We start from the raw sequence: 56,218 nt of genomic DNA on the forward strand, positions 1-56,218 counted from the left end.
TTTTTTGGGGGCCCCCCCCCCCCCCCCGCCGGCCCCCCCCCCCCCCCCCCCCCCACCCCGCCCCCCCCCCGCCCCGCCCCCCGCCCCCCCCCCCCGGGGGGGGGGCCCGCCCCCCCCCCCTCGACCCGGGCCATATCATCAATTTCAACGCTGAAGGGGGACGGAGTGACTGCCGCCGCCATTCTTGAAATCCGCGACATCTCGAAATCCTTCGGTGCCATCAAAGCGCTGACCGGGGTCGATTTCACGCTGCAGAGGGGCGAAATTCACGCGCTGTGCGGCGAGAACGGCGCCGGCAAGTCCACGCTGATGAATATCATCGCCGGCATTGTGCAACCCGACGAAGGCGCCATTCGTCTCGAAGGCAACAACGTCACCGTCACATCGCCATCCGCCGCGCAGCGGCTTGGCATAGGCCTCGTCCATCAGGAAATCGCGCTCTGCCAGGATGCCACGGTGGCCGAGAATATCCTCATGGCGGCCGTCAACAATCGACGCGCGCCGCTGATGAATTTTCGCCGGCTCTACGCCGATGCGCAGAAGATAATGGACCTGCTGGCACCGATCCCGGTCGAGACGCCAGTCGCCGATCTTTCTATTTCCAACCAGCAACTTGTGGAAATCGCCAAGGCGCTGACGCTCGAATGCCGGGTGCTGATGCTCGACGAGCCGACGGCCGCGCTGACCGAGACCGAGGCGCAGCGCCTTTTCGCAATCGTCCGCGATCTCAAGGCGCGCGGAATTTCAATCATCTACATCAGCCATCGCATGGCGGAGATCTTCAGCCTGTGCGACCGCGTCACGGTGTTTCGTGACGGCAGATACGTAGCGACCGATTCTATCGCTTCGGTCACTCCCAATGATGTCGTGCGCAAGATGGTCGGGCGCGAAATCACGCAGCTCTATCCGCAAAAGCTCTCGCCTGAACGGCGTACCGACCGCCCTGTGCTGTCGGTCGAAAATCTCTCCTATCGACAGGGTTCCGCTGGCGTCAGTTTCACGCTTCGAGCAGGCGAAATTCTTGGCGTTGGCGGGTTGATTGGCGCCGGTCGCAGCGAGATGGTCCAGACCGTTTGCGGCTTGCGCCCGAAAGTGTCGGGATCGGTCGAACTCAATGGCGAGCCGGTCAGCATCAGGACTTACAGCGATGCGGTGCGCGCAGGCCTGGTCTACCTCTCGGAGGACCGCAAGGCGTCGGGCCTGTTCCTCGACCTGTCGGTTGCATCCAATATCTCCGCGCTCGACCTTCGGAAGCTGACCACGCCACTTGGGCTGCTCGATCGCCGCGCCGAGGCAAAGCAAGCCACCGACCTGGTCGTGCGCCACGGTGTGCGCATGGGCGGCATCGAGACACAGGTGTCGACGCTCAGCGGTGGCAACCAGCAGAAAGTCGCCATCGCCAGGCTTCTGTCGGTCGGCCCCAAAGTGGTCATTCTGGACGAACCTACACGCGGGGTCGATGTCGGTGCCAAAGTGGAAATTCATCGCCTGCTGCGCGATCTCGCCGAGCGGGGCGTCGGCGTCATCGTGATTTCATCCGAGCTTCCGGAATTGATCGGACTGAGCGACCGGGTGCTTGTCATACACGAAGGTGCCATCGTCGGCGAACTGGGGGCTGACGAATTGACCGAAGAGGCAATCATGCTGCTGGCTTCGGGTCTCCGGCAGCAACGATCAAACGCAAGGCAGGTTCAGAATGTCGCTTAGACAGACCGGAGGAACCCTCATGGACGCTGAAATCAAGGCGAGCGCCCCCGGGCTTGGCGGGCGCAACCGGCTGCGTCTTGGGTCGATGCGCGAGGCGGGGCTGATCGCTATCATGCTGGCGCTGTGCATCGCCATGACATTCGCTTCGCCGCATTTCCTGACCTGGGGAAATTTCCGCGCCATGCTGATGAGCTTCTCCATTGAAGGCATCGTCGTGGTCGGCATGACGATACTCCTCATTGTCGGCGGCATCGACCTTTCCGTCGGGTCGGTGGTCTGCTTCTCCATGGTCGTGTCAGGCGCTCTGTTCCTGATGGGTCTGGACCCGTGGACCGCGAGCCTCATCGGCATAGGCGCCAGCGCGCTGATCGGCGCGGTGATGGGCTTCTTCGTGACCGTTATCGGGCTCAATCACTTCATCACATCGCTGGCGGCGATGGTGATCGTGCGCGGTCTCTGTCTTGTCATCACCAAGGGAACCCCGCTGTCGCTGTTCACCCTGCCGCCCGGGTTCAAGGCGATCGGCCAGGGCAGCTTCGGCAATGTGCCTTATGTCATCGTCATCTTTGTTGTGGTCGTGGCCATATTCGATTTTCTGCTTCGGCGTGCCACGGCCTTCCGCAAGGTCTTTTATACCGGCAGCAACGAGAAGGCGGCCCAATTTTCAGGCATCAAGACCAAGCAGGTCAAATTCTGGGTCACGGTTCTCTGCTCCACCCTCGCGGGCTTTGCCGGCATCATCTATATGTCACGCTTTGGCGCTGCGACCCCGACCTTCGGCGCTGGCATGGAGCTCAACATCATCGCCGCGGCGGTGATTGGCGGAGCATCGCTCAACGGCGGCTCGGGCACCATCTTCGGCGCCATACTGGGCATGGCGCTGCTCTCGGTCGTCACAAGCTCGCTGATCCTGCTCGACGTTTCCGTCTATTGGCAGGACATGATCAAGGGATGCATCCTGCTCGCGGCGGTATCGATCGACCACTTCCTGCACCGCAGGAAGTCCTGAGCAGCAGCGCAAGAGTTGAGCATCCATCATGTCACCACCCAATTCGCGGGACGACGTCACGATCGTCCGCCAGATGTATCAGGCGCTTGTGCTTCATTACATGGAAGCCAAGACGCAGGCGGAAATCGCCAAGGAACTCGGCATCTCGCATGCGACTGTCAACCGCCTCATCAAACGCGGTCATCAACTCGGGCTTGTCGAGATCAAGATCAAGTCGCCGGTCGAGCAACTGATCGACATCGAGGCGCGACTTGTCGCGATCGGTGGACTCCAAAGGGCCGTCGTCGTCCCCTCCGTTTCGGACAATCCCCAGACTGCGCTTCAGCGTGTCGGTGAGGCCGCAGCCAGGCTGGTGCTCGAGACGATCAAGGACGGCGACACGATTTCCATCACCGGGGGCAAGGGGGTGAGTGCCGTCGTCGCCGGCCTCAAGCCGAGCCGCAGCTACGACGTCGAGGTTGTTCCCGCGACCGGCCTAGTCCAGGGCAAGCATTACACCGACGTCAATCATGTCGCGTCTCTGATGGCCGACAAGCTCGGCGGGCGCGCCTATCAGATTCACGCGCCGCTGTTTGCCGAAAGCCCGGCCCAACGTGACATGCTGATGGGCGTCCGGGCGGTTTCGGACGTCTTCAACAAGGCGCGCGAAGCAACGCTTGCGGTCGTCGGCATCGGCTCCATCCTGGCCGATGATTCGAGCTACTACGATCTGCACCCATCCTCGAGCGCCGACCGGCTGGCCATCGAGCGCTCTGGCGCGGCGGGCGAACTGCTCGCCCATCTCATAGACGGCGACGGCAAGCTCGCGGACTACAGCCTCAACCGCTCACTGGTCTCGCTGACGCTCGAGGAATTCGCGACCATTCCGCAGTCGATCGGGGTCGCAAGCGGCGCCAGCAAGGTGGTCCCGATCCTCAGTGCCATGCGCGGCTCTCACCTCGACACTCTCGTCACCGACGAAACCACCGGCTTGAAGATCCTCGAGCTCGCCGAAGGAAATGCAGCATGAATACTCGACAAATCACCCGCTCAATCGGCAAGTCCGGCGTTGTCGCTTCGGCGGTGGGACTCGGCACCTGGGCCATCGGCGGCTGGATGTGGGGTGGCACGGATGAAGCAGAATCGATCGCCGCCATCCAGGCGTCCTTCGATGCCGGCGTTTCACTGATCGACACCGCGCCGGCTTACGGTCTTGGCCGCAGCGAAGAGATCGTCGGCAAGGCAATCAAGGGCCGGCGCGACCGCGCGGTCATCGCCAGCAAATGCGGCCTCAACTGGCATTCGAAAAAGGGCAACCACTTCTTCGATCAGGATGGAACGCCGGTGAACCGATATCTGGGCGCCGACGGCATCGCTTATGAAGTGGAACAGAGCCTGCGGCGGCTCGGCACCGACTATATCGATCTCTACATCACCCATTGGCAGGACCCGACGACACCCATTGCCGAAACAATGGAAGCGCTCGAACGCCTCAAATCCGCTGGCAAGATCCGCGCCATCGGCGCCAGCAATCTCAATGCTGCCGAGCTGCAGCAGTATGTCGCCGCTGGCCAGCTCGACGCGATCCAGGAAAGATATTCGATGCTGGATCGCGACATCGAGCAGACATTGCTGCCGATCGCGCGCCAGCATCAAGTTGCAGCACTCAGTTATTCGTCGCTTGCACTCGGCCTGCTCTCGGGCGCCATCGATCCGGCGCGTGAGTTCAGCGGCGACGACCAGCGCAAGGACAATCCTCGATTCTCTCAGGCCAGCCGGCGCAAGGTAGCCGCGCTGAAACATGCCCTGGTCCCGGTCGCTGAGGTCCACCAGGCAAGCATGGCGCAGATCGTCATCGCCTGGACGCTGGCGCAACCCGGCATCACCTTCGCGTTGTGTGGAGCGCGAAACGCGACGCAGGCGCTCGACAACGCCAGGGCAGGGGAGATCTTGCTGAGCGCGGCGGAACTGGGGACGATCGATGCGGCGGTGGCCGGGCATCTCGTAGCGATAGACGCGTGATCGAAAGCGCGTCCTGAGATGAATCGGATCCAGACGATCGCCGGCTTGCGCGAGAACCCCGATGTTGACGTCCTCGTGATAGGCGGCGGCATCAACGGCATCAGCGTGTTTCGCGAGCTCGCTTTGCAGGGCGTCGATGTCCTGCTCGCCGAAAAGGGCGATTATTGCTCCGGCGCCAGCGCAGCCCTCTCGCGCATGGTTCATGGCGGCTTGCGCTACCTTGAAAACGGCGAGTTCAAGCTGGTCCGCGAATCGCTGCTCGAACGCGATCGGCTATTGAAGAACGCGCCGCATTGCGTTGCGCCACTGCCAACCACAGTGCCAATCTTCGACCTGTTCTCAGGCATAGCAAATGGCGCATTCCGCTTCCTTGGGCTAAGCCGTCGTCCGGGTCGGCGCGGCGCATTGGTCATCAAGACCGGCCTGGCGATGTATGACTTCTTCACCGCCGCACGGCGTATCGTCCCGACGCACAAGTTCAGGAGCCGTGCTGAAACACTCAAGGTCTGGCCTGCAATCAATCCTGCTATCCGCAATTCGGCGACATACTATGACGCCTGGGTCAGCCACCCCGAGCGGCTGGGTACCGAGATGCTGCGCGACACCATGAACGAAAAGCCATCGGCTCGAGCGCTCAACTATGCACGCATATCGTTCGGTGACGCGGGCCTTGCGCTTAACGACGGACTGTCTGGCGAAACAGTTGCCGTGAAGCCGCGGCTCGTCGTCAACGCCACAGGCGGCTGGATCGACCTGACCAATTCGGCTATCGGAGCCGTTGCGCCGAAATTTATGGGTGGCACCAAAGGATCGCATCTGATCGTCGATAATCGCGAGCTTCACGACGCGCTCGACGGCCACATGATCTATTACGAGAACGAGGACGGCCGGATCTGCATCCTGTTCCCCTATCTCGGCAATGTGCTGGTCGGCTCGACGGATATCCGTGCCGACGATCCCGACCAGGCGCGCTGCGAGGACGACGAGCGGCAATACATCCGGCAGTCCGTGTCCTTCGTGTTTCCCGGGATCGAGATCACTGATACCGACATCGTCTTTCAGTTCACCGGGGTGAGGCCGCTACCGATAAGCCGGGACAGTTTTACCGGGCGCATTCCCCGCGATCATTTCTGCGAGCTCATCGAGGGCGCCGGTATGGTGCCGCCGACGCTGTGCATGATCGGCGGGAAATGGACAACCTTCCGGTCGTTCGGCGAACTGGCAGCGGATATCGTGCTCGAGCGATTGTGCCGACAGCGCATCGTCGGCACCGAAAACATGCCGATCGGCGGCGGCCGGCATTTTCCCATGGCCCCCGAAAAATGGTGCGCAGAACGCGCGGCGGCGCATGGCCTGTCGCTTGACCGCATGCGCAGCCTGTTCGAGCGCTACGGCACCGTGGCGGATGCCGTCGCCGCTTTTTTGGCAGCGGGACAGGACGAGCTCTTGCCTGGCAGCGACTACTCGGTCCGGGAGATTCAGTATCTCATCGCCAATGAATATGTCGAGCAGCTGGAGGACCTGCTGCTCCGCCGCACGACAATTGCCATCACCGGTGCACTCTCTTGCGACCTTCTCGATGCGGTTCTCGATATTCTCGCAGTCGAAAAGAGCTGGGACGCTGCGCGCAAGGCATTCGAGCGCACCGATTTCCTCGCCCTGCTGCAGCGCCAGCACGGCGTCGATCTCGACCAGCTATCGCAAAAAGACCAAGGAAGGAGCGCCGAATGCGCATCAACAAGAAAGTCCGCATGAACCGGCTGTTCGGCGGGGCGCGCTGTCTCGACGTCGCAATCGACCATGGCGTATGCAACGAGCCGTCTTTCCTGGAAGGGCTGGAGGATATGGCCGGCGTCGTCGCCCAGCTGGTCGCCGCGGGGCCGGACGCCATTCAGATGAATTATGGCCAGGCCGATTTGCTGCAGACCCTGCCCGGCAAGGACAAGCCGGCATTGGTCATGCGCATAGACATGGGCAATCCCTATAACAAAACCCGCCATCGCTCGATGTGGGCCATCCTGCAGAACGAAGCCGAGCCGCTGATCGGCGCGCTGGAGATGGACGCGGCCTGCGTGGTCGTCAATCTGTTCATGCTGCCCGACGAGCCGGACCTGTTTCGGCAATGCGTCCACAACATTGCCAGGGTTCGCGCCGACTGTGAAAGATATGGCTTGCCGCTGATGATCGAGCCGCTGGCAATGCTGCCCAATTCGGAGCGCGGAGGCTACATGGTCGACGGCGACCCCGAAAAGATCGTCACCCTGACCCGGCTCGCCGGCGAGATGGGCGCCGACATCATCAAGGCGGATCCGACGACCGATCCGAACGACTTCCACCGGGTGGTGGCTGCGGCACGCTGTCCTGTCCTTGTGCGCGGTGGGGGCAGGGAGGATTTGCGCGCCGTCTTCGACAAGTCGGCGGCGCTGATGGCACAAGGCGCGGCAGGCATGGTCTATGGCCGCAACATATATCAGCATTCCAACCCTCGTGCCGTCGTGAGAGGATTGATGGCGATCATCCATGAGAATGCCGACGGCGCGCTGGCCTGGGAGCTCTACCAGCAAGAATAATCTTTGCAGCTTGGGAGGAGCTTCAATGCCGCGATACATTCTTGGCCTTGATGCTGGCAATACCGTCATCAAGGCCATCATCTTCGACACCGCCGGTCGCGAACTCGCACTTGCCGCTCGCGACGGCCGCTCCTGCATGCCAGAGCCCGGCCATGTCGAGCGGGACCTCGGCGAATTGTGGCGCAACGCCGTCGAGGTCATCCGCCAGTGCCTCGACCAATCGGGCATCGACCCCCGCGACATCGCGGTGATCGGCTGCGCCGGCCACGGCAACGGGCTCTATGCGCTGGACCGCGGCGGCGACCCGCTGCTCGGCATCCAGTCGCTCGACACGCGCGGCGTCGGCATCGTCAGCGAATGGGCGGCCGCAGGCGTTGGCGACCGGACCTATATCCACTGCCTGCAACGGCCCTGGGCGGCGCAGACGCCGACTCTGCTGGCGTGGCTCAAGCGCCATGATCCGGCACTTTTTGCCAAAATAGGCACCGTCTTCCTGTGCAAGGATTTTATCGTCAACCGCCTCACCGGCACGCGCTCGACCGAGACCTCGGATATGTCGGGCTGCGGGCTTTTGCACATGCCCGGCCGACGCTACGAGCCTGAGTTGCTGGCCGCCTATGGTCTCGACGATTGCATGGAACTGCTGCCGAACGTGCTGGAAGCCTCCGCCATCGCCGGCCATGTCACGCGCGATGTCGCCGCTGCCACCGGCCTTCTTGCGGGCACGCCAGTGGTGGCGGGCCTGTTCGACGTCGTCGCCAGCGCCATCGGTTCGGGCGTCACCAGCACCGGCGCCGCCTCGATCATTGCCGGCACCTGGAGCATCAACCAGGTTATCACCCAAGAGCCGATCCGCGATCCGTCTATCTTCATGCTGTCGACCTTCGATCCGCTGCGCTATCTCGCCATCGAATCGAGCGCCACTTCGGCCGCAAATCTCGAGTGGATCGTGCGTGAGTTTTTCGAGCATGCGCCGCCGGCAGGCGCATCGCCATTCGAGATCTGCAGCGAGCTTGTTGCTTCCGTCGATCCCGCGGGAGACATGCCGATCTATCACCCATTCCTTTACGGCTCGCAGCAGAATGGCAAGGCGCGTGCCGGTTTCTACGGCATCGCCGGCTGGCACACGCGGGCTCATATGCTGCGCGCACTGTTCGAGGGCGTCGTCTTCGAGCACCGGCGCCATGTCGAGACGCTGCGTCGAGCGGGAGCCATTGTCAGCCAGGCGGTTCTTTCGGGCGGCGGCTCGCGCAGCGCCGTTTGGCCGCAGATATTCGCAGATGTGCTGGACGTGCCGGTGACCGTGGCGCGCAGCCGTGAGACAGGTGCGCTGGGAGCTGCGATTGCAGCCGGGACAGGCGTCGGCTTATTTGCCGACTTCTCTGCGGGCGCCGCCGCGATGACCGCGCCCGACCGATGCTACCAGCCCAATTGCGCGATCGCACCGGTCTACGAGCGGCGCTATCGTCTCTATGGTGAGATCAACAAGGCCATGGGTCCGCTATGGGACAGGATGGCAAGCGAATGGACGTCCAATTGACACAGACCGCTGCCGATTTTGGACAGTACGACTTCATCATCGTCGGCGCGGGTTCAGCCGGCTGCGTGCTGGCCAACAGACTGTCGGCCAATCCAGCCATGCGCGTGCTGCTTCTCGAAGCCGGCGGCAGCGATCGCTATCACTGGGTCAACATTCCCATCGGCTATCTCTACTGCATGGGCAACCCGCGCACCGATTGGCTGATGAAGACCGAGCCGGAGCCCGGGCTGAACGGTCGTGCGCTCAACTATCCGCGCGGCAAGCTTCTGGGCGGCTGCTCGTCGATCAACGGCATGATCTACATGCGTGGCCAGGCGGCCGACTATGATGGCTGGCGGCAAGCCGGGAATCTCGGTTGGGGCTGGGATGACGTGCTTCCGTATTTCCGCAAGTCCGAGGACCATTTTGGTGGCGCCAACGACCTTCACGGCGCCGGTGGCGAATGGCGCGTCGAGCGCCAGCGCCTGTCGTGGCCAATCCTGGATGCCTTCCGCGATGCTGCCGAGGAACTCGGCATCCCCCGGACCGAGGATTTCAACGGCGGGACCAACGAAGGGTCGGGCTATTTCGAGGTCAACCAGAGGAAAGGCGTGCGCTGGAATACCTCTAAGGCGTTCCTGCGCAGCGCGCTGCGACGGCCGAATTTGCGCGTCGTCACCGGCGCCGAGACCGAGATGCTGGATTTCGACGGAGCTTGCGTCACCGGCGTTGTCTTTCGCATGGGCGGCCAACTGCATCGTGCGCGGGCAGGCGAGACGATCCTTGCCGCCGGCGCGATCAATTCGCCGAAGCTGCTCGAGCTTTCCGGCGTCGGCCGACCTGCCGTGCTTGGCGCAGCAGGAATCCCGGTTCGCCACGCGCTGGAAGGCGTCGGCGAGAACTTGCAGGATCATCTGCAGATCCGCACAGTCTTCAAGGTCGCCAACGCCTCGACGCTAAACCAGCGCTACCACAATCTGTTCAGCCGTGCGGCTATGGGCGTCGAATACGCTATCCGTCGCAGCGGACCGCTGTCGATGGCGCCGAGCCAGCTTGGCATCTTCGCCAGGAGCGACCCACGCCTGGAGACGCCCGATCTCGAATACCATGTCCAGCCGTTGAGCACTGACCGGCTGGGCGAGCCGCTGCATCGCTTCCCCGCGGTCACGGTTTCGGTCTGCAATCTCAGACCGGAAAGCCGCGGCACCGTCCACATGGAGGCGTCCGATCCGCAGGCGGCTCCGAAGATCCGGCCGAACTATTTGTCTACCGAGGGAGACAGGACCGTGGCTGTGGCATCGCTCCGCCACGTCCGCCGCTTGATGAAGGCGCGTGCCATTGCCCGTTACGCGCCTGAGGAAATGCTGCCCGGTGCACATAATGAAAGCGAAGAAGATCTCGTCCGCAAAGCCGGCGATATCGGCACCACGATTTTCCACCCGGTCGGCACCTGCAAGATGGGCGCAGGCTCGACGGCAGTGGTCGACGGCCGGCTGCGGGTGCACGGCATTTCTGGCCTGCGCGTCGTCGACGCTTCGATTATGCCGACGATCGTTTCCGGCAACACCAACTCTCCAGTGGTCATGATCGCGGAGAAGGCATCGGAGATGATCCTCCAGGACGCCAATCAGAAGAAATAATCCTCGGTGGCGCATCTGAGCTGACGCCGACCGGCAGCTATTGCCTGTCGTGCCGTCGCCCCGCAATGCCGAGGTATTACTGCGGCTTTGTCGCGCAGATCGCGAAGCGATGTTGAGTGGCGCGTTCGAGCGCCTTGGGCCAACTCATCCGTCGAGCCTGGGCGCGATGGATCGCGCCCAGTTTCCAGTCGACGACCGGCTGCTCGAACCCGGCTTCGGCCAGCAAGCGAACTATCTCTTCCGCCCGTGCGCCGCCTGAGAAATAGACACGGGCAAGAATGTTCTGGTGACGTCTGGCCATGGCGGCGCCGTCATCGTCCGAGACCTGGGACTTGCCGGCCGTGAGCTTCTCCCAAAGTTCCCGCATACGCGTCGCCCAGTTGCGGCTGACAAAATCGCCGTCGATGACCAGCAGCCTGCCGCCGGGCTTCAGCAGCGAGAACCATTCGGCAAAGGCCGCCTTCGGATCCAGCAGCGTCCAGACCAGGTGACGGGTGACGATGACATCGTAGCTCGCTTTGTCCTCGAGCGTGCGTTCGGCATCCCTCTCGATGAAACGGATATCGGCGCCGCGTTTTTGTGCCTTGGCGCGCGCCTTGGCGAGCATGGCTTCCGACCAGTCCAGGCCTGTCACCACAAAGCCCAGATCGTGCATCAGATGCGAAATGACGCCAGTCCCGCAGGCGAGATCCAGAGACGCCCGCCCGGCGCCTGGCCCAATGTGCCTGGTTATGAGCGCGTGCCAGGCGGCACGCTCCTGCTCGGAAAAAATCTCGTGGCCGACCTGCAGGTCGAATGTCTCGGCGCGGTCGGACCAATAGTCCCGAATCTCGTCGCGCAGCGAATAGTTTGCGTGAGCCGTCATTGCCCGAAACGTACTCCCCAAAGCGGCTACATTGGAATTGCTCTAAAAGAAAAATCTTGATTATGCAATTCATGTTTCATAAGCGGGGCCGGCAACTGAATTGCGAGAGCCCAATGATTTTGAAATCGATATTTGCGGCCGCGGTCGCGCTCGCGGCCTTGATGCCGCTTACCCCAGGCGCGCGCGCCGAGACCGTCACCGACATTGCCGGCCGCAAGATCGAGGTGAAGACGCCGGTCGAGAAGGTCATCCTCGGCGAAGGCCGGCAGATCTACCTGATCGCCGCGCTCGATACCGACAACCCTTTCAAGCGCATCGTTGGCTGGCGCGAGGATTTCTCCCAGGCCGATCCGGACAATTACGCCGTCTATCTGGAAAAATTCCCGTCGATGGCGGCCATACCGACCTTCGGCGGTTTCAAGGACGGCACCTTCGACATCGAGCAGGCCATCGTACTTGACCCGGACGTGATGATCATGAACATCGAGTCCAAGCAGGCAACCGAGGACGCGCAATACATCGAGAAGCTCGCCGCCGTCGGCATTCCGGTGGTCTATGTCGATTTCCGCGAGCAACCCTTCACCAACACCGAGCCGAGCATGCGCCTGATCGGCAAGCTGCTTGGCCAGGAACAGCGGGCCGAGGCGTTCATCGCCTACCGCGCGGCCCAGATCGCGCGCGTCACCGATGTGATCGCAGAGAAGAACCCCAAGCGCCCGACCGTGTTCATCGATCGCGCCGGGGGCTATTCCGATGATTGCTGCATGAGCTTCGGCAACGACAATTTTGGCAAGTTCGTCGACATGGCCGGCGGGGCCAATATCGCGGCCGACCTGATCCCGGGCACGTTTGGCGCGCTCAATCCCGAACAGATCATCGCCAGCGATCCCGACCAGGTGATTGTGACGGGCGGCAATTGGGAGGCCTATGTGCCGGGCGGCAAATGGGTCGACGTCGGTCCCGGCGCCGACGAAGCCGCGGCACTGAAGAAACTCAGGGGCCTGACCGAGCGGCCCGCGCTGACCGGCATCAAGGCGGTGGAGAACGGGCAGGTCCACGCCATCTGGCACCAGTTCTACAACAGCCCCTATCAGTTCGTCGCCATACAGCAGATGGCCAAATGGCTGCATCCCGACCTGTTCGCCGATCTCGACGCCGAGGCCACCTTCAAGGAGTTGCACGAGAAGTTCCTGCCGGTCGGGTACAGGCCTGGCCATTGGGTCTCGCTCTCCGATGAGCAGTGAACCGGCCGCACTGTCAGCCAAACAAGGGCGCGGGCTCTACCGCGCCCTTGTCCTGCGCAAGCAACTGATCCTGGCGGGGCTCGCCCTGGCGCTGCTGCTGAGCCTCTGCATCGACCTCGCGCTCGGGCCCGCAAGCTATAGCCTCGACCAGGTGGTGCTCGCCCTGGTTTCTCCCGGCAGTGTGCCGCTTCAGGTGCGCGTCGTGTTGTGGGACATCCGGCTTCCCATCGCGCTCATGGCAGTGGTCGTCGGCGCAGCACTGTCGGTCGCCGGTGCGCAGATGCAGACCATCCTCAACAATCCGCTCGCCAGCCCGTTCACGCTCGGCATTTCGGCGGCGGCCAGCTTTGGCGCAGCCCTCGCGCTCGCCTTCGGCGTCGCGCTGATCCCGGCCGCGATCGAATATATCGTGCCGCTCAACGCCTTCGTGGTGGCGATGCTGACCGCGCTCGTCATCCACCTGCTCAGTCTCAAGCGCGGCGTGACGGTCGAAACCATCGTGCTTCTCGGCATCGCGCTCGTATTCACCTTCAATGCGCTGCTGTCGCTCGTCCAGTATCTTTCCTCCGAGCAGGCGCTCGCCGCGGTCGTGTTCTGGACGATGGGAAGCCTCACCAAAGCCACCTGGCCCAAGCTCATCATTACCAGCCTCATCCTTCTTGCAACACTTCCGATATTCGTGCGCCGCGCCTGGGCGCTGACGGCGCTGCGGCTAGGCGAGGACAAGGCCGCGAGCTTTGGCGTCAAGGTCGCACGCCTCAGGCTCGAAACCATGATGATGGTGAGCCTCCTTGCTGCCATTCCCGTCGCCTTCGTCGGCACGATCGGCTTCATCGGGCTTGTCGGCCCGCACATCGCCCGCATGCTGATCGGAGAAGATCAGCGCTTCTTCCTGCCCGCCTCGGCGCTTTCGGGGGCGCTCATCCTTTCGGCGAGTTCGGTTGCCAGCAAGTCGCTCGTTCCAGGCACGATCTTCCCGATCGGCATCGTCACCTCGCTTATCGGCATTCCCTTCTTCATCTCGCTGATCCTCTCGAATGTGAGGCGCTCATGGTAACGATCAGGCTCGATGGTCTCGGAGCCTTCCACGGGGCGCGGCTCGTCCTTTCGGATGTTTCAACTCCCATGTTCCGGGGTGGCGAGGTTGTCGCCGTGATCGGACCCAACGCAGCGGGCAAGTCGACGCTGTTCAAGCGCATCGCAGGACTTCTGAAGGGCCCGGGACGCGTCTGCCTCGAGGGAGCGGTGAAGGGGCCGGACGGCATCTGCTATATGCCGCAGGATACGGCAGCCAACGCGGTGCTGACCGTCTATGAATCGATTCTGCTCGCCCGCAAGCAGGGCTCGGCATGGTCGGTCAGCGACGGCGACCTCGCACTCATAGACGGCATCCTGGCCGCGCTCAGCATCTCGGATCTTGCCTTTCGCAACGTCGGGGAATTGAGCGGGGGGCAAAGGCAGGTGGTAAGCATCGCCCAGACCCTGGCTCGCGAACCTGAAATCCTGCTGATGGACGAGCCGACGTCCGCGCTTGACCTGCACCGGCAGGTGGAGGTGCTGACCTTCATGCGCGGGCTTGCGCGCAAGCACGGGATCGCGGTGCTGATCGCAATTCACGACCTCAATCAGGCCCTGCGCTTCGCCGACAAATGCATCGTTATTGCCGAGGGCCGGATGGTCGCCTGCGGCACGCCGGAAGATGTCGTTACGCCGGCGCTTTTGCGTGATGTGTACCGCGTCGAGGCGAGAATCGAGCGCTGCTCGCGGGGTATTAGTCATGTCATGGTGGACGGCGTCGCCGCCGAACCGGCAGCGACTGCATCGATAGCAGCTTAGGCATCTGCGGTCGAAAACCAAAAGCCTGGAAAATAGATCAAAATTCTAGCGTAAATAATTGAATTAAAACATTTTCCGACGCCATGGCGGCTATTTTGGCGACGAATGGAGGCATTCACTCGCGACCGCTGGACGTCCTTCGACGAGCCACTGTCGTACGAGATACTTTGGGTAGACAGAGGTCGTGAAAACGCGCGATAAGGTTAGCCTGCGCTAGATTCAGAGATGGCCGGGGCACCAGATGATGGCACGCCGAATGTGCAACGCAATGCTTGGCTTCGCGGCGCTTGCCATAACCGCGTGCCAATCGGCGCCTGAAACGCCGCGACCCACTGTCGAACCTGCGTTAGGACCTGGACCCATTCCGGCCCAAACCGCCTCGGATCCTGCCGCTGTTCCTTCCGGTTCGGCAATTATTGATCAATCCGTGGCGGTCACTCCGCCTGCCAAGACCGTCCCGACAAAATATGCTGCTTTTTCGGGTCTATGGGCCGGACGATTGGAGGGGATATATGACGCCAAACTTGCTGTTCAGACGATTTCTTCCAATGGCAAGGTGACGGTCACCTACGCGTGGGGAACTCTGGGCGACAACCATCCGGGAGAGGCCGCCGGCACTGGAAAAATTGTGGGGACTACGTTGAAGCTTGAGCGCCTGCCGAGTGGCGCAGACGTCAGTTTTGTCATGCGGCCCGACAGAACCCTGGCCGGAACCGTCAGGCTTGCCGGCCAGACCTACACGGGCGCGTTCGTCAAGCAATGATCGAAGACATGCCCGGAAGGCTATGTTGCTGTTGCCAGATCACTTCTGATCGAGAGATGACCGCGGGCGATTGGGTTTGTTCGGCGCGCGCTTGGTCGCCAGTCTAGCCGCTGTTTGCGCTGACCGCGTCACCAGGCACCTTTGTGCGGGGCTGTATGCGCGCGGCGGCAGGCGCGAACACCGAAATTGCCTTCGGGTGGACCTTGAAATGCGCCGGGGTCGAGGTGACGATCTCACCGTCAGTGTTCACCGGCATCGGCCTTTTCGTCTCGATGTCGAACTCGACGCATCTGGCTGTGCGAACCTCGCTCCAGGCGCCGTGCGTGCCGGAGCGGAACGAGCGCAACAAGAGCGCCATCTTCCAGAGATTCGTCATTTCCAGGCTGTACAGGTCGAGATGGCCGTCATCGATCTCCGCGGTCTCCTCGACGACGTTGCCGCCGCCATAGTGGCGGCCGTTGCCGACCGCTATCTGGTAGGTCTCGACTTCGGTCGTTGCGCCCTTTTCGGTAATCCTTGCTTCAAAGTGGCGGGCCTTGGTCAACACTTTCATGGCCGCCAGGGCATAGCCAAACCTGCCGAAACGCTTCTTCAGCGCCGGATCCAGCCCCTGGGCAAGATCGGTGCTGAGGCCGATGCTCGCGACGTTGAAGAAAGCGTGGCCATTGACGGTTCCGATATCGATCAGACGTCGTCCGCCCTCTACTATCACGTCGGCCGCCTTCCCAAGATCCAACGGTATTTCGAGGGTACGCGCCAGATCGTTCGCCGTCCCCATCGGAATGATGCCCATCGCCAGCCCGCTTTCCATGACCGCGACCGCCGCCGAGGACACCGAGCCATCGCCGCCGCACACGATCACAAGATCGGCCCTATGGCGAAGGCGCACGATGTCGCGTGCTATCTCGGGCAGTGCCTCAAATGTCTCGACGCTGACGCGGAGCCCTCCGGCTTCCAGCCGCTCGACGACCGGTGCGAGAGATTCCTGCCCGCGTCGTGCCTTTGGATTGATGAGTAGAAGCGCGCGTCTGTTCGTAATGTCATTCATGCGGCGTAGATAGGGTGCATGGCTGCGGATTACGACGTCGACAGGCGCGCCCGGGGAAACAAGCCACAAAATCACGGCTTCGGCAGCCGCTTGTGGAGGTTGAAATTCGGTCCACATAATAATACCGAAAATGGGTACTACCAAGGTGCGGACATGACCAACACAGTCACAGCCAAAGGACAGGTGACCATCCCGAAGTCGGTCCGGGACCTGCTCGGAATCGTTCCGGGCAGCAAGGTTGATTTCCGCCGCACCGATGACGGCAATGTGGTGATTGTGCGTAGTGACAAGAAGCAGCCCGCGAGCCGCTTTGCGAAATTGCGCGGCCATGCCGGCAAGGGCCTCGACACCGACGCGATCCTGGCGCTGACGCGTGGCGACGCGTGACGCTGGTCGGCTCGATCCTGTAATGGACGATGCGAACTGGGCGGATTGGTCGATCGACGGGCTTGAGGCGGCAAGCCTCAATGGGCCGTTGCTGATCAACGATGCGGTCTATGCCGAACTTGCCGTCCGCTATGACCGCACGCCTGTTTCTCGTCCGCTGCTTCGCGCGGCGTGTGCGTAGGCCCCGCGGCTTGGGTCCACGCCATCGCGGCGAAAAGAATTGCAACCCACCGAGAATAATCCTGGTTCGACCGCGTTCTCCCCCAGGTAACAGCGCCCCCTTGGTGACCGGAGAGACCACAATGGAAATTCTTGACTGCGAACGCATCGCGAAGGCCAAGCGGGCTTTCACGACCCGCCGAATTCCCACTGAGCGCATGCGGATGTTGCTTGCGCCTCCCGCCGAACCGAAGGCAGGCGACCTGGTGCTCGCGCGGATCGAGGCGCTCGGTCACCACAAGTCGGTCGAACTGCCCTCGGGACGCAAGGCGGCACTTGCCGCGACGGACGAAGTCGTCCTGGCCTACGGCAACCGCTACGCCCCTGATCAGTTCGAGGCGATCGTGCCGGCAGATCTCGGACCGTGCCATATGGTGGCGGCAGGCGGAGTGGCTTCGCGGGCGTTGGCATGGCACGACAAGACCATATCTCCGACTGCGATCGTGCCGCTCGGCCTCGTCACCAACTCATGTGGCCGCGTTCTGAACGTTGCAGACTTTGCGGTTGCGCCGCAGCCGGCGCGGCTGACCCCGCCGACAATCGTTGTCTTCGGAACGTCGATGAATTCGGGCAAGACGACAACAGCTGCAAGCCTCGTGCGTGGTTTGACCAGGGCAGGTTTTGCAGTTGGTGCGGCAAAGGTGACCGGAACCGGAGCCGGCAACGATCTCTGATCGATGATGGATGCTGGAGCATGCGCCGCCCTTGATTTCACTGATGCCGGCTTTGCCACGACCTATCTTGCCCCAATCGATGCCATCGTCGACGGCGCGCAGCATTTGCTGCACTCTCTTGCCGCCACGGGGGCGAAGATCGCGGTTCTGGAGGTCGCGGATGGGCTATTCCAGTCCGAGACGGCCGCGCTGGCAAAGTCCCCGAAATTCCGCGAGCTGGCCGGCGGCGTGCTGTTTGCCGCAGGCGATGCGATGGGCGCGGTGGCGGGCTGCGAAAAGCTGCGCGAGCTTGGATACGACGTGCTCGGGCTCAGCGGGCTCCTGACCTGCTCGCCGCTGGCGCGCCGGGAAGCAGGCGCTGCCAACGCCCCTGTCTATGGCGTCAAGGAACTCACCGATCCGGCGACCGCGGCAAGCATAGTCTCAGGGATATTGAACCCGCGCCTGATGGTGATCGCTGGAGGTGCACAATGCCTCTACCAGGAATCCTGATCGGCACGCGACTGGTCGCCCTTGCGGTTCTTGTCGCCATCGGCTTTGCCAAGGCCGCCACGTCGCTCGCTCTTGTCGCCATCGTCGGTGCGGCGGTTTCCGGGGAACCGCAGCCGCTCGGGCAGGGCAGGCTGATCGTGGCCAGCCTTTCGCTCGGCATCGCGCTCTTCGCACTCGGGGTGATGCAGCGCCGACAGGGGGCAGCTTTTGCACTGGACTATGTGCGCGAGGTCCGCAGACTGCTGGTCGAGCAGCTCTTTGCGTTGCCGCCTGGCGCCGGCCGGACCGGTCTCGGCCTGGTAATGACCCGCCTCGTCACCGACCTCTCCGCCATCAGATCCTGGCTGGCCGACGGCGTCGCTTCCCTCTTTGTTGCGGGTCCTTCCGTCGTTCTCATCGTGGTTGGCGCCTTCTGGCTTGCCCCAGGGGTTGCGCCGTTCCTGCTTTGCGGCGTTCTTGCCTGGTCGATCGTCTGTCTTGTTGCCTTGCCGTTTCTTCACCGGGCCATCCGCGAAAGCCGGCGGAGGCGGGGACGGCTTGCCGGCCGTCTCGGCGACATCGTTGCCGCCCGGGCGGCGTTTGCCCATTTCGGCAAAAGCGGAACGTCCACACGAAAGATCGACCGGATGTCGGAAGCGCTCAACATGTGGCTCGTTCGCCGGGCAGGGTGGTCGGGGGCTGCGCGCGCGTCCAGCGACTTCGTCATGCCCGTGATCGTCGTCATCCTCGTGGCCTATGCGTTTTCGGGCCGCCCGGCGATGCTGGTTGGCGATCTCAGCACGCTATTGCTCCTCGCCGGTCTGACGGTTGGCCAGCTTTCCGACCTCGCTCGCGCCGCCGATTATCGGCTTGCCTATGTCGAGTCCCGCCGCCGGATTGCCTCCATCCTGGCAAGGCCGGTGCTTGTGGATCCTGTGAATCCAGTTCCCCTGCCGCGCTCGACGTCAGGCCGGCGGCTGCGCATCGAATTTCATTGCCGACACGGCACGCCGTCAAAAGTGCTGGAGGCCGCGCCCGGCGCGTCGATCCTGCTTGGCGGTGATACGCCTGAAGCACGCAGCGCGCTTTTTTCCAGCATCGCAGGTTTCGAGGAAAACAGCGGCCTGGCGATTTTCCTCGATGACATCCCCGTCGACAAGATTTCGCAACGCGACCGGCGCCGGGCAATCACCGTTTTGTCGCCGGCGATCCCGTTGGTGCGGGCAACAATGCTCGACAATATTGCCCTGGGAGCGCCCTCAGCGACCTCGCAAGAAGAGATAATCGCCACGGCCTCGCTGTGCGGCCTGGCAGTCGATGAACCTACAGACAGGCGACTGGAGCCTCCTCACGTCGGTGCAATGCAGGCCGCCCAGATCCGTGCCGCACGAGCGCTAGTCCGATCAGCGGCCGTGCTCCTAGTCGACGACCTCGATGTCTGCAAGGACCGGGACTTGCTTGCGGCCGTTCTTGCCCACGCGCGTGCCGCGCAAACGACAGTGATCGTCTCGTGCGAAGCAGTCACTGCGGGCATGGAATTCGATGATACCTGGCGTCTCGATTGCGAGTGCAATCCCTCTTGAATACCCCTGTCTAGGTCTATCGATCCACAATATGGATCGCATTTTCGCCGCAAGTCGCTGATATGCAGCCGATTGCATGCCAAAAATCGGTTATGCGAAATAACAGGTCCATGATATAGACCTTGTACGAAATCTGTAACGAGCGGGAGGAGATCGCTTTGTTCCGATTTCGGCGTGAGCGTTTCAGGCAGGCGTTGTTGCCTGATCCGAGCGGAGGAGCTTGAAGCATGGCAGCCGCCAGCAACAACACGATGATCGTCGATACGCCGGCCGAGGTGCTGGATGCGCGGCCAGGGTCACGGCTGATGTGGCCGGTCGAGGCGGTGGCCTCGATCCTGCTCGTCTTCGTCATCGGTCTGCTGCTCGCCGGCGTCATCTCGCGCTACGTGCTGGCGTTGCCGATCGTCTGGATCGATGAGGCCGCTTCCATCTCCTTTCTCTGGCTCGCCATGCTCGGCTCGGCGATCGCCATCGACCGCAACGAGCATCTGCGTCTTACCATCTTCCTCAACATGATCCCCGAGCGCGGCCGCCACTTCGTGGACGCCCTCGCTTTGCTCGTGGTGGCGACGGTGCTGCTTGCGCTGATTGTGCCGGCAAGCCAGTATGTACAGGAGGAGTGGTACGTCACCTCGGCGGCGCTCAACATTCCGATGAGCTTCCGCGCCTCGGCAATTGTCGCCGGGCTGGCATTGATGTCTGTCATCGCCGTGGGCCACGCGATCCGCGCAGCGACGCTCGCCAACCTGGCCGCCGCTGTCGCAGTCATTGCCGCACTGGCCGTGGTCGGCTGGCTGCTTTCGCCATTGTTCCTCACGCTCGGCTACGCCAACATCGTCATCTTTCTCGTCGGCGTGGTGGCGGTCTGCCTTCTGCTCGGTGTGCCGATCGCTTTCTGTTTCGGCGTCGGCACGATCGCCTTCATCGCCTTCAGCACGCACGTGCCGATGATCGTGCTTGTCGGCCGCATCGACGAGGGGATGTCGAGCCTCATCCTGCTGTCGGTGCCGATCTTCGTCCTGCTCGGCTGTGTGCTCGACGCGACAGGCATGGGCAAGGCGATCGTCGAGTTCATGGCGTCGCTGCTCGGCCATGTGAAGGCCGGCATGTCCTACGTGCTGCTGGGCTCGATGTTCCTCGTCTCGGGCATTTCCGGTTCGAAGGTTTCCGACATGGCGACCGTCGCTCCGGCACTTTTCCCAGAAATGAAGCGGCGCGGCCACAAGCCCAGGGAGATGATCGCGTTGCTCGCAACAGGCGCTGCGATGGCCGATACGGTGCCGCCATCGATCGTGCTGATTGTGCTCGGCTCGGTCGCCGGCGTTTCGATCGCCGCGCTTTTCACCAGCGGCTTCGTCATCGCCGTGGTTCTGTTGCTCGTCCTTGCGGTGCTCGCGCGCTGGAAGGCTTCGGGCGAGAGCATGGAAGGCGTCCATCGCGCTCCGTTCTCGCTCGTCTGGAAGACGCTGCTCGTCTCCGCCCCCGCACTGGTGCTTCCCTTCCTGATCCGCGGCGCCGTCGGCGGCGGCGTCGCCACCGCCACCGAGGTTTCCACAATCGCCGTGCTCTATGCGCTGGTCATCGGCGCGTTGTTTTATGGCGGCATCGGCGCGAAGAAATTCTACGCCATGCTGGTCGAGACGGCGGCGCTGTCCGGCGCCATCCTGCTCATTCTCGGCACCGCCTCGGCAATGGCCTGGGCGCTGACGCAAACCGGCTTCGCCAACCAGCTGGCCATCTACATGACTGACCTGCCCGGAGGCTGGTTCTCCTTCATGCTCGTCACCATCGCCGTCTTCATGGTTCTCGGCTGCGTTCTTGAAGGCCTGCCAGCGATCGTTCTGATGGCGCCGATCATGTTTCCAATCGCCGCTCGGCTGGGCATCAACGACGTGCACTATTCTATGGTCGTCGTGACGGCGATGAACATCGGGCTTATGGCGCCGCCTATCGGCATCGGCTTCTACATCGCCTGCAAGATCGGCGACGTCTCGCCCGACGAGGCCATGAGCGCCATCTGGCCCTACCTCGGTGCGTTGCTTGCCGGCCTGTTGCTGATCGCTGCCGTCCCGGCGCTGTCGGTAGCCTATCTCTAGCCACTCGGATTCAACCAGGAGGAAACACGATGACCATCACCCGCCGCAGCTTGATGATTGGCGCAGCCGCATCCATCCCGCTCGTGAGCACCATCCGCTACGCCGGGGCGCAGGCGGCGGAGTTCAACTACAAATACGCCAACAACCTGCCGCTCACCCACCCGATGAACCTGCGCGCGCAGGAAGCCGTCGAGAAAATCCGCAAGGAGACCGGCGGCCGCGTCGCCATCCAGATATTCCCCAGCAACCAGCTCGGCGCCGACACCGACATGCTGAGCCAGGTTCGCTCGGGCGGCGTCGAATTCTTCACGCTGTCGCCGCTGATCCTTTCCACGCTCGTCGCCAATGCCTCGATCAGCGGCATCGGCTTTGCCTTCTCGGACTACGACGCGGTGTGGGCGGCGATGGATGGCGACCTCGGAAAATATGTGCGCGGCGAGATCGAGAAATCGAACCTGGTCGTCATGGAGAAGATCTGGGACAACGGCTTCCGCCAGATCACCAGTTCCGTCGGCCCGATCGAGACGCCCGCGAACCTCGAAGGCTTCAAGATTCGCGTCCCGGTCAGCCCGCTCTGGACCTCGATGTTCACCGCCTTCAAGTCGGCGCCGGCCAGCATCAACTTCGCCGAAGTGTATTCGGCGCTGCAGACGAAGATTGTCGACGGGCAGGAAAACCCGCTCGCCATCATCTCGACGGCCAAGCTCTACGAGGTGCAGCAGTTCTGCTCGCTCACCAACCACATGTGGGACGGCTTCTGGTTCCTCGCCAACAAGCGGGCCTGGGAGGCGATGCCGCAGGACATGCGCGAGATCGTCGCCAGGAACCTCAACGAGGCCGGCGTGAAGGAGCGCGAGGACGTCGCCAAGCTCAATGCCACGCTTGAGCAGGAGCTCGTCGGCAAGGGCATGAAGATCAACCATCCGGATGCGGCCCCGTTCCGGCAGACGCTGAAGGACGCCGGCTTCTACGCCGAGTGGAAGGGCAAGTACGGCGACGAAGCCTGGGCCATCCTGGAAAAGGCTGTTGGCGCCAGCCTGACCTGAGGGCGGGCGGCTCCCGGGCGGGCGGGCCATGTGGCTCCGCCCGATAACAGCCACGGCTTTTTGCAAGGAATTCGATGGTGGTCGACCGGCTCAGGGGAAAATCCGCAATTGTCTTCGGCGCAGGGTCGTCCGGACCCGGCTGGGGCAACGGCAAGGCGGCGGCGGTCGCCTTCGCGCGCGAAGGTGCGCGCGTCGCCTGCGTCGATCTCGCGGCGGCGGCCGCCGCCGAAACCGCTGATATCATCCGCGACGAAGGCAACCAGGCGATCGCGTTGTCGGCCGACGTGACCAGTCTGGCCTCAGTCGAACTGGCAGCAGCGGCGGCAATGGAGGCGTTCGGCGCCATCGACGTCCTGCACAACAATGTCGGCGTGACCCATATGGGCGGTCCTATTGAACTCGATGAGGACGCGTTCCAGGCCGCCCTCGACCTCAATATCGGACCGGTCTACCGCACCGCCAAGGCGGTGTTGCCGCATATGTTCAAGGGCGGCGGCGGTGCAATCGTCAATATCTCGTCGCTCGCCGCGATACGCTACGTCGGCTATCCCTATTTCGCCTATTATGCGGCCAAGGCCGCGGTGAACCAGGCCACAGTGGCGCTGGCCATGCAATATGCCCGGCAAGGTATTCGCGCCAACTGCATCATGCCGGGCCTGATCGACACGCCGATGATCTATCAGCAGATTTCCGGCCAGTATGGTTCGGCCGACGAGATGGTGGCCGCCCGCAACGCCATGGTGCCGATGGGGCGGATGGGAACAGCGTGGGACGTCGCTGCGGCGGCCGTGTTTCTTGCGTCCGAGGAGGCGCGCTTCGTCACCGGCGTTTGCCTGCCTGTCGATGGCGGCCAAAGCTGCGCCGTCTGCGAGCTCCGCTGACCATGGACATCGCGCCGCCCCCGGAACGCGATCAGACCGGCTCGCAGAGCGTCGACCGGGCGCTCAGCCTTCTGTCAATGGTCGGCCGCCACGCCGACCGCGGTGTTTCGCTCTCCGATATCGTCGAGGAAAGTGGGCTCAACAAGCCGACAACGCGCCGCCTGCTGCTGGCGCTGATGCGCGCGGGAATGATCGAGCAGGACGAGACGACGCGGCGCTATTATCTCGGCGAGGAGGCTTACGTGCTGGGCAGCCTCGCCTCGCGACGTTTCGGCTTGCTTCAGGTCTCGATGGAAAGTCTGCTGCGCCTTTCCAGAAAGACCGAGGATGCCAGCTTCCTCTCGGTTCGCCGCGACACATACTCGGTCTGCCTCTATCGCGAGGAAGGCACATACCCGGTCAGGACCCACGCGCTGCAGGCCGGATTCGAGCACCCACTGGGCGTCGGCGCCGGCTCCCTCGCCATGCTCGCCGCACTCCCCGACGAGGAAGTGGAAGCGGTGCTGGCCGCCAATGACGCAGTGCTCAAATCCGACTACCCAATGCTGCCGGTCGAGCAGATCCGGCGCGACGTCGAAACGACGCGCGCCAACGGCTATTCGCTCAATCCCGGCCGCATCGTCACCAATTCCTGGGGGGTCGGGGTTGTGCTTCGCAGCGCCGACGCGCGGCCAGTCGGCGCACTGTCGATCGCGGCGATCGACAGCCGGATGCAGCCGGCAAGGCAAATCGAACTCGTCGGATATCTCATGCAGGAGGCAAAGCGCGTCGAGGAACGGCTTGCCCAGATGTTCGCCTCGCGCGCGCATGTGCGCGAGAACCCCACTTTAAAGCCCCGCACCAGGAGGTTGTCACAATGACGAAGGCTCACACCGACGGACGGGCGCATTCCGCGTTCAGAAAGTCGGAATTGGAAAACACCGCACAGTTGATGGCGACGGCAGCGGCGTCCACGCCTGCTCATGCCGGCGTCGATCCCGGCGACGTTGACGCCATTTTCGTCTACGTGTCGTTGCTGGAGCGCGCCAAGTAATGATCCTGGCTCCAGGCGGCGTGACGCCTTCCTCCACGCGCGTCATGAACCTCTCGCATTTTTTGACCCAGGCGGCACGCCGCAATCCGCACGATATTGGCTTCGTCTGGCGCGAGCGGCAGTGGACGTGGCGCGAGATGGAAGCGCGCGTCAACGCGATGGCCGCCGCACTCCGCGACGACTTCGGCGTGACAAAGGGAGATCGAATCCTCGTCCAGTCGGCCAATTGCAACCAGATGTTCGAATCTATGTTCGCCTGCTTCCGGCTCGGGGCCGTCTGGGTGCCGGCGAACTACCGCCAGTCGCCGGACGAAGTCGCCTACCTCGCCAAGGCGAGCGGCGCGCGTGGCCTGATCTGCGGCGCGGGCTTCCCGGCTCATGCTGCTGCCTGCCGGGAAACAGCCCCCGGGATCGACTTCGTCCTGTCGATCGGCGCGGCCGAATTCGGCGATGACTACGACGCCGTCGCCGCCCGTTTTGCCGGCCGGACCGTTGCCAGCGTCGCCGTCGATCGCGACGATCCCTGCTGGTTCTTCTTCACCTCCGGCACGACCGGCCGGCCAAAGGCCGCCGTGCTCACGCATGGCCAGATGGGCTTTGTCATCACCAATCATTTGTGCGACCTGATGCCCGCCACGACACGCGACGACGCCTCGATCGTGGTGGCGCCGCTGTCGCATGGGGCCGGCATTCATCAACTCGTGCAGGTGGCGCACGGCGCCAAGTCTATCCTGCTGCCAACCGACAAGCTCGACGTGCCGACGGTCTGGGCGCTGGTCGAAGAATGGCGGGTGACCAACGCCTTCACCGTGCCGACCATCCTCAAGATGCTGGTCGAGGACGACAGCGTCGACCGGTTCGACCATTCCTCGTTGCGCTATGTCATTTATGCCGGTGCGCCGATGTACCGCGCCGACCAGAAGCGGGCGCTCGAGAAACTGGGGCCGGTTCTGGTCCAGTATTTTGGCCTGGGGGAAGTCACGGGCAATATCACTGTGCAGCCTCCTTCCTATCATTCCGTCGAGGATGGCCCGCAAGCGCGCATCGGAACCTGCGGTTTCGAGCGCACAGCCATGCAGGTCGAGATCCAGGACGACGCCGGCAATGCCGTCTCGCCGGGCGAAACCGGCGAAATCTGCGTGATCGGGCCGGCAGTCTTCGCCGGCTATTACGACAACCCGCAAGCCAACGCCGCAGCGTTCCGCAACGGCTGGTTCCGCACCGGCGATCTCGGCCACATGTCCGAGGACGGCTTCGTCTACATCACCGGCCGCTCGTCCGACATGTATATCTCCGGCGGCTCCAACATCTATCCGCGCGAGATCGAGGAGAAGATCCTGCTCCATCCCGACATCAGCGAAGCCGCCGTTCTCGGCATTCCCGATCCCGTCTGGGGCGAGGTCGGCGTCGCGGTTTGCGTCGCCCGCGCCGGCGTTGTGCGCGAAACGATCGCGATTGAGCGCTGGCTGGAAGGCAAGCTCGCCCGCTACAAGATGCCCAAGCGCTTCGTGTGGTGGGAGACGATGCCCAAATCGGCCTATGGCAAGATCGCCAAGAAGTTGATTCGCGAAGAGCTGGAGCGCCGCGGCGAGTTGGGACCGTCCGAGCCGAAGCTCTCGGCATGAGGAGCAGGCGATGAACAGCAGCCACCAAAGCCGCGCCGTGGCGATCACCGGCGGCGCATCGGGCATCGGCCTTGAGACGGCGCGCCTGCTGACCGAGCGCGGCTTCGAGGTCTTCCTCCTCGACCTCGCCGCGCCAGCGCTGGGTTCGGCCTGCACGGATCTCGGCCTCAGCGAGAAACGCGGCATCGTCTGCAACGTCGTCGACGAAGCGGCTGTCGACGAGGCCATCGGCCGGATCACCGCCGCGCACAGCCTTGCCGCAGTCGTGAATTGCGCCGGCATAGCGATGGACCGGCCGTCGGTCGAGACCAGCGTCGAGGATTTCCGCCGCATTGTCGATGTGAACCTCACCGGAACGTTCATCGTCTCGCGGGCTGCGGCGCGCTACTGGCTTGAACGGAAGCTGCCGGGAGCGATTGTCAATATCAGCTCTGTTTCTGGACTTTGCGGCAACAGGGGCCGCAGCGCCTACGGCGCATCGAAAGGCGGCCAGAATCTGCTTACGCTCGTCATGGCCAATGAGCTCGGCGTCGATGGCATCCGCGTCAATGCCGTCGCACCCGGGCCGATCGAAACGCCGCTGACGCAGGCCGTCCACACCGAGGACGTCCGCCGGCAGTGGTTGGATCGCGTGCCGCAGCGCCGCTACGGCACGCCGCGCGAGATCGCGGGAGCGGTGGCTTTCCTGATTTCAGACGAGGCCAGCTACATCAACGGCCAGATTCTCGCCGTCGATGGCGGCTTCATCCATGCCGGCCTTGTCGCCTGAGATGGCTCCGATGCGCAGCATCCGCCATCCCGGTCCGATCGCCTCGGAACGTTTCGCAGCGATGCCCTGCGCCGCAGAGCGGCTGACGCTGCGGCTCGAAGCCGGTCGCTCGATCAATGACGCCGTGGCGCAGGCCCTCGCGGTCGCCGGGTTCAGCGGCGGGTATATCCGCCTGCGCAACGCGCGGGTTGACCCAATGCGCTACGTCATCCCCGCCGCCTCTCCCGATGGCACGCACGCCGCGTGGTACAGCGATACATTCGCGCCGGAAGGCATAACGGTCATCGAGGATGCGGGCCTTGTTGCCGGCCGGCGCGACGAACAGCCTTTTCTTCATTGCCATGGCATCTGGCGAACACCCGACGGCGTGCGCCGCATGGGCCATCTCCTGCCGCTCGACTCGCATCTGGCGGAGCCGGTCGAGGTCACCGCCTGGGGTATCGAGGGCGCGCTGTTCGACGTGCGCGACGATGCCGAGACGAATTTTCGCCTTTTCGCGCCGATCAGGGCTCCGCTCCTGGGTGAGCGCCGCGGCCGCCGCGCCGCCATCTGCACAGTAAGGCCCAACGAGGATATCGGCCAGGCGATCGAAGCCGTCTGCCGACGGCACGGCTTTGACCACGCCTCGATCCAGGGCATCGGCAGCCTGGTCGGCGCGGATTTCGACGATGGCTCGGCTGTCTCCTCCTATGCGACGGAAGTTCTCGTCACGGGCGCCGTCCGCTCCGGTCGTTGCACGCTCGACATCGCGCTGGTCGGCATGGACGGTGTGATATCAGCAGGTCGCCTTCGCCGCGACGCTAACCCCGTCTGCGTGACGTTCGAACTGCTGGTTGTCGCATCCGATGAGAAATCTGCCTAGTTGAGGATGCTGACCACGCTGTGTGCCGTGTCGCTGCGGCCCCACGTGGTCGACCGTTGATCAGGATCATCCGAAATTTAGGTTTCACGACCCGGTCAGAGCGGTTTTCGGATCCATTTTGCCAGGACGCCAACGATGCCTTCCCGGAACGACAGCACCGCGACAACGAAGATGATGCCCTGGCCGATCGTGACCCAGTCGCCGAATGTCGCGAGGTAGTTCTGCATCGTGACGATGACTGCCGCGCCGACGATCGGTCCGAACACCGTGCCCATGCCGCCCAACAGCGTCATCAGCACGACTTCGCCGGACATCGTCCAGTAGACGTCGGTAAGCGACGCCAACTGGAACACGATGGCCTTGGTTGCGCCGGCGACGCCGGCGAGCGTGGCCGACAGCACGAATACGGCGAGCTTGTAGCGGTTGACCCGATACCCCAGCGAGATCGCGCGCGGCTCGTTCTCGCGGATCGCCTTCAACACCTGGCCAAACGGCGAATGGATGATCCGATAGATCAGCAATATGCCGGCGAAGAAGATGGCCAGCACGAAGAAATAGAGAACTTCGCTCGAACGGAGGTCGATCAGCCCGAACAGATGGCCGCGCGGCACGGCCTGGATGCCGTCCTCGCCGCCGGTAAACGCCGCCTGCAGCGAGAAGAAATAGATCATCTGCGCAAAAGCCAGCGTCACCATGGCGAAATAGATGCCGTGGCGGCGAATGGCGAGCGAGCCGATGGCGAGACCGAGCACGGCTGCCACCAGCGTGCCCGCGATAATGGCAAGCTCAGGCGTCAGGCCCCACACCTTTGCTGCATGGGCCGAGACGTAGCTCGCCATGCCGAAATAGGCTGCGTGGCCGAAGGACAGGAGACCGCCGAAGCCGAGCAACAGGTTGAAGGCGCAGGCAAACAGCGCGAAGCACAGCACCTTCATGACAAAGATCGGATAGAGCAGAAATGGAGCGGCGACGAGGAAGACGAACAGCGCGGCGAAGATCGCAAGGTGATGACGGGGCATGCCCGCAGCGCCGACGGACGTTATGGCCGCCATAGCGATCGGGTTGGTGTCGGTTGTCATCACACACTCCGTCCAAACAGACCCGCGGGCTTGACCAACAGCACGAGCGCCATGATGACAAAGATCACCACCGCCGAGCCTTCCGGATAGAATACGCGGGTCAGCCCCTCGATCAGCCCGAGCCCGAAGCCGGTGAGGATCGAGCCCAGGATCGAGCCCATGCCGCCGATGACGACGACGGCGAAGACGACAATGATCAGGTCTGCCCCCATGTTCGGATTGACTGCGTATATCGGCGCGGCGAGCACGCCGGCGAAACCCGCGAGTGCGACGCCGAAACCATAGGTGAGCGTGACCAGCAGCGGCACGTTGATGCCGAACGCGCCGACCATGGTCGGGTTCTCGGTCGCGGCCCTGAGATAGGCGCCAAGCCGGGTCTTTTCGATGATGAACCAGGTCGCAAGGCACACGATGAGGGAAGCCACGATCACCCAGGCGCGCGAATTCGGCAGGTACATGAAGCCGAGATTGTACCCGCCGTTCAGAAGCGGCGGCGGCGGGTACGGCAGGCCGGATACGCCGAAAAACTGGCGGAAGAAGCCGACGATGATCAGCGCCAGGCCGAATGTGAGAAGCAGCCCGTAGAGATGGTCGAGGTGATAGAGCCGTCGGATCAGGACGCGCTCAAGCACGATGCCGGTGACGCCGACAATCGGCGGGACGATGAACACAGCCCACCAGTAACCGACGCCAAGATAGTTGAGCAGCATCCAGGCGCCGAAGGCGCCCAGCATGTACTGGGCGCCATGCGTGAAATTGATGATGTTCAGGAGACCGAAGATGACCGCCAGCCCGAGGCTCAGAACCGCATAGAAGGAGCCATTGATCAGCCCGAGCAGCAATTGCCCGAACAGGACCTGAGGCGGAATTCCAAGCAGTTCGAACATGGTCGCTCCAGCTGACTTGTCGACAAAACAACGCGCCGAGCTGTTCGGCGCATCGTTGGCGAGGCTCGCTTACTTGACGAGCGAACAGCCGCCTTCGGCGAGCGGGCGGAACGCCTTGTCGGCCGGAATGGTGGCCACCGTCTCGAAATAGTCCCATGGAGCCTTCGATTGGTCCGGCTTCTTGACGCGGAACAGATACATGTCGTGCAGCTTGCGCCCGTCGGCGCGGATGGTGCCCTTGCCGAACAGCGGATCCTCGGTCGGCATTTCCTTCATTTTGGCCATCACCTTGGCCGCATCCTTGTCGCCGACGGCCTCGACGGCCTTAAGATAATGCAGGACAGAAGCGTAGACTCCGGCCTCGATCATCGAAGGCTTTTGTCCGGCATTCCGCTCCTGGAAACGGGCAGAGAACTCCCGCGTTTGATCGTTCTTGTCCCAGTAGAACGCGCTGGTGAGCACGAGGCCTTGCGCCACTTCGAGGCCAAGTGCATGCACGTCGTTGATGAACATCAGCAGGGCGGCGAGCGCCTGGCCTCCCTGGGTGATGCCAAATTCCGACGCCTGCTTGACCGCGTTGATCGTGTCGCCGCCGGCATTGGCGAGGCCGACGACCTTGGCGCCCGACCCTTGCGCCTGCAGCAGGAAGGACGAAAAATCCTGGCCGGGGAAAGGATGACGGACGGCGCCGAGAACCTTGCCGCCCGATGCTTCGACGACCGCCGTCGTATCGCGCTCGAGCGCGTGGCCGAAGGCGTAGTCGGCTGTGACGAAGAACCAGCTGTCGCCGCCCTGTGCGACCATGGCCGAGCCCGTGCCGTTGGCAAGCGCCCAGGTGTCGTAGGTCCAGTGGACGGTGTTGGGCGAACAGGCTTTGCCGGTGAGGTCGGACGAGGCCGGACCCGAGGCGAGGAAGATCTTGTTCTTCTCCTTGGTGATCTCGTTGACGGCGAGCGCCACCGACGAGGTTGGCACATCGGCGATTACATCGACGTTTTCGGTGTCGTACCACTGGCGGGCGATGTTCGAGCCGACGTCCGGCTTGTTCTGGTGGTCGGCGGAGACGATCGACACATTGATGCCCTTGTCCGTCGCCTTGAAGTCTTCGACCGCCATCTGGGCCGCGATGACCGAGCCTTCGCCAGCGATGTCTGCATAGATGCCGGAACGGTCATTCAGAACGCCGATCTTGACATCTGTGGCGTAGGCCGCGCCGGCCATCAGCAGGCTCGCCGTCGAAGCCAGGACAAATCCCATTTTTTTCATCGCTACTTCCCTCCGATTGGGGCGCAACGCGCCGTTGATGATGTCTAGACGCCGAGATAGGCGTGCAGCTTGTCGATGTTGGCGTCGAGTTCGTGGTTGGGGATGGTGTCGATCACGCGCCCCTGTTCCACCACGTAGTGACGGTCCGCGACCAACGCGGCGAAATGAAAATTCTGTTCGACGAGCACGATCGTGAATCCCTCGTTCTTGAGCCGGGCAATGGTGCGGCCGATCTGCTGCACGATGACCGGCGCAAGCCCTTCGGTCGGCTCGTCGAGCAGCAAGAGCTTGGCGCCCGTCCGCAAGATCCGGCCGATGGCGAGCATCTGCTGTTCGCCACCCGATAACTTGGTGCCTTGGCTCGAAAGCCGTTCCTCCAGGTTCGGGAAGAGCTCGAAAATCTGCTCGACGGTGAGCCCACCGGGCCGCACCTGCGGCGGCAGCATCAAATTCTCCTCGACAGAGAGGCTGGAAAAGATCGCCCGTTCCTCGGGGCAGTAGGCGATGCCCATCTGTGCGATCAACCGCGACGGCAGCTTGATCGTTTCCCGACCTTCATAGGTGACCGAGCCCGAGCGCCTGGAAAGAATTCCCATGATCGCCTTCAGCGTCGTCGTCTTGCCGGCGCCATTGCGGCCGAGCAGCGTCACCACTTCACCTTCGCCAACCTCGAAACTGACGCCGTGAAGCACATGGCTCTCGCCGTACCAGCCCTGCAGGCCATCGACGCGAAGCAGGGGTCTCGTAGAGGGGCCAGCAGCCGGCCTGCTTGCAAGTTCAACTTCAGGCATGTCCGGCCCCGATATAGGCTTCGATAACGCGCGGATCCTTGGAAACCGCAGCATAGTCGCCTTCGGCGAGGACTTTGCCGCGAGCGAGCACAGTGATGCGGTTCGACAGCGAGGCGACGACCGACAGATTGTGCTCGACCATCAAAATGGTGCGGTTCTTGGAGATGCGCCGGATCAGCGCCGAGATGCGCTCGATGTCTTCCTGCGCCATGCCGGCCATGGGCTCGTCGAGAAGCAGCATTTCAGGGTTCAGCGCCAGCGTCGTCGCGATTTCAAGCGCGCGCTTGCGGCCATAGGACAGATCGCTGGCGCGGATGTCTGAAAACGCGGTCAGGCCGACATCGGCGAGAAGCGCCGCACCCTCGCCATCGAACTTGGAGAGCACTTTTTCGGAGCGCCAGAAATCGAAACTGTCGCCGCGCCGGCGCTGCAGCGCGATGCGGACATTCTCGAGTGCTGTCATGTGCGGAAACACCGCCGATATCTGAAAGGAGCGCACAAGGCCCAGCCGCGCGATGTAGGCCGGCTGCATCCTGGTGATGTCGCGGCCTTGGTAGCGGATCGCGCCGCGCGTTGGCTGGAGGAATTTGGTCAGCAGGTTGAAGAGGGTCGTCTTGCCTGCGCCGTTGGGGCCGATCAGCGCGTGGACCGATCCTCGCTCCACCGTCAGGTTGACATTGTTGACAGCGACAAAGCCCCCAAATTCCTTAGTCAATCCCGCTGCTTCGAGGATCGCTCCGGAATTCATGCGCGGCAGCCCTCGCCGGTCATCGGCGTGAAAACGTGGAACCGCGCTGCGAGGCCATCCGCCCCCGGGGTGACTTCCATGGTTTCCTCCCGTGGCACTTCCGCCCGCAACAAACGACCTAATGCACATCGCGTCAAGGCCGCAATTACCGGCGCCGTGGCACGGAGCCTTCGATCATTTTCGAATTGCAATGTCGAAGCGGCGCCAACGACCGGCGAGACGTGCCGGGATCCGAACCCAACCCCAATCCGAACCCATCCGGCCGAGCAGTTCGAAATTCCGCCCCGACTGATTGGGCCGACTGATTAGATGAATGCGAAAAGCTTAGCTGCGCTGGCTTGAGTTGGGGTTTTCCCGGTCTGCCCGGGTGATCTTGCCTTTCGACGCTTTCGATCCGCCGCCCCATTCCTGGGCGTTCCTGGCTTGGGCGCCGCCCTTGGCCGGTTGCTTGGCCTTGTCGCTGCCGCTTGCCCTCTTTCCCGATACAGGCTGGTTGGTTTTCGCAGACAAGTTTGTCTTTGCCATGTGTCACTCCTCTCGATGGTCGCAGCCATTATTGTCCGCCTCCGGGGCAGGGCGTCGGTTAGTCCTTGCCACGCCTTGGATCCTTGCCGGCAGCCTGGCTGCTCTTTTGCGGCTTGTCCTTCTTGTCCTGATTGCCAGCGCGGTTGCCGCCGTGCTCGCTGCTCGATCCCTTGACGGCTTTTGTGTCCTGAAGCTTCGTAGCCATTCTGGTTCTCCTTTGGTCCCTAGTTGAACTCGCCTGACGCAGCGATTGTTCCCGCCGGGAACATATCGACCCTTCGAGAGTTGGCCCGGGAGAACCGCACTGCAATGAACGCGAGGAAGGGGATTGCCGTCGGAGCTTTTTGAAGGATGACCTTCGCTTTCGAGAAGTGTTGCAGATGAAAATTGCCCAGATCGCCCCCCTTACCGAAGCCGTGCCGCCGCGGACCTATGGCGGGACCGAGCGGATAGTCTCATATCTGACTGAGGAGCTTGTTCGACAGGGGCATGACGTGACCTTGTTCGCCAGCGGTGATTCACGCACCTCTGCCGAATTGGTCCCGTGTTGCGATATTGCATTGCGCCTGAATCCCAGGGTTCGGCACGACATTCCCCACCACGTGACGATGCTTGAAAAGGTGCGCAGGCGGGCCGATGAATTCGATGTGCTGCATTTTCACATCGATATTCTTCACTTCCCCGTACTCCGGGACTTTGCCCAGCGAACCGCTACGACACTTCATGGACGGCTCGACCTCCCGGACCTGGCGCAGCTTTACGCGATGTTCGATGACATTCCGCTGGTCTCGATTTCCTACGACCAACGTTGGCCCATGCCGCCGGTCAATTGGGCGGGCACGGTGTACCACGGGCTGCCACGCGACCTTCTTCCTTTTCGCCCGAAAGCCTCGGGCTATCTCGCATTCCTCGGCCGCATCTCACCGGAAAAGGGGCCGGAAACGGCCATTGAAATCGCAGCGCGTACCGGTATGCCGCTGAAGATCGCCGCCAAGATCGACAAGGTAGACCAATCATATTGGAAAGAGAGGGTGGAACCCCAGTTGCTTCGACATTCGAACGTGGAATTCATCGGCGAGATCGACGAACGGCAAAAAGCAGACTTTTTGGGTAATGCGGCAGCGCTCTTATTCCCCATCGACTGGCCGGAACCCTTCGGACTCGTAACCATCGAGGCGATGGCCTGTGGCACGCCTGTGATAGCGTTTAGGCGCGGCGCCGTTCCGGAGGTCGTCGACGACGGCGTGTCCGGGTTGATCGTCGACACGCTCGACGAAGCTGTGGACGCGGTACGGCGGATAAACGGCCTCGATCGTGCACAGGTGCGACGGACTTTTGAAGAGCGATTCACGGTCGAGCGCATGTGCCGCGACTATGCAGCGATCTATGGCTCGCTCTCGGACGACATAACGACCGCACTTGGTTCTCAAAACAAGCGCGCTAAAAATGCCGCAATGATGACTATGTCTACCTGACCGAGCAAGGAGACGGCTCGGCTGCTCGGATCAGCGCCTGAGCCGCCTTGGTCGCTTCTGAACGGAAGGTTGACCATGACCACTCAACTCGAAGACCGCAAGATTGATCCAGCCGTGGCGCTGCCGGCAATCGACGAAACGGCACCGCGCGAGCCGCATCGGCAATTTGCGCTGAAACACGAGGATTGTTTCGTCGTCGCAGACAGCTACGGCGACATACGCGGCACCGGCGACGGGCTTTTCCGCGACGACACGCGTGTATTGTCGCGCTTCCGTCTGTTCATTGGCGGCCGGATGCCGTCGCTGCTCGGCGCCTCGCTGTCGCAGGACAACATCCTATTCACCGCCAATCTTACCAATCTAGCCACTATCGGGCCGAATGGCAGCGAAGCATTGCCGGGCGTCGTCCACGTCGATCGGACGCGGTTCATCTGGCAGGACCGCATGTTCGAACGCATCAAGTTCACCAACTACTCCGCGCGCGAGGTGGTTCTGCCGGTCCGGCTCGACTTCGACGCCGATTTCCGTGACATGTTCGAGGTGCGCGGCACTACGCGTAGCCGCCGCGGTCGCGCGCATGACGCACTGGTCGGCGAGGCGAGCGTAACGTTCCGATATGAAGGCCTCGACAATGTGGCTCGTCAATCGGTCATCGCATTCTCGATCAAGCCCGATCAGGTGCACCCCGATCACGCCGATTTCCTCATTGTCGTGGCAAGGCGTGACAGCAGAGCATTGTACCTGGAGGTCGGCCACAGCGAAGAAACCCCCTCCAGCGACCGCTTTCGCGCGGCCGCTGCGCGAGCCCGCTTCGCCATGCGCTCAAAGCGCCGGCAGGGCGCCACCGTCTTCAGCTCCGGGCGCGTGTTCAATGACTGGCTGACACGCACACGCGCCGACATCGCGCTGCTGACGACCGATCTGGAGACCGGGCCATACCCGTATGCCGGCATCCCTTGGTTTTCGACGGCTTTCGGCCGCGACGGCGTCATTTCCGCCTTGCAGATGCTTTGGCTCAATCCGGACCTTGCTCGTGGGGTCCTGGCCTTCCTTGCCCACTATCAATCGACCGAGACCTCTGTATTCGACGATGCGGAGCCTGGCAAAATCATGCATGAAACCCGCAAGGGGGAAATGGCCGTGCTGCGCGAGCTGCCGTTCGGCCGCTACTATGGCGGCGTCGACACCACGCCACTCTATGTCTATCTGGCTTCGTCCTACGCCGATCGCACCGGAGACGAGGCGTTCGTCGATCGCATGTGGAACTCCCTGGGCGCTGCCACTGCCTGGATGGAAGAGGTCGGAGCCCGCAACGGAGAAGGCTTTGTCACCTACAACCGGGCGGCCGACACGGGTCTGTTCAACCAAGGCTGGAAGGACAGTTCCGATGCCATCTTCCATGCCGACGGCACGATCCCCAAAGGACCGATCGCATTGGTCGAGGTGCAAGGTTATGCCTTCGCCGCATATCAGGGAATGGCGGCGCTGGCCGCCAGGCGCGGCGACGACGCAAAGGCGGCGCACTGGAGCGCCCTGGCAGAGAGGATCCGTCAGGCGGTGGAGACGCATTTCTGGATGCCGGACCGCGATTTCTATGCTTTGGCAATCGACGGAGAAGGCAAGCAATGCGCGGTTCGCACGTCCAATGCCGGTCACCTGCTTTACGTCGGGCTGCCGTCGGCGGAACGGGCTCAGTCAGTCGCCACCCAGCTGCTCTCTGCTCATCTCCATAGCGGTTGGGGCGTTCGCACACTGGCCGACGACGAGATCCCATTCAACCCGATGTCATATCATAATGGCTCGATCTGGCCGCACGACACCGCGCTCTGCGCCTCCGGTCTCGCCCGCTATCACGAGCGCGACAGCGTCGTGAAGCTGATGAGCGGTATGTTCGAGGCGGCGGTCCGTTTCAATATGCGGCTGCCAGAGCTGTTCTGCGGCTTTACGCGTGCCGCCAGCGATTCACCGGTGGCCTACCCGGTCGCCTGTCTGCCGCAGGCGTGGTCGGCTGGCGCCGCTTTCATGATGCTGCAGGCTTGCCTGGGCATTCGGGTTGACGGCTGGAAACGCGAAATCACCGTCGAACGCCCGCGGCTGCCGATCGGCATCGACAACATCGTTATCCGCCACCTGGCCATCGGCGAGGCGAAAGTCGATCTCATCTTCGAGCGCATTGGCGACCGCGTTGTGTGTTATCTCGACCACCGCCATGAGGGTCTGGTGCCTCTGGTGGTGCGCTCATAACGCAGGCTCCCCATGCGCTCCGTGATGGACACTGCCATCAATGACCACGGCGCAACTGAAACCTGCGCCGATCGCCAGCGCACCGACTATAGGGTGGTACCTGCGGCATCTGCGAGCGCTGGATTGAGTCGCGCCTGGGTGAGCCCTCGACCAGGGTAAGTCGCAATCTGAAGGAATGGCATACACAGCCAGCGCAGCGCAAAACCTGTACGCCGAATCCGCCTGAAGCTCCTTCGGAGCTTTGGCTTTTCGAGCGCATTGATTGGTCGTGAGTTTAGTTGGTCTTCAACTGGCCGACGCGGTTTTCGGCAATCCAGCGAGCGGCAAGCACCAATGCGCCCATACTGAAATCCTTGCCGTGTTTGGCCACCATTTCTTCCGACAGCTTGGCGAGCCGTTCGAAGAATTCGTCCTTGCTCTCGCCCTCGGGGGTGGGTTCGGTTTGCATTTTGTGCTCCTTTTGCATGCGGCCTGCCTTTGCTATTTGAACATCTGTGCGGGAAAGGTGACGATCGCGGCGGTGCCGTCGGCTGAGCCCACTGCCAGGTGGCGTCCGTCGCCGGACCAGGCAAGCGCGGTCACCGCGCTGCCCAGCGGCCTGACGAGGAGTTCGTCTCGCGCGCCGATCTGGGCGATGGTGATCCGGCCGTTGGCATAGCCGGCCGCAATCAGTTTTTTCTCCGGGTGCGCAGCCACTGTCTCGACCGGAGCCAGCCCGGCGCGGCCAGTCTCCAGCGCGCCCGAGGTGTCGCCGTCAAGTGGCGGAGCGGTCATCGACCAGCCGGCGATCCGGAAGGCGCCCGACGCAAACAGCGCATGCTCCGGCCGGCTCCAGCACAGTGTCCGGACCGGCGATGGAAATCCCTCGACGATGCCGTAGCGATCATCGGTCATGCTGACCAGGGCAAAGCCGCCTGTTTCGAGTCCACAGGCCAGCCATGTGCCGTCTCCACTCCAGCGGATCGATACCGGGCGCGCCGAAAAAGAAACGTCGCGTATCGGGGTAGCGTCGCCGTCGACCGCCCAGATCGACAATCCGTCGCCTAGGCCATGGGCGAGGCGCCTTCCGCCTGGCGAAAAGGCAAGCGCACCCGTGGACGGTGTCGCATCATCGTGTCGCAGTCGTACCGCATCGCCTTGGCCGCGTGCCAGGAAGACATCCTGGCCGTTGCTGACGGCTGTGATGGCCGTCCGGGGGTTGTGGTCGACGGCGACGACCGGCCCGTCGATCTTCACCAGCGTCTCCATCACATTGCCGTTCGCGGCCAGATGCACCGCTTCGCCAGCCGCCGTTCCAACGAGGAAGCCGAAGGAAAGGTAGCTGGCGAGCGGGACGTCTCCATCCCCCAACGCAGCGGTGGCGATCAATGGTGCCGGTGGCTTCTCCCGCGGGCGGATCGTCGTCTGGCCGAGATCGCCGCTCACCCTGATCCGCGATTCCGGCGGCTCCTGGTCCGCGACTGCGGCTATGGCGACCGTTCCGTCGACGCTGGTGTATGCGACAGCCGAGCCATCGGCGCTGAAGCGCAGGTCGGCGATCGCCGACGGGCGACGCCAGCTTCGCGCCAGCAGGTCGAACAAGGTCAGGTTCTGTATCGCGTGCTGGTTCATGACCATTCCCTTCGTCAATTACCCACCTTCGCCGCGAGGCTGCGGTCGACGTCCTCGACGTCGGCTTCCGCGGCGGCGATGCGTTGCTCGCACCTCGCGCCTTCCTGCATGACCGCGGCGGCTCTCTCCTCCGCCTCATGCAAATCCTGCACCAGTTGCGCGCTGGCGCCGCTCCTGCCGATTTCGAGTTCCAGGCGCAGCACATCCATCTCGATACCGGCGCGTATCTGATTGAGCCGCAGCGCCTCGGCAGTCAGCGCGGAGACGTTGGCGACAAGATCGAGCCGGCGGGCGAGCAACATGTCACGCCTGGTCGTTTGCCCCATCGGATCCTCCATCATTTTTCGGTCCCAGCCGTCGGTCCGGGTGGTTTTTCGAAAGCCGACAGCGATTTGGGCAATGTGCCGGCCTGCGACTGGAACTGTTTTTCGGCCGTTTCGATGTGGCTCTTGAGCTGATCCCAGATGTCGACGCGGATCATCGATGTCGTATCGCCGGTAAGGCGCTCGATCTCCTCGACGCGGAACTGCCGCGACAGCGAAACGCCGGAAAACACGAAGTCGCGCAACAGGATCGCATGGTTCTCGATGAACAGATGGATCATCGGATGCGTTTCCGTGGTGACGCCGCCGGCGGCAAGCTCGGCCCGGATGAAGTCCTGGAAGTGACTCTGGAGGCGATGTTGGCTCTCGCCCATGAAGCGCATGACAAAGACCAGATCGCGGGGCATCAGCCTGACAAGATCGCCGGTGACGCCATCAACCTGGCTGGACATTGGCTCGGGCTGCCTCCGGCTGTCTTTGTCGTTCGCCACGGCTTTTCTCCAGTGCGAGGCCCGTCCGTGAACCATCACCCTCAAATAGTAGAGAAAGGAGAAGAATAAAATAGATGATGTGTGTTTTTCAAATTTGCTGCGAAGCTAACTTGATATATCGCAATTGCGAATAGATATCAAATATTACATGCGTACGTTACAACTGTAAAGGAACGTTACAGTTGCCGTCCTCTTCATGCGCCGAAAGGGGCGGCGATTTGTTTTTAGCGTCAGGCACGGGCGCCATTTTCAAATTGGCACGGCGCTTGCTTTATACATTTCCACAAGAAGCCCATCGCGCTTTTGACGCGGTGCCAAAAGAACGAAGGAACGGAGGAAGCAGGTCACGTCCGCTTCGATACGCCCATCGCATATGCGGTTGGCGCCGCGGTCCCTGTAAGACTCTAACACCTTTGCCGCGATCCACTTGAATGGCCGGACCATGAGTCGCGCCTGAATGCGCAACCCTTTGTCGTGCCGTTCGCACTCTCACTTGCGGCGCTGTGCGCCGCTTCATGCCGGGGTCAAGGGACCTGCGGCTCAAACCTGGTGGAGGCTTATGACCATGACGTCTCTGACGCTCAACAAGATTACCTCGCAACGCGGAATTTCCGTCGGCGAGGCAACCAAGAAGATTGCCGATCTCGGCTGGAATCCTTCCTACGTCCAGGAAGCGGTGACGTTTCCGACGGACTACAAGATCAACAAGACGCCGCGCGACCCGATGAAGCAGGTTTTGCGGTCGTACTTTCCGATGCAGGAAGAGAAGGACAACCGGGTCTACGGCGCGCTGGATGCGGCGCTGCGCGGCGACATGTTCCGCAATGTGGAACCGCGCTGGGTCGAGTGGATGAAACTCTTTCTGGCGATCATTCCCTTCCCGGAAATCTCGGCTGCCCGCTCGATGGCGATGGTCGCCCGTATCGCTCCTGGCGAGGAACTCAGGACCGGCTTCACGATGCAGATGATCGACGAGTTCCGGCATTCGACGATCCAGATGAACCTGAAGAAATGGTACATGGAGAACTACATCGATCCGGCTGGCTTCGACATCACCGAGGAAGCCTTCGGAAAATGCTACGCCACGACCATCGGCCGGCAGTTCGCTGAAGGCTTCATCACCGGCGACACCATGACTGCCGCCTGCATGTACCTGACCGTGGTGGCCGAAACCGCCTTTACCAACACGCTCTTTGTCGCCATGCCGTCGGAAGCCGCCCGCAACGGCGACTATGCGCTGCCGACCGTCTTCCTGTCGGTGCAGTCCGACGAGAGCCGGCATATCGGTAATGGCCACTCACTGCTGATGGCGGCGCTCAAGGAGCCGGAAAATCACCTCTTGCTCGAGCGCGACCTGCGCTATGCCTTCTGGCAGAACCACGCGATCGTCGATGCGGCCATCGGCACCTTCATCGAATACGGCACCACCAACCGCGACAAGAACAAGGAGTCTTACGCGGAAATGTGGCACCGCTGGATCTATGAGGATTACTACCGCACCTACATGCTGCCGCTCGAGAAATACGGCATCAAGGTCCATCACGACGACGTCCAGGCAGCCTGGGAACGCATTACCAAGAAGAACTATGTCCACAAGGTCGGACAGTTCTTCGCGGTCGGCTGGCCGGTCAATTTCTGGCGCATCGAAGCCCAGACCGACAAGGACTTCGAGTGGTTCGAGCACAAATATCCGGGCTGGTACGCCGAATTCGGCGACTTCTGGAAATGGTACGCCAAGCTCAGCCACAAGGGCGAGAAGGTGCTGCTGTTCAACAGCGACGTCGGCTATGTCTATCCACATCGCTGCTGGTCCTGCCTTGTTCCCTGCCTGATCCGCGAGGATATGGTGGTCGGCGAGATCGACGGCCAGTTGCACACCTTCGCCCACGAACTCGACAAGTGGACTGCCACCGTGGCGTTCGCCGACGAATATCAGGGCCGTCCGACACCCGCGATGGGCCGCTTCAGCGGCAAGCGCGAATGGGAGACGCTCTATGACGGCTGGGATCTGGCCGATGCCATCAAGGACCTGAACTTCGTCCGCTCTGACGGCAAGACGCTGGTCCCGCAGCCGCATATGCGTTTCGCCGACAAGGAGATGTGGACGCTGGACGACGTGCGCGGCAACAAGCTCGGGTCGCCGCTCAACGCGCTGCGTGCCATGTCACCCGCGGACCGTGAGAAGCACCTGGCGGAATACCGGGCCGGCTTCACGATCACCCCCTGCAACTGATCAGGCCAAAGGGGGGCGGGTTCGTCCCGCCCCTTCCTTTCACTGGAGGTCCGTATGTCGGAAACCCACACGGTCAGGCTCAGCCCGGTCGGCGTCGAATTTGATGTCGAAAATGGCGAAACGGTACTCAACGCCGCTTTCCGCCAGGGCATCGCCCTGCCGCACGGCTGCAAGGAAGGGCAATGCTCGGCCTGCAAGAGCGTGTTGCTCGAAGGCGAAGTCGACATGCTGAAATACTCGACTTTCGCGCTGAACGACATGGAGAAGGAGAGCGGCCACGTCCTTTTGTGCCGCTGCATCGCCTACTCCGATCTGGAAGTCGAGCTTCTCAACTACGACGAGGAGATTTTGGCGAAAGCGATCGCCGTGAAGACGTTCAACGGCCGGATTGCTCTGATCGAGCACCTGACCCACGACATTCGCGGCATCGAGATCGAACTCGGCTCGCCGATAAAGTTCTGGGCGGGGCAATATGTCGACATCACGGTTACCACGGAAAAAGGGGAGACGATTACGCGCTCGTTCTCCATGGCAAATACGCCGGACCAAACCGAAAAACTCTGCTTCATCATCAAAAAATACCCTGAGGGAAAGTTCTCTGGAGAACTCGATTCCGGAGGAATCAAGGTTGGAGCTGAAGTCACCGTCGTCGGACCCTACGGAACCTGTTTCCGTCGGGAAGAACGGCAAGGACCCCTAGTCCTGGTCGGCGCCGGCTCGGGCATGTCGCCGATCTGGTCGATCCTCAACGACCATCTGAAGAGCGGCGAGAAACGTCCGGTCTATTTTTTCTACGGTGCCAGGACCCGCAACGACCTGTTCTATCTTGACAGGATCGCCGAGCTGATCGGCCAGCATTCGGATGTCACTTTCATTCCCGTGCTGTCGCACGCGACTGAGGACGCCGAATGGGAAGGCGAACGCGGTTTCGTACACCAGAGTGTCGACGCCAAGCTCAAGCAACTTGCGGTCGACGGGCAGGGCGATGTCCATGCCTGTGGCCCGCCACCGATGATTGATGCGCTTCAGCCGGTTCTATTCATGAACGGGTTCGAGACTGAGCGGATCTTCTTCGACAAGTTCACCACATCGACAGGTGCTACGCCGACCCACTGAGGGACGGCCACGCAACTGCAACCACAACTGCAACAAGGGAGTGAAGACTATGCCAGCTATCTCGAGTTCAGTCGGATCCGGAGCCGCCGGCGCGGCGATCTTTGCCGATTCCGACAGCCGGAAGTACCGGTATTTCGACCCGAAGGGCCAGCGCGCCACGCACTACGAAGACATGACGGTCGACGTACAGCCTGACCCGGAGCGTTACCTGATCCAGGACTGGATCATCTCCTTTGCCGACGGCAAGGGCGCTTATGTCAAGCAGAACACTGCTGCGCAGAGCTCCAACTGGCATGCCTTTCGCGCCCCCGATCAGGAGTGGGAACGCACGCACTACCAGCGCCAGTCGAAAATCGAGACGATGGTGCAGAGCGTCATCAACAACGCCCGCAAGTCCGGCGCGCCCAAGACCTTCGACAAGGCCTGGGTCAAGATCCTGCAGACGCAGCTCGGCGCCTGGAAACATGCCGAATTCGGGCTCGGCACCTCGCTGATGCAGGCGCAGCGTTACGGCTACACCCAGATGATCAACAACGCGACGCTGACCAACTCGTCCTACAAGCTGCGGCTTGCCCAGGACATCACGCTCTACCTCGCCGAGATCGGCATGGACCTTCCCGGCTGGGACGACGAACTCGGCAAGAAGACCTGGCTCGAGGACAACAACTGGCAAGGTACCCGCGAGGCGGTCGAAACCATCATGGGCGCGAGCGACTATCTCGAACAGTATTTCGCCATCAACATCGTCTTCGAGCCGCTGGTCGGGGAAGCATTCCGCTCAGGCTTCCTGATGCAGATCGCCGCCGCCAACCACGACTTCATAACGCCTGCGGTGATCTCGGCAGCCGAGGCCGACTACGAACGCAACCTCGCCAACACGATCGACCTCATGCACATGCTCGCCAACGACGAGAAGCACGGCGCGGCGAACAAGAAGCTCTTCCAGGGCTGGGTCGAGAAACACGGCGCGCTCGCCGACAAGGCAGCCACCGGCCTGCAGCCGATCTGGTCGATGCCGCATTCCAAGCCGGTCGCATTTGCGGATGTCCGTGCCAAATCCGAGGAACGGATTGGTCAGATACTCCGCGAACTTGGCCTCAAGCGCTGACACAGGGAGAAACCGTCATGTCAACTGCAGCACGCGACGCATCGCAATCCAACATCTTCAGGGCGATGAAGGACATCACCTTCGAACAGACGATTTCGCATCAGTGCGGCGTCACCATGAACGACTCGGTGGAAGCCAGGGCCATCGCTGAATTCATGGGCCTGAAGCCGAACGTAACCGTAACCTACCAACCGGCGATGATCCGGATCGATGGCACCGGCAAGCTGATCTTCAAGATGGATGAAATCAGCGAATATCTCGGCCGCGAGATGACGGCGGAAACCTTCGAGGTCAACAGCTCCACCCACTACGGGCGGATGGTGCGCATCGACGACAACACCGTGATCTTGTTCGGCAACATGGACGAGATGTTCGAATACATCGAATAGCCGGCAAAAAATCAGGCGTGCCGCCTGATTGCGGCACGCCGAACCGATCAACACGCATTTTGCGGAGGAAAGAATGTTTAGGACACCGGAAGGTAAGGACATTTTCGTGGTCGACGGCCACACCCATTTCTGGGACGGCAGCCCGGAGAACCAGAAGAATATTCACGGCAAGCAGTTCATCGATTGCTTCTACGCCTATCATACCGGGCTCAGCCCCAAGGAACAGCTGTGGGAGAAGAGCAAGTTTGAGAAGTACTCGGCCGAGAATCTCTACAACGACCTGTTCATCGACGGGCCGGATGACATCGCGATTTTCCAGACCACGTCACTAAGCGATTTCTACAAGACCGGCTTCGGCTGCATCAAGCGCACCTCGGAGATCGCCAAGAGGTATCCCGGCCGTTTCATTGTGAATGGGGCGTTTGACCCGCGCGATGGCGAAAAAGCGCTCGAATACATCCATTTCATGAAAGAGACTTACGACATTAAAGGCGTGAAGATGTACACCGCCGAGTGGAACGGCGCGTCGAAAGGCTGGCGGCTGAACGACTCCGAGGCCTACAAATGCTTCGAGCTCTGCGACAAGCTCGGCATCAGGAACATCCACGTCCACAAGGGTCCGACGATAATCCCGCTCAGCAAGGATGCGTTTGACGTACACGACGTGGATCATGCTGCTACGGATTTCCAGGGCCTCAACTGGATCGTGGAGCATTGCGGCTTACCGCGCCTCGATGATTTCTGCTGGATCGCGACCCAGGAGACCAATGTCTACGCCGGGCTCGCGGTGGCACTGCCCTTTATTCATTCGCGTCCGCGCTATTTCGGCGAGGTGATCGCCGAGCTGCTGTTCTGGATCGGCCCGGAGAAGATCCTGTTCGGTTCCGACTACGCGATCTGGACGCCGCGTTGGCTGGTCGAAAAGCTCTGGGCCTATCAGATTCCAGAGGACATCGCCGCCGAGCGCGGCGTGCAGTTGACCGACGAGATCAAGGAAAAGATCCTCGGCCTCAACGCTGCCCGCCTCTACGACATCGACATCGAAGCCCGGAAGGCGGAATTCGCCAACTCGCCTTTTAGCATCGCCGCGGAGTAGGAACGATGGCAACCGCCTTTTCCGGTAGCCGCGAGAATGAGCTCTGGCGACGCCTTGGTGAGGTCAACGATCCGGAGCTCGACGAATCGATCACCGAGATGGGCTTCGTCGAGCTCGCCGCAGTCGCCGACGACGGCGGCGTGCAGGTCGAGTTTCGCCTGCCGACCTACTGGTGCTCGCCCAACTTCGCTTTCCTTATGCTGGACGGCGTCTGCAAATCGCTCGACCAGCTTTCGTGGTCGCCTGCCTATCGGGTGAAGTTGCACGACCATATGTTCGCGGAGGAGGTAAATCGCGGCATAGAGGCTGGCAAGGCATTCGGCGAGATCTTTGGCGAACTTGCTGGCGACCTCGATCTCGCAGGTCTGCGGGAAACGTTTGCGATGAAGGCGTTCAAGCGACGCCAGGAGGCAGTCTTGCGCGGCCTCCGGCAGCACGGTCTGACAGATCGGGAAATCCTCGGCATGGACCTGCCGGCGTACGACGTCGCGCGGTTCGAACCCGGCGAAGCGGCCAAACAGAAGCCGAGGTATAGGTCGGCTCTGCTTGAACGCTTTCCCGACCGCCGGGCGGATGAGCCTGTCTTCGTGACATGGGAAGGGCAACCGATACCGGCCCATGCACTCAGTGCGCATCTCGCCGAGCTGCGCAGTGTGCGTATCAACATGGAGTTCAACGGCGCGCTTTGCCGTGGGCTCAAGCAGACCAGATACAAGGAGCTGGATGTGGTCGACGGCGAACCGACACTGGTCGATTTCATCATGGATCGCGTGCCGGCACGAGCCACGCCGACCGCCTGAAGCAGAGCCGAAAACAACGGCCTCCCTCGCACAGGCCCCTAACCAACAACCCGCCCGTAAGGCGGAAGGAGGAATCATGCCCAAAATAATGCTTCACAACTCCGACGCCCGCCGCGCTCTCGCCCGTGGCGTCTTTCGACTGGCCGCTGCCGTCGAGCCTACGCTCGGCCCCAAAGGCATGAACGCCATGATCGATCGGCCGATCGGCACGCCGATGGTGACCCGTGACGGCGTCAGCATCGCCTCCGAGATCGAATTGCACGACCGTTTCGAAAACATGGGCGCGCAGGTCGTTCGCGAAGTGTCGATGCAAACCAACGAGGTCGCCGGCGACGGTACCACGACTGCCATCGTGCTCGCCAACGCTCTCATCCAGGGCGGTGTGGAGGCGAATGAACGCGGCGCGAAATCCGTCGATCTGTGCAAGGGCATCGACCTTGCCGTGACAGCGGTGGTGGCGGCGCTCAAGGCTTCGGCCAAACCGGCTAAGGGCAACGGCATTCTCGCCTCGGTCGCCAACATTGCGGCGACCAATGCCAAGCTTGGCGCACTGGTGGCGGAAGCCCACCAGCGGGTGGGGGCCGAAGGCGTCATCACCACGGACTTCAGCGTCACCACCGAGACCACGCTCGATGTGGTCGAGGGCATGTCCTTCGACCGCGGCTATCTCTCTCATCACATGGTGACTGACCAGGAGAAGATGGAGGCTGTTCTCGAACGGCCGTACATCCTGATGACCGATCTCAAGATCAAGCAGCCCGAGGCGCTTGATGCGGCTCGCCGCATTGCCGCCGAGGATGGTCGGCCGCTGCTGATCGTGTCCGAGGAAATGTCGCCGGAAGTTGTGGTGACGCTGCTCGGTAAGCAAGGACCTGGAAAATACCTCGTTGTCCATCCGCCGGAATATGGCCATTGGCGCAAGGCGATGATGGAGGATCTGGCGATCATCACCGGCGGCAAGGTGATCGCGCGCGACCTCGGCGGTCGGCTGGAGGACATCAGCGCCGACGATCTCGGAACGGCTGACCGGGTGAAGACCAGTTCGTCCTACACCTCGATCATCCGCGGCGGCGGCGACCACGCGGCAATCGCGTCGCGTCGCGCTCAGGTGCAGCGGCAGTTTGAAGCTTCGCCGCCGAATATCGATCAGGACAAGTTGCGCGAACGCCTGGCCAAGCTTTCCGGCGGCACCGCGATTCTCTATGCCGGCGGTGTCACGCCGGTCGAGCAGAAGCGAACCATTCAGCTCATCGAGGATTCGCTGAATGCGGTGCGCGCCGCATCCGAAGAGGGCGTGGTCGCCGGAGGTGGCTCGGCGCTTGCCCAGATCGCGCCGCTGCTCGACAGGGTGGCGGCAGACGTCGATGGCGATGTCGCCGAAGGCGTGCGCCTGGTGCGATCGGTGCTGTCGCGGCCGCTCTGGCGCATAGCCGTCAATGCCGGCGCCGATCCCGAGGCGGTCGTGGCGGAAGTCACGCGCATCAACGGCGGCTACGGCTACAACGCGTCTCTCGGCAGCTACCAGAACATGTTCGAGGCAGGGATCATTGATCCGGTCCGCGTCACCTACACAGCACTCGCCAACGCAGCTTCGGTGGCGACGCTGATCCTGACCACCGAAACGCTGATCGGCCATCTCGCCGAGGACGAGGACCCGACGGCCGGACCGGCTCGCGGTGGCGGCTCTGAAAAACTCGGCCGCGCCTGAAGCAATCCGAACAATCTCGACGTTGAAAGGATACGACGATGAAAGCTGCCAGACTGTACGAATACGACCCGCGTATGAATGTCCAGCTCAGGGTCGAGGAGGTCAAGGCGCCGACCATTACCGCTCCCGACGAGGTCATAGTGCGGGTAGGTGCTGCCGGCCTCTGCCGCACCGACCTCCACATCATCGAGGGTGTGTGGAAGCCGACCATGGATCCAGAGGGGACGCTGCTGCCTTACATCATGGGCCATGAAAATGCAGGCTGGGTCGAGGAGGTCGGCAGCGGCGTCAGGTCGGTCAAGCGCGGTGACGCCGTGATCTGCCACCCCTTCCGCTCGTGCGGCATCTGCCTCAACTGCCGCCACGGCGAGGATATGTACTGCGATAACGGCCAATTTCCGGGCCTCGGCATGAACGGCGGTTTCGCGGAGTATTTCATCACCAGCGAGCGTTCGTTGATCAAGCTGAACGCCAACGTCACACCGATCGAGGTGGCGCCGCTTGCCGACGCCGGCATCACCGCTTATCGCGCCGCCAAGCGCGCCGCCAAGCTGCTGCGACCAGGGAGCTATTGTGTGCTGCTCGGCATAGGCGGGCTCGGCCACATCGCGCTGCAATCGCTGCACGCGATCTCGGGCTGCCGCATCATCGCCGTCGATCGCGAGCCGGCAGCACAGGTGCTGGCCAAGGATCTTGGCGCCGACTTCGTCCTCGATGGCGGACCGAACGTCATCGAGGAGGTCAGCCAGATCACCGGCGGGGGCGCCCATGTGGTCATCGATTTCGTCGGCGAGCTCGGCGTCGAAAACATCTGCTGGAAGATGGTGCGCAAGGGCGGGCAACTGTTCGTCGTCGGCTATGGCGGCAATATCAATGTGCCGACCGCCCATCTCGTCATCGAGGAGATCAACATCGGCGGCAGCCTGGTCGGCAATTTCACCGAGCTTGTCGAATTGATGGAGCTCAACGCCGACGGCAAGGTGAAGATGCACTACACCGAATACAACCTTGCCAGCATCAACACCGCGCTCGACGATTTCAAGAACCGTCGGTTCACCGGTCGCGGCGTCATCGTGCCCTGAAATATATGGGCCGGATTCGCGCGGTCGGGTGCGGTGTCCGGTCACATCAAGAGGGAGAGAAAGGGTCCGGGCGGCAAGATCGGCGCGGCTGTGGTGATTTCGCTGACCATTGGCATGACTTTCCCCAGCCAGTGGCGCGAATGCCGCGCGGCGCTTTTGTGCCGGTGACGGGTTCTGATCCTAGAGGAAACCGCGGCGGATGCCGTATTGGTCGAGTTTGCGATAGAGCGTCGGCCGGGAAATGCCGAGCCGCCGCGCGACCCGACTGAGATTGCCGCCCTCGGCTGCCAATGCGTTCTTCATCGCCTGGCGTTCCGCCTCGACGAGTGTGCCTCCAGGCGACTCGGCCGACAGGGTCTTGCCATCATCGGACGTGGCGCTGGGCGCCGCGATTTCACCGGGGAGATCGTGGAGCCCGATATCTCGGCCCCGCGCCAGGACATGCAACCGCCCGATGAGGTTCTTCAGTTCGCGTACATTGCCCGGCCATTGATAGGCGAGCAGGGCATCGAGCGCTTCTCGCGAAAATTCCAGCGGGTCCTCGCCCGCTGCGGTGGCGATCTGCCGGTTGAAATGTTCGACCAGCAGCAGCACATCCTCGCCGCGCTCGCGCAGCGGTGGAACAGTGATCGAAACCGCGCCAATTCGATAGTAGAGATCGCGGCGGAATCGGCCTGCGGCAATCTCCTGCTTGAGATCGCGATTGGTCGAGGCGACCAGGCGCACATCCACCGGGCGGCCCCGGCTGTCGCCAATGCGGTTGACCACGCGCTCTTCCAGGACACGCAGTAGGAACGGCTGGATCTCGAGCGGCAATTCGCCGATCTCGTCGAGACTGAGGACGCCGCCATGGGCGAGCTCGAAAACCCCCGGTTTGCCTTCACGCGAGGCGCCGGTAAAGGCGCCGGCGACATGGCCGAACAACTCGCTGCCGAACAGGTCCCTGGTGATCGCCCCGCAATTCATGGCGATGAATGGGTCGTTCGCCGTGCGCCGGCTGCCGGCATGGACAAGCCGCGCAAACAGCTCTTTCCCGACCCCTGTTTCACCCTCGACCAACAGCGATGTTACGCTGCTCGACCGGGCGACGCGGCAGGCGACGTCGATGGCGGCATGCAGCGCTTCGCTTTCGCCGACGATCATGGCGACAGCATCCTGAAGATGCTTGTTCACTTCCCGCTGGACCACCGCCGCACTGGAGACTGCCGGCACGGAAGGGAATACCAGCGCCGCGCCGCGGAGGTCGCCATCGAGCTTGAGCGGGGTGATATGGCAGGATCGCAGATGGGCCGGCAGCGCCCTGGCAAGGTCGGCTTCGGAGCCGGAGGACGGAAGGTTCATCAGCCAGCGGCCACGGCCTGGCTCCATCGGGCCGTCCATCATCTCAGTGGCCTCGCCATCAGGCACATTGTTGCAGAAGATGGCACGACCGCGGTGGTCGACGATTACCAGCCCGTCCTTTCGGCGGTAGCCGGGAGCCGATGAAATGAAAGCTTCGAGCAGGCGCGTGCGCTGTTCCTGCTGCTGTTCGGCCAATGCCTTTTCGATCTGCCGGGCTGTCGCGGCGACGAGCGCGGTGTTGTGCGGCCTGAAGATCGGCGAATAGCCTGACAGGTCGACCACACCGATGATCTTGCCGTCCAGCGGGTCGCGAATCGGCGCGCCGGCGCAGGTCCAGGATTTGATGCCGGCACAGAAATGCTCGGCCGCATGCACGAAAGTCGGCTCGCCGGTCCACAGCGCCGTACCGATGCCGTTCGTCCCGACGGCATCCTCGTTCCATTTGCCACCGATGGCAAGGTGGATATCCATGCCGTCATGCAGCGTCTTCTTGTCGCCGATGGCGTCGATCAGCACGCCGTCGCTGTCGGCCAGAACCAGCATCGCGCCGGTCCCGTCCAGTAACTGGCCAAGCGAGGCGAACGACCGCCGCGCCGCCGAAAGCAGTTCTGCATTGGCCCGGGTAAGATATTCGATTGCGTCGCGATCACTGCTCAGCGGTGCTTCAATGCCTTGAGCGTTGATGCCGCCGGTGACACTGCGGTACCAGGAATCGTGAATGAGGGAGCGGACGTGGCTTGGGTGGACTGGATCGCCGGCGCATTTGGGCTCGTCAGCCAGAAAACTTTCCCAGGCGCGCATGGTGGCACGCTCGTCATAGTCGATGTCGCTCAGAGCCATTTGGCCGGTGGCCAGCGACCTACGCGCCGGAAGCGCATCGATCTTCATCTGATTGGGGGCTATCTCGCGTTTCATTCAGTCATCACAGAACCTTTGAGGTATGCCATTTCTGTATGCTGTCGCGTTCGTAGGAAGCACGCCCATGCCTGTCGCTCAGTCGATGCCGAGTTTCGCGCCGATGTCGGCGGCAAGCTGCTCTTCGGTGTAGGTGGTGGCGAGGCGGGATCCGTCCATGTCGGCAAGCGCCTCGGCAACGATTTCGTCGACCGGCGAGAAGAAGCCATTCTGCTTTGTTGCCAGCACGAAGACCTGGTCGCCGCCGCGGTCGCGGATATCGCCGATGTGATGAAGTTGGCGGCCGGTGTTCCGATCCTTCGAAATGACGCGGCCGTTCATGGTGACTTGGATGGACGGCTTGGCCTCGGCAACCGGTGCCGCGCCGCCACCGACATGGATGATCAGGCCTTCCGCCTTTGGTTGCTGTCGTGGCTTCCTGGAAGCTGAATAGCCGCCACCGCTGATCTGATCGGCAAGACGGACGATGGTCGAGCGGTTCTGCTCGATCAGTCTTTTGACTTGTGCGTCCTCGCGCCGCGGGCCATCCCGCTTGGAGATAATCTCGACCATGAATCCTCCCAGATCCGCTCCGCGTCGCCGTTTCTACGGCTCAATTCTTCTTTTGCAGTGAACCCTACACCGCCTCGGCGAAGTTCGCCATTCATATCAAGATAGCGCCAAAATTTGCTTTGCTGGTAGCAGGCGGCTGCTACACGGGATTTCAGATAATCGGAACGCCCGCTTGCTCAGATGCACGCCGCTGCCATGCCGGCCTCGGCATGCGGCTTGGCCTCATTGAGGCGGCGGTGAAAGGCGAGAGGCTCGACTTGCGACGGACTATCTGCTCGCCAGCGTCGCTACAAGATCGCTGAAACGCTCGCCCTGGATGCTGACATGCTGGCGCAGGAGCGTGCGCGCCTGCTCCGCGTCGCCGGCGAGGATTGCTTCCACGATCGCGCCATGCTCGGTGAACGACGTGGCAACGCGGTTGCGAACGCGCAGTTGGAGGCGCCTGTAGGGCTGCAGGCGGCGGTGCAGGGCGACGCACTGCTCGGCCAGAAAACCGCTGTGGCTGGCAGCGTAGATAGCTTTGTGAAAGCGCTCGTTATCGTAATAATAGGCGTCGCTGTCGCCGGCCGAAGACGAACGCTCGCAATCTGCATGCGCGGCCAGGATCGTGGTGCGATCGGCATCGGTGAACCGTCGCGCGGCCAGCGAACCGGCCAAGCCTTCAAGTTCCGCCATCACCTCGAACATTTCGAAAATGCGGTGCGGTCCCGGATCGATCACCACGGCACCCCGGCGCGGCCGGATCTCCACCAGCCCGATTGCGTTCAACTGCATCAGCGCCTCGCGCACCGGCGTCCTCGAGACGCCGAAGCGTGTTGCCAATTGCACCTCGTCCAGTCGTGCACCGGGGGCGAAGTCGTTCGAGATTATGCCGTTTTCAATCTCGTCACGTAGGCGCTGAACGACATTCTCCGACATTTTCTGGGCCTTCCAATGCAGCACAATAAATCTTGTATGCAAGAACGTTGACTTTGCGCACAAGAACGTTTAAGAACAATACCACGAAAGGCAAGTCGGACACAAATGGGTGGACGCATCCGGGCACCGGCACGCGTCGAGGCCGCGCGGCGGGTCTGCTTGCGCCGATTTCGATTTTTTTGCCAGGAGGGACTCCGACATGGCAGGCATCTCGTTCTTTAGCGATATGGTGCAAAGCATTACCGATCGCGGCCGCAGGCTGGTTGCGGCAGGCGCGCGCAGCGAACCGGTCCAAGCCGAGACGAATATCGAAACACTCTGCGACATGCTGTTGTCGAGCCGGGGCGAGGCCTCGGGCATGGCATTGGCCGCAGAGGTCCTTCGGCGCTGGGCCCAACTGGACGCGGCCGGTCAGCAAGACTTCGTGCGCATGCTGCACGAACAGTTCGGCCCAGACATCGCCAAGCTTGACAAAGCCATCGAGCGCTACCGCAGCGACAGGAGCTCGGACGCCGTCATCGAACTGCACCAGGCCGCCGAGCCGCGTCGCCAGGAACTGGTGCGCAGACTGAACCTGGCCCCCAAAGGCACGGCAAGGCTGGTGGAGATGCGCGAGCGCCTATTAGCCATGAAGGATGCGACGGAACCGTTTCGCGCCGTCGATGCCGACTTCGCCCACCTGTTCGGCTCATGGTTCAACCGCGGTTTTCTGACCCTGCGTCCGATCGACTGGTCGACGCCGGCCGACATCCTGGAGAAGATCATCAGATACGAGGCGGTGCATGAAATCGCCGGCTGGGAGGAACTGCGGCGGAGGCTAGCTCCAGCCGACCGCAGATGCTTTGCGTTCTTCCACCCGCGTCTCGCAGATGATCCGCTGATCTTCGTCGAGGTTGCGCTGACCAGGGCGATTCCCTCCGCCATCGCTGATGTGCTCGATGTAAACCGTTCGCCGATCACGGCCCAGGACGCCACCACCGCTGTCTTCTATTCTATCTCCAACTGCCAGGACGGACTGCGTGGCATCTCTTTCGGGAATTTTCTGATCAAGCAGGTGGTGGAGGATTTGCGCCGCGACCTGCCCGGCTTGAAGACCTTCGTGACGCTGTCGCCGGTTCCGGGTTTCGCTGGCTGGCTGGCAAGACTGCGCAAGGCGGCCGATGCCAGCCTCGATGATCGGACCCTCAAGACGCTCGAGCTGCTGGACGATCCGGGCTGGGCGGACAATCCGCAGAAGGCACAGGCCGTTGAAGCGGTGCTTCTCCCGCTCGCCGCACGCTATTTCATTAGGGAACGGGCCACCGGCAGACGGCCGGTCGATCCTGTGGCGCGTTTTCATTTGGGCAACGGCGCTCGCCTTGAACGGCTGAACTTCCTCGCCGATCGCTCCGCCAAGGCGATGCGGCAGTCCCACGGCTTGATGGTCAACTACTTTTACAAGTTGGACGACATCGAGGCGAACCACGAAGCCTTGGCGCAGCATGGCGAAATAGCCGCTTCGCCGGAGGTGAGAAAACTGGCGGCAACCGCTTCGACCGACACCGATATCGCGGCCCCGATTCGTCGACGCCGCACAGAAATGCAGAAAACCTAACAAGCAGATTGGGAGGAGTTCAATGAGCAATCATCTGTTCGACGCCATGCGAGCATCCGCCAAGTCAGGCGAGTCGATTTTCATCGAGACTATTGATGGTCAGCGTTGGACCTATGCAGATGCGCTGCGGCTCTCCGGACAGATCGCCAGCGCAATTGATGTGCTCGGCGTTCGCCCGGGCGACCGCGTCGCGGTCCAGGTGGACAAGAGCCCGCAGGCTCTGATGCTCTATCTCGCATGCGTGCGCTGCGGGGCGATCTATCTGCCGCTGAATACCGCCTATACGCTGACTGAACTCGACTATTTTATCGGTGACGCGGAACCGCGGCTCGTCATCGTCTCCTCGAAGTCGCGAACTGATGTCGAGAGGATCGCGCACGGCTACGGCGCGATTGTCGAAACGCTCGATGCGGACGGCGCCGGGTCGCTCATGGAGTTGGCCCGGGACGAGTCTGACGATTTTCTCGACGCGGCGCGCGCGCCTGACGATCTCGCCGCGATCCTGTACACATCTGGAACCACCGGCCGTTCCAAGGGCGCAATGCTGACGCACGACAACCTTTTGTCCAATGCAATAGCACTGCGCGAATGCTGGCAGGTGACGGCAGCCGACCGGCTGATCCACGCGCTGCCGATTTTTCACACGCATGGGCTCTTCGTGGCGACCAATGTCACGCTCATCGCCGGCGCCTCGATGTTTCTGCTGCCAAAGTTCGATCCGGAGGAAATCCTTTCTCTGATGCCGCGGGCGACGCTGATGATGGGCGTGCCGACCTTCTATGTCCGGTTGCTGCAGCATGAGGGCCTGAACCGGGAGACGGTCGCCAACATCAGGCTGTTCATCTCCGGCTCGGCGCCGTTGCTCGCTGAAACGCACGCCGCATTCAAGCAGCGCACCGGTCACGCCATCCTCGAACGCTACGGCATGACCGAAACCAACATGAACACCTCAAACCCCTATGACGGCGAGCGAAGGGCAGGGACAGTAGGTTTCCCACTCCCGGGCGTGTCGGTGAGGGTCACCGATCCGGCCACCGGCGAGACGCTCGGACCAGGCAAAACCGGCATGATCGAGATCAAGGGCCCGAACGTTTTCCGGGGTTATTGGCGGATGCCTGAAAAGACCGCGGCGGAGTTCACCAAGGACGGCCATTTCATCAGCGGCGATCTCGGCAAGATCGATGAGGCAGGCTATCTCCACATCGTCGGCCGCGACAAGGACCTGGTGATCTCCGGCGGCTACAACATCTACCCGAAGGAGGTCGAGGGTGAGATCGATCAACTCGACGGTGTCGCCGAGAGTGCGGTCATCGGCATTGCACATCCGGATTTCGGCGAGGGGGTGACGGCCATCGTGGTGCTCAAGCCCGGTGCCACAATGGACGAAAAGGCGGTGCTGAACGCGCTGCGCGACCGCCTTGCGCGCTACAAGCAGCCGAAACGGGTGATCTTCGCCGAGGACCTTCCGCGCAATACCATGGGAAAGGTGCAGAAGAACCTTCTGCGCGACCGGTTCAGCAACCTTTACATGCCCGCCTCCTAGAGCATGATGCCGAAAAGTGTGAAGCGGTTTTCGGACGACATCATGCTCTATCTCTTTGATTTAGAACCAGATTCAGATTTCAGGTCAACTCCTGAAATCATCCGGCTCTAGGAGGCGCTGACGACCCTGCGTTGGTGCTTGGGAGCGAGACCAACGCAGGCTGATCTACCACCGATGGAAATGAGAACGGGCGCCTGAAGGCGTTTCCCGAGGGAGGAAGCTATGAACATTCAGATTCTGTCGATTGCGCTGCTGATCGGCATGTTCGTGATCGCCACCATGCAGCCGATCAACATGGGCGCGCTCGCCTTCGCATGCGCCTTTCTGGTCGGCTCGCTCGTCATGGCTATGAAGCCGGCGGAAATATTTGCTGGCTTCCCGAGCGATCTCTTCCTGACATTGGTCGGCATTACTTACCTGTTCGCCATCGCCCAGATCAACGGTACTATCGATTGGCTGGTCGAGGGCGCGGTCAAACTGGTGCGCGGGCATGTGGCCTGGATTCCCTGGGTCATGTTCCTGGTCGCGGCCGTCA

General features: G+C 62.2%; 53 protein-coding genes and 1 pseudogene (1 of these 54 cut by a window edge). 38 read left to right on the forward strand and 16 right to left on the reverse strand.

Annotation, left to right across the window (positions count from 1 at the left end):
• The first annotated feature begins 165 nt into the window (after positions 1-165).
• The 8 genes from AC0L2R_RS13270 to AC0L2R_RS13305 are packed head-to-tail and all read left to right on the forward strand — an operon-like array spanning position 166 to position 10,446.
• Positions 166-1,707 carry a sugar ABC transporter ATP-binding protein gene (locus AC0L2R_RS13270; RefSeq protein WP_473509412.1) on the forward strand — a complete coding sequence of 514 codons (1,542 nt, stop codon included), beginning with the start codon at positions 166-168 and terminating at the stop codon, positions 1,705-1,707.
• Between the two features lie 19 nt (positions 1,708-1,726).
• The gene (locus AC0L2R_RS13275; RefSeq protein WP_473509414.1) at positions 1,727-2,716 is read left to right on the forward strand and encodes an ABC transporter permease; all 990 of its coding nucleotides are present in this window, start codon (positions 1,727-1,729) and stop codon (positions 2,714-2,716) included.
• Between the two features lie 28 nt (positions 2,717-2,744).
• Entirely contained in the window at positions 2,745-3,725 is a 981-nt protein-coding gene (locus AC0L2R_RS13280; protein ID WP_473509416.1) for a sugar-binding transcriptional regulator, read from the forward strand.
• Positions 3,722-4,717: an aldo/keto reductase gene (locus AC0L2R_RS13285; protein WP_473509418.1), complete on the forward strand. Its 996-nt coding sequence runs from the start codon at positions 3,722-3,724 to the stop codon at positions 4,715-4,717. Before AC0L2R_RS13280 ends, AC0L2R_RS13285 begins: the two co-directional genes overlap by 4 nt.
• 18 nt (positions 4,718-4,735) lie before the next feature.
• Positions 4,736-6,472 (forward strand): glycerol-3-phosphate dehydrogenase/oxidase, encoded by a 1,737-nt coding sequence (locus AC0L2R_RS13290; RefSeq protein WP_473509420.1) that lies wholly within the window; start codon positions 4,736-4,738, stop codon positions 6,470-6,472.
• Positions 6,445-7,287: a class I fructose-bisphosphate aldolase gene (locus AC0L2R_RS13295; protein ID WP_473509421.1), complete on the forward strand. Its 843-nt coding sequence runs from the start codon at positions 6,445-6,447 to the stop codon at positions 7,285-7,287. Before AC0L2R_RS13290 ends, AC0L2R_RS13295 begins: the two co-directional genes overlap by 28 nt.
• Before the next feature lie 25 nt (positions 7,288-7,312).
• Complete coding sequence (locus AC0L2R_RS13300) at positions 7,313-8,827, forward strand: FGGY-family carbohydrate kinase (RefSeq protein WP_473509423.1); 1,515 nt, start codon at positions 7,313-7,315, stop codon at positions 8,825-8,827.
• Positions 8,812-10,446 carry a GMC family oxidoreductase gene (locus AC0L2R_RS13305; protein ID WP_473509425.1) on the forward strand — a complete coding sequence of 545 codons (1,635 nt, stop codon included), beginning with the start codon at positions 8,812-8,814 and terminating at the stop codon, positions 10,444-10,446. Before AC0L2R_RS13300 ends, AC0L2R_RS13305 begins: the two co-directional genes overlap by 16 nt.
• A gap of 76 nt (positions 10,447-10,522) precedes the next feature.
• Here the strand turns inward: AC0L2R_RS13305 and AC0L2R_RS13310 are convergent, their stop codons facing one another.
• Positions 10,523-11,311, reverse strand: coding sequence for a class I SAM-dependent methyltransferase (locus tag AC0L2R_RS13310; RefSeq protein ID WP_473509427.1), 789 nt, complete (start codon positions 11,309-11,311; stop codon positions 10,523-10,525).
• Positions 11,312-11,424: 113 nt separating this feature from the next.
• On the opposite strand from AC0L2R_RS13310, the gene AC0L2R_RS13315 reads away from it, so the two are divergent.
• The 4 genes from AC0L2R_RS13315 (at position 11,425) to AC0L2R_RS13330 (ending at position 15,154) form a co-directional block, all read left to right on the forward strand.
• Positions 11,425-12,555, forward strand: coding sequence for an ABC transporter substrate-binding protein (locus tag AC0L2R_RS13315; RefSeq protein ID WP_473509428.1), 1,131 nt, complete (start codon positions 11,425-11,427; stop codon positions 12,553-12,555).
• Positions 12,545-13,612, forward strand: a complete 1,068-nt coding sequence (locus tag AC0L2R_RS13320) for a FecCD family ABC transporter permease (protein ID WP_027156395.1) — start codon at positions 12,545-12,547, stop codon at positions 13,610-13,612. The genes AC0L2R_RS13315 and AC0L2R_RS13320 overlap by 11 nt, the downstream gene beginning before the upstream one ends.
• Positions 13,606-14,391, forward strand: a complete 786-nt coding sequence (locus AC0L2R_RS13325) for an ABC transporter ATP-binding protein (protein ID WP_473509430.1) — start codon at positions 13,606-13,608, stop codon at positions 14,389-14,391. The genes AC0L2R_RS13320 and AC0L2R_RS13325 overlap by 7 nt, the downstream gene beginning before the upstream one ends.
• Before the next feature lie 241 nt (positions 14,392-14,632).
• On the forward strand, positions 14,633-15,154 hold the full coding sequence (locus AC0L2R_RS13330) for a hypothetical protein (protein WP_473509431.1): 522 nt from the start codon (positions 14,633-14,635) through the stop codon (positions 15,152-15,154).
• A 103-nt stretch (positions 15,155-15,257) separates the two neighbouring features.
• Here AC0L2R_RS13330 and AC0L2R_RS13335 read toward each other — a convergent pair whose 3' ends face one another.
• Positions 15,258-16,202 carry a lipid kinase gene (locus AC0L2R_RS13335; RefSeq protein ID WP_473509433.1) on the reverse strand — a complete coding sequence of 315 codons (945 nt, stop codon included), beginning with the start codon at positions 16,200-16,202 and terminating at the stop codon, positions 15,258-15,260.
• Positions 16,203-16,355: 153 nt separating this feature from the next.
• Here AC0L2R_RS13335 and AC0L2R_RS13340 point away from each other — a divergent pair, with 153 nt between their 5' ends.
• The 13 genes and pseudogenes from AC0L2R_RS13340 to AC0L2R_RS13400 all read left to right on the forward strand — a co-directional run bounded on the left by AC0L2R_RS13340 (position 16,356) and on the right by AC0L2R_RS13400 (position 27,848).
• The gene (locus AC0L2R_RS13340; RefSeq protein ID WP_473509727.1) at positions 16,356-16,589 is read left to right on the forward strand and encodes an AbrB/MazE/SpoVT family DNA-binding domain-containing protein; all 234 of its coding nucleotides are present in this window, start codon (positions 16,356-16,358) and stop codon (positions 16,587-16,589) included.
• A gap of 22 nt (positions 16,590-16,611) precedes the next feature.
• A pseudogene (locus AC0L2R_RS13345) lies at positions 16,612-16,728 on the forward strand (DNA-binding protein); the annotation flags it as partial.
• 163 nt (positions 16,729-16,891) lie between these two features.
• Entirely contained in the window at positions 16,892-17,482 is a 591-nt protein-coding gene (locus AC0L2R_RS13350; protein ID WP_473509435.1) for a hypothetical protein, read from the forward strand.
• A gap of 3 nt (positions 17,483-17,485) precedes the next feature.
• Complete coding sequence (locus AC0L2R_RS13355) at positions 17,486-17,974, forward strand: hypothetical protein (protein WP_473509437.1); 489 nt, start codon at positions 17,486-17,488, stop codon at positions 17,972-17,974.
• Positions 17,953-19,536, forward strand: coding sequence for an ABC transporter transmembrane domain-containing protein (locus AC0L2R_RS13360; protein ID WP_473509439.1), 1,584 nt, complete (start codon positions 17,953-17,955; stop codon positions 19,534-19,536). The genes AC0L2R_RS13355 and AC0L2R_RS13360 overlap by 22 nt, the downstream gene beginning before the upstream one ends.
• A gap of 251 nt (positions 19,537-19,787) precedes the next feature.
• A complete protein-coding gene (locus tag AC0L2R_RS13365) occupies positions 19,788-21,632 on the forward strand; it encodes a TRAP transporter large permease (protein ID WP_473509729.1) in 1,845 nt (614 codons plus the stop codon).
• A gap of 29 nt (positions 21,633-21,661) precedes the next feature.
• The gene (locus AC0L2R_RS13370) at positions 21,662-22,678 is read left to right on the forward strand and encodes a TRAP transporter substrate-binding protein (RefSeq protein WP_473509440.1); all 1,017 of its coding nucleotides are present in this window, start codon (positions 21,662-21,664) and stop codon (positions 22,676-22,678) included.
• A gap of 77 nt (positions 22,679-22,755) precedes the next feature.
• Positions 22,756-23,559, forward strand: a complete 804-nt coding sequence (locus tag AC0L2R_RS13375) for an SDR family NAD(P)-dependent oxidoreductase (RefSeq protein ID WP_473509442.1) — start codon at positions 22,756-22,758, stop codon at positions 23,557-23,559.
• Between the two features lie 8 nt (positions 23,560-23,567).
• Positions 23,568-24,419, forward strand: coding sequence for an IclR family transcriptional regulator (locus AC0L2R_RS13380; protein WP_473509731.1), 852 nt, complete (start codon positions 23,568-23,570; stop codon positions 24,417-24,419).
• Positions 24,416-24,592, forward strand: a complete 177-nt coding sequence (locus tag AC0L2R_RS13385; protein WP_473493865.1) for a hypothetical protein — start codon at positions 24,416-24,418, stop codon at positions 24,590-24,592. The genes AC0L2R_RS13380 and AC0L2R_RS13385 overlap by 4 nt, the downstream gene beginning before the upstream one ends.
• On the forward strand, positions 24,592-26,217 hold the full coding sequence (locus AC0L2R_RS13390) for an acyl-CoA synthetase (RefSeq protein WP_473509443.1): 1,626 nt from the start codon (positions 24,592-24,594) through the stop codon (positions 26,215-26,217). Before AC0L2R_RS13385 ends, AC0L2R_RS13390 begins: the two co-directional genes overlap by 1 nt.
• 10 nt (positions 26,218-26,227) lie before the next feature.
• On the forward strand, positions 26,228-26,986 hold the full coding sequence (locus tag AC0L2R_RS13395) for an SDR family NAD(P)-dependent oxidoreductase (protein ID WP_473509444.1): 759 nt from the start codon (positions 26,228-26,230) through the stop codon (positions 26,984-26,986).
• A gap of 10 nt (positions 26,987-26,996) precedes the next feature.
• A complete protein-coding gene (locus tag AC0L2R_RS13400; RefSeq protein WP_473509446.1) occupies positions 26,997-27,848 on the forward strand; it encodes a PPC domain-containing DNA-binding protein in 852 nt (283 codons plus the stop codon).
• A 95-nt stretch (positions 27,849-27,943) separates the two neighbouring features.
• Here the strand turns inward: AC0L2R_RS13400 and AC0L2R_RS13405 are convergent, their stop codons facing one another.
• The 7 genes from AC0L2R_RS13405 to AC0L2R_RS13435 form a co-directional block, all read right to left on the reverse strand.
• Positions 27,944-28,927: a branched-chain amino acid ABC transporter permease gene (locus AC0L2R_RS13405; protein ID WP_027156408.1), complete on the reverse strand. Its 984-nt coding sequence runs from the start codon at positions 28,925-28,927 to the stop codon at positions 27,944-27,946.
• Complete coding sequence (locus AC0L2R_RS13410) at positions 28,927-29,814, reverse strand: branched-chain amino acid ABC transporter permease (protein ID WP_027156409.1); 888 nt, start codon at positions 29,812-29,814, stop codon at positions 28,927-28,929. Before AC0L2R_RS13410 ends, AC0L2R_RS13405 begins: the two co-directional genes overlap by 1 nt.
• 69 nt (positions 29,815-29,883) lie before the next feature.
• The gene (locus AC0L2R_RS13415; protein WP_413468402.1) at positions 29,884-31,071 is read right to left on the reverse strand and encodes an ABC transporter substrate-binding protein; all 1,188 of its coding nucleotides are present in this window, start codon (positions 31,069-31,071) and stop codon (positions 29,884-29,886) included.
• Positions 31,072-31,124: 53 nt separating this feature from the next.
• Entirely contained in the window at positions 31,125-31,871 is a 747-nt protein-coding gene (locus tag AC0L2R_RS13420; protein WP_473509447.1) for an ABC transporter ATP-binding protein, read from the reverse strand.
• Positions 31,864-32,619 (reverse strand): ABC transporter ATP-binding protein, encoded by a 756-nt coding sequence (locus AC0L2R_RS13425; protein WP_473509449.1) that lies wholly within the window; start codon positions 32,617-32,619, stop codon positions 31,864-31,866. The genes AC0L2R_RS13420 and AC0L2R_RS13425 overlap by 8 nt, the downstream gene beginning before the upstream one ends.
• A 324-nt stretch (positions 32,620-32,943) precedes the next feature.
• A complete protein-coding gene (locus AC0L2R_RS13430) occupies positions 32,944-33,144 on the reverse strand; it encodes a hypothetical protein (RefSeq protein WP_287177729.1) in 201 nt (66 codons plus the stop codon).
• Between the two features lie 58 nt (positions 33,145-33,202).
• Entirely contained in the window at positions 33,203-33,349 is a 147-nt protein-coding gene (locus AC0L2R_RS13435) for a hypothetical protein (RefSeq protein WP_023799660.1), read from the reverse strand.
• 175 nt (positions 33,350-33,524) lie between these two features.
• Here AC0L2R_RS13435 and AC0L2R_RS13440 point away from each other — a divergent pair, with 175 nt between their 5' ends.
• Both AC0L2R_RS13440 and AC0L2R_RS13445 read left to right on the forward strand, forming a co-directional pair.
• Positions 33,525-34,619 (forward strand): glycosyltransferase family 4 protein, encoded by a 1,095-nt coding sequence (locus AC0L2R_RS13440; RefSeq protein ID WP_473509452.1) that lies wholly within the window; start codon positions 33,525-33,527, stop codon positions 34,617-34,619.
• A 75-nt stretch (positions 34,620-34,694) separates the two neighbouring features.
• The gene (locus tag AC0L2R_RS13445) at positions 34,695-36,863 is read left to right on the forward strand and encodes an amylo-alpha-1,6-glucosidase (protein ID WP_473509453.1); all 2,169 of its coding nucleotides are present in this window, start codon (positions 34,695-34,697) and stop codon (positions 36,861-36,863) included.
• A gap of 274 nt (positions 36,864-37,137) precedes the next feature.
• Here AC0L2R_RS13445 and AC0L2R_RS13450 read toward each other — a convergent pair whose 3' ends face one another.
• The 4 genes from AC0L2R_RS13450 to AC0L2R_RS13465 are packed head-to-tail and all read right to left on the reverse strand — an operon-like array spanning position 37,138 to position 39,288.
• On the reverse strand, positions 37,138-37,311 hold the full coding sequence (locus AC0L2R_RS13450) for a hypothetical protein (protein ID WP_473509454.1): 174 nt from the start codon (positions 37,309-37,311) through the stop codon (positions 37,138-37,140).
• Positions 37,312-37,343: 32 nt separating this feature from the next.
• Positions 37,344-38,474, reverse strand: coding sequence for a WD40 repeat domain-containing protein (locus tag AC0L2R_RS13455; RefSeq protein WP_473509456.1), 1,131 nt, complete (start codon positions 38,472-38,474; stop codon positions 37,344-37,346).
• A gap of 14 nt (positions 38,475-38,488) precedes the next feature.
• Positions 38,489-38,800 carry a hypothetical protein gene (locus AC0L2R_RS13460; RefSeq protein ID WP_236378686.1) on the reverse strand — a complete coding sequence of 104 codons (312 nt, stop codon included), beginning with the start codon at positions 38,798-38,800 and terminating at the stop codon, positions 38,489-38,491.
• 11 nt (positions 38,801-38,811) lie between these two features.
• On the reverse strand, positions 38,812-39,288 hold the full coding sequence (locus AC0L2R_RS13465) for a hypothetical protein (protein WP_473509458.1): 477 nt from the start codon (positions 39,286-39,288) through the stop codon (positions 38,812-38,814).
• A gap of 559 nt (positions 39,289-39,847) precedes the next feature.
• On the opposite strand from AC0L2R_RS13465, the gene AC0L2R_RS13470 reads away from it, so the two are divergent.
• The 8 genes from AC0L2R_RS13470 to AC0L2R_RS13505 all read left to right on the forward strand — a co-directional run bounded on the left by AC0L2R_RS13470 (position 39,848) and on the right by AC0L2R_RS13505 (position 48,820).
• The gene (locus tag AC0L2R_RS13470; protein ID WP_473509459.1) at positions 39,848-41,521 is read left to right on the forward strand and encodes an aromatic/alkene/methane monooxygenase hydroxylase/oxygenase subunit alpha; all 1,674 of its coding nucleotides are present in this window, start codon (positions 39,848-39,850) and stop codon (positions 41,519-41,521) included.
• A 54-nt stretch (positions 41,522-41,575) separates the two neighbouring features.
• Positions 41,576-42,637, forward strand: a complete 1,062-nt coding sequence (locus AC0L2R_RS13475) for a 2Fe-2S iron-sulfur cluster-binding protein (protein ID WP_473509461.1) — start codon at positions 41,576-41,578, stop codon at positions 42,635-42,637.
• A gap of 49 nt (positions 42,638-42,686) precedes the next feature.
• The gene (locus tag AC0L2R_RS13480; RefSeq protein ID WP_473509463.1) at positions 42,687-43,745 is read left to right on the forward strand and encodes an aromatic/alkene monooxygenase hydroxylase subunit beta; all 1,059 of its coding nucleotides are present in this window, start codon (positions 42,687-42,689) and stop codon (positions 43,743-43,745) included.
• A gap of 17 nt (positions 43,746-43,762) precedes the next feature.
• Entirely contained in the window at positions 43,763-44,134 is a 372-nt protein-coding gene (locus tag AC0L2R_RS13485; RefSeq protein WP_023799649.1) for an MmoB/DmpM family protein, read from the forward strand.
• 73 nt (positions 44,135-44,207) lie between these two features.
• Positions 44,208-45,230, forward strand: a complete 1,023-nt coding sequence (locus AC0L2R_RS13490; protein ID WP_254020523.1) for an amidohydrolase family protein — start codon at positions 44,208-44,210, stop codon at positions 45,228-45,230.
• A gap of 5 nt (positions 45,231-45,235) precedes the next feature.
• Positions 45,236-46,030 (forward strand): iron-sulfur cluster assembly protein, encoded by a 795-nt coding sequence (locus AC0L2R_RS13495; protein WP_473509465.1) that lies wholly within the window; start codon positions 45,236-45,238, stop codon positions 46,028-46,030.
• A 76-nt stretch (positions 46,031-46,106) separates the two neighbouring features.
• On the forward strand, positions 46,107-47,738 hold the full coding sequence (gene groEL / locus AC0L2R_RS13500) for a chaperonin GroEL (RefSeq protein ID WP_473509467.1): 1,632 nt from the start codon (positions 46,107-46,109) through the stop codon (positions 47,736-47,738).
• A 38-nt stretch (positions 47,739-47,776) separates the two neighbouring features.
• Complete coding sequence (locus AC0L2R_RS13505; RefSeq protein ID WP_473509469.1) at positions 47,777-48,820, forward strand: NAD(P)-dependent alcohol dehydrogenase; 1,044 nt, start codon at positions 47,777-47,779, stop codon at positions 48,818-48,820.
• Between the two features lie 180 nt (positions 48,821-49,000).
• Here the strand turns inward: AC0L2R_RS13505 and AC0L2R_RS13510 are convergent, their stop codons facing one another.
• The 3 genes from AC0L2R_RS13510 to AC0L2R_RS13520 all read right to left on the reverse strand — a co-directional run bounded on the left by AC0L2R_RS13510 (position 49,001) and on the right by AC0L2R_RS13520 (position 52,546).
• Complete coding sequence (locus tag AC0L2R_RS13510; RefSeq protein ID WP_473509471.1) at positions 49,001-51,076, reverse strand: sigma-54-dependent Fis family transcriptional regulator; 2,076 nt, start codon at positions 51,074-51,076, stop codon at positions 49,001-49,003.
• A 78-nt stretch (positions 51,077-51,154) separates the two neighbouring features.
• The gene (locus tag AC0L2R_RS13515; RefSeq protein WP_473509473.1) at positions 51,155-51,628 is read right to left on the reverse strand and encodes a hypothetical protein; all 474 of its coding nucleotides are present in this window, start codon (positions 51,626-51,628) and stop codon (positions 51,155-51,157) included.
• A 267-nt stretch (positions 51,629-51,895) separates the two neighbouring features.
• Positions 51,896-52,546: a GntR family transcriptional regulator gene (locus AC0L2R_RS13520; RefSeq protein ID WP_473509474.1), complete on the reverse strand. Its 651-nt coding sequence runs from the start codon at positions 52,544-52,546 to the stop codon at positions 51,896-51,898.
• 199 nt (positions 52,547-52,745) lie between these two features.
• Here AC0L2R_RS13520 and AC0L2R_RS13525 point away from each other — a divergent pair, with 199 nt between their 5' ends.
• From AC0L2R_RS13525 to AC0L2R_RS13535, 3 genes are all read left to right on the forward strand, one after another.
• Positions 52,746-54,140: a malonyl-CoA decarboxylase gene (locus AC0L2R_RS13525; protein ID WP_473509475.1), complete on the forward strand. Its 1,395-nt coding sequence runs from the start codon at positions 52,746-52,748 to the stop codon at positions 54,138-54,140.
• Positions 54,141-54,162: 22 nt separating this feature from the next.
• Positions 54,163-55,683: a malonate--CoA ligase gene (locus AC0L2R_RS13530; RefSeq protein ID WP_473509477.1), complete on the forward strand. Its 1,521-nt coding sequence runs from the start codon at positions 54,163-54,165 to the stop codon at positions 55,681-55,683.
• Positions 55,684-55,905: 222 nt separating this feature from the next.
• Positions 55,906-56,218 carry the 5' portion of an SLC13 family permease gene (locus AC0L2R_RS13535; protein ID WP_128172146.1) on the forward strand. It continues 1,037 nt past the right edge of the window, so 313 of the gene's 1,350 nt are visible here — the first part of the coding sequence; the start codon lies at positions 55,906-55,908; the stop codon falls past the right edge of the window.

Source organism: Mesorhizobium sp. WSM4820, from assembly GCF_055811075.1.

What these genes read in the sequence shown, in the direction of transcription:
- AC0L2R_RS13275 (WP_473509414.1), top strand. Translation starts at nt 1,727, where the DNA reads ATGGACGCTGAAATCAAGGCGAGCGCCCCCGGGCTTGGCGGGCGCAAC.
- AC0L2R_RS13280 (WP_473509416.1), top strand. Translation starts at nt 2,745, where the DNA reads ATGTCACCACCCAATTCGCGGGACGACGTCACGATCGTCCGCCAGATG.
- AC0L2R_RS13285 (WP_473509418.1), top strand. Translation starts at nt 3,722, where the DNA reads ATGAATACTCGACAAATCACCCGCTCAATCGGCAAGTCCGGCGTTGTC.
- AC0L2R_RS13290 (WP_473509420.1), top strand. Translation starts at nt 4,736, where the DNA reads ATGAATCGGATCCAGACGATCGCCGGCTTGCGCGAGAACCCCGATGTT.
- AC0L2R_RS13295 (WP_473509421.1), top strand. Translation starts at nt 6,445, where the DNA reads ATGCGCATCAACAAGAAAGTCCGCATGAACCGGCTGTTCGGCGGGGCG.
- AC0L2R_RS13300 (WP_473509423.1), top strand. Translation starts at nt 7,313, where the DNA reads ATGCCGCGATACATTCTTGGCCTTGATGCTGGCAATACCGTCATCAAG.
- AC0L2R_RS13305 (WP_473509425.1), top strand. Translation starts at nt 8,812, where the DNA reads ATGGACGTCCAATTGACACAGACCGCTGCCGATTTTGGACAGTACGAC.
- AC0L2R_RS13310 (WP_473509427.1), bottom strand. Translation starts at nt 11,311, where the DNA reads ATGACGGCTCACGCAAACTATTCGCTGCGCGACGAGATTCGGGACTAT.
- AC0L2R_RS13315 (WP_473509428.1), top strand. Translation starts at nt 11,425, where the DNA reads ATGATTTTGAAATCGATATTTGCGGCCGCGGTCGCGCTCGCGGCCTTG.
- AC0L2R_RS13320 (WP_027156395.1), top strand. Translation starts at nt 12,545, where the DNA reads ATGAGCAGTGAACCGGCCGCACTGTCAGCCAAACAAGGGCGCGGGCTC.
- AC0L2R_RS13325 (WP_473509430.1), top strand. Translation starts at nt 13,606, where the DNA reads ATGGTAACGATCAGGCTCGATGGTCTCGGAGCCTTCCACGGGGCGCGG.
- AC0L2R_RS13330 (WP_473509431.1), top strand. Translation starts at nt 14,633, where the DNA reads ATGATGGCACGCCGAATGTGCAACGCAATGCTTGGCTTCGCGGCGCTT.
- AC0L2R_RS13335 (WP_473509433.1), bottom strand. Translation starts at nt 16,202, where the DNA reads ATGAATGACATTACGAACAGACGCGCGCTTCTACTCATCAATCCAAAG.
- AC0L2R_RS13340 (WP_473509727.1), top strand. Translation starts at nt 16,356, where the DNA reads ATGACCAACACAGTCACAGCCAAAGGACAGGTGACCATCCCGAAGTCG.
- AC0L2R_RS13350 (WP_473509435.1), top strand. Translation starts at nt 16,892, where the DNA reads ATGGAAATTCTTGACTGCGAACGCATCGCGAAGGCCAAGCGGGCTTTC.
- AC0L2R_RS13355 (WP_473509437.1), top strand. Translation starts at nt 17,486, where the DNA reads ATGATGGATGCTGGAGCATGCGCCGCCCTTGATTTCACTGATGCCGGC.
- AC0L2R_RS13360 (WP_473509439.1), top strand. Translation starts at nt 17,953, where the DNA reads ATGCCTCTACCAGGAATCCTGATCGGCACGCGACTGGTCGCCCTTGCG.
- AC0L2R_RS13365 (WP_473509729.1), top strand. Translation starts at nt 19,788, where the DNA reads ATGATCGTCGATACGCCGGCCGAGGTGCTGGATGCGCGGCCAGGGTCA.
- AC0L2R_RS13370 (WP_473509440.1), top strand. Translation starts at nt 21,662, where the DNA reads ATGACCATCACCCGCCGCAGCTTGATGATTGGCGCAGCCGCATCCATC.
- AC0L2R_RS13385 (WP_473493865.1), top strand. Translation starts at nt 24,416, where the DNA reads ATGACGAAGGCTCACACCGACGGACGGGCGCATTCCGCGTTCAGAAAG.
- AC0L2R_RS13390 (WP_473509443.1), top strand. Translation starts at nt 24,592, where the DNA reads ATGATCCTGGCTCCAGGCGGCGTGACGCCTTCCTCCACGCGCGTCATG.
- AC0L2R_RS13395 (WP_473509444.1), top strand. Translation starts at nt 26,228, where the DNA reads ATGAACAGCAGCCACCAAAGCCGCGCCGTGGCGATCACCGGCGGCGCA.
- AC0L2R_RS13400 (WP_473509446.1), top strand. Translation starts at nt 26,997, where the DNA reads ATGCGCAGCATCCGCCATCCCGGTCCGATCGCCTCGGAACGTTTCGCA.
- AC0L2R_RS13405 (WP_027156408.1), bottom strand. Translation starts at nt 28,927, where the DNA reads ATGACAACCGACACCAACCCGATCGCTATGGCGGCCATAACGTCCGTC.
- AC0L2R_RS13410 (WP_027156409.1), bottom strand. Translation starts at nt 29,814, where the DNA reads ATGTTCGAACTGCTTGGAATTCCGCCTCAGGTCCTGTTCGGGCAATTG.
- AC0L2R_RS13415 (WP_413468402.1), bottom strand. Translation starts at nt 31,071, where the DNA reads ATGGGATTTGTCCTGGCTTCGACGGCGAGCCTGCTGATGGCCGGCGCG.
- AC0L2R_RS13420 (WP_473509447.1), bottom strand. Translation starts at nt 31,871, where the DNA reads ATGCCTGAAGTTGAACTTGCAAGCAGGCCGGCTGCTGGCCCCTCTACG.
- AC0L2R_RS13425 (WP_473509449.1), bottom strand. Translation starts at nt 32,619, where the DNA reads ATGAATTCCGGAGCGATCCTCGAAGCAGCGGGATTGACTAAGGAATTT.
- AC0L2R_RS13430 (WP_287177729.1), bottom strand. Translation starts at nt 33,144, where the DNA reads ATGGCAAAGACAAACTTGTCTGCGAAAACCAACCAGCCTGTATCGGGA.
- AC0L2R_RS13435 (WP_023799660.1), bottom strand. Translation starts at nt 33,349, where the DNA reads ATGGCTACGAAGCTTCAGGACACAAAAGCCGTCAAGGGATCGAGCAGC.
- AC0L2R_RS13440 (WP_473509452.1), top strand. Translation starts at nt 33,525, where the DNA reads ATGAAAATTGCCCAGATCGCCCCCCTTACCGAAGCCGTGCCGCCGCGG.
- AC0L2R_RS13445 (WP_473509453.1), top strand. Translation starts at nt 34,695, where the DNA reads ATGACCACTCAACTCGAAGACCGCAAGATTGATCCAGCCGTGGCGCTG.
- AC0L2R_RS13450 (WP_473509454.1), bottom strand. Translation starts at nt 37,311, where the DNA reads ATGCAAACCGAACCCACCCCCGAGGGCGAGAGCAAGGACGAATTCTTC.
- AC0L2R_RS13455 (WP_473509456.1), bottom strand. Translation starts at nt 38,474, where the DNA reads ATGAACCAGCACGCGATACAGAACCTGACCTTGTTCGACCTGCTGGCG.
- AC0L2R_RS13460 (WP_236378686.1), bottom strand. Translation starts at nt 38,800, where the DNA reads ATGGGGCAAACGACCAGGCGTGACATGTTGCTCGCCCGCCGGCTCGAT.
- AC0L2R_RS13470 (WP_473509459.1), top strand. Translation starts at nt 39,848, where the DNA reads ATGACCATGACGTCTCTGACGCTCAACAAGATTACCTCGCAACGCGGA.
- AC0L2R_RS13475 (WP_473509461.1), top strand. Translation starts at nt 41,576, where the DNA reads ATGTCGGAAACCCACACGGTCAGGCTCAGCCCGGTCGGCGTCGAATTT.
- AC0L2R_RS13480 (WP_473509463.1), top strand. Translation starts at nt 42,687, where the DNA reads ATGCCAGCTATCTCGAGTTCAGTCGGATCCGGAGCCGCCGGCGCGGCG.
- AC0L2R_RS13485 (WP_023799649.1), top strand. Translation starts at nt 43,763, where the DNA reads ATGTCAACTGCAGCACGCGACGCATCGCAATCCAACATCTTCAGGGCG.
- AC0L2R_RS13490 (WP_254020523.1), top strand. Translation starts at nt 44,208, where the DNA reads ATGTTTAGGACACCGGAAGGTAAGGACATTTTCGTGGTCGACGGCCAC.
- AC0L2R_RS13495 (WP_473509465.1), top strand. Translation starts at nt 45,236, where the DNA reads ATGGCAACCGCCTTTTCCGGTAGCCGCGAGAATGAGCTCTGGCGACGC.
- groEL (WP_473509467.1), top strand. Translation starts at nt 46,107, where the DNA reads ATGCCCAAAATAATGCTTCACAACTCCGACGCCCGCCGCGCTCTCGCC.
- AC0L2R_RS13505 (WP_473509469.1), top strand. Translation starts at nt 47,777, where the DNA reads ATGAAAGCTGCCAGACTGTACGAATACGACCCGCGTATGAATGTCCAG.
- AC0L2R_RS13510 (WP_473509471.1), bottom strand. Translation starts at nt 51,076, where the DNA reads ATGAAACGCGAGATAGCCCCCAATCAGATGAAGATCGATGCGCTTCCG.
- AC0L2R_RS13515 (WP_473509473.1), bottom strand. Translation starts at nt 51,628, where the DNA reads ATGGTCGAGATTATCTCCAAGCGGGATGGCCCGCGGCGCGAGGACGCA.
- AC0L2R_RS13520 (WP_473509474.1), bottom strand. Translation starts at nt 52,546, where the DNA reads ATGTCGGAGAATGTCGTTCAGCGCCTACGTGACGAGATTGAAAACGGC.
- AC0L2R_RS13525 (WP_473509475.1), top strand. Translation starts at nt 52,746, where the DNA reads ATGGCAGGCATCTCGTTCTTTAGCGATATGGTGCAAAGCATTACCGAT.
- AC0L2R_RS13530 (WP_473509477.1), top strand. Translation starts at nt 54,163, where the DNA reads ATGAGCAATCATCTGTTCGACGCCATGCGAGCATCCGCCAAGTCAGGC.